General features: G+C 54.8%; 54 protein-coding genes (2 of these 54 running past the window's edge). 21 read left to right on the top strand and 33 right to left on the bottom strand.

The features are described from left to right. The 5 genes in view from P9H32_RS05925 to P9H32_RS05905 are tightly spaced (at most 33 nt apart) and all read right to left on the bottom strand, a layout consistent with a single transcriptional unit that may run on beyond the window. Positions 1 to 372, bottom strand: partial view of a hemin-degrading factor gene (locus P9H32_RS05925; protein WP_322607963.1) — the beginning only. It extends 705 nt beyond the left edge of the window; the window shows 372 of its 1,077 coding nt (coding positions 1–372); it begins with the start codon at positions 370 to 372; its stop codon lies off the left edge, out of view. Between the two features lie 31 nt (positions 373 to 403). After that, positions 404 to 835, bottom strand: a complete 432-nt coding sequence (locus P9H32_RS05920; protein WP_322607962.1) for an RrF2 family transcriptional regulator — start codon at positions 833 to 835, stop codon at positions 404 to 406. A gap of 11 nt (positions 836 to 846) precedes the next feature. Further along, complete coding sequence (locus P9H32_RS05915; RefSeq protein ID WP_322607961.1) at positions 847 to 3,033, bottom strand: TonB-dependent receptor domain-containing protein; 2,187 nt, start codon at positions 3,031 to 3,033, stop codon at positions 847 to 849. Between the two features lie 4 nt (positions 3,034 to 3,037). Beyond that, complete coding sequence (locus tag P9H32_RS05910) at positions 3,038 to 3,847, bottom strand: hypothetical protein (RefSeq protein WP_322607960.1); 810 nt, start codon at positions 3,845 to 3,847, stop codon at positions 3,038 to 3,040. A gap of 33 nt (positions 3,848 to 3,880) precedes the next feature. Beyond that, entirely contained in the window at positions 3,881 to 4,573 is a 693-nt protein-coding gene (locus tag P9H32_RS05905) for a PEP-CTERM sorting domain-containing protein (RefSeq protein ID WP_322607959.1), read from the bottom strand. 471 nt (positions 4,574 to 5,044) lie between these two features. Between P9H32_RS05905 and fdxA (P9H32_RS05900) the strand changes: the two genes are divergently transcribed. Next, complete coding sequence (gene fdxA, locus P9H32_RS05900; protein ID WP_322607958.1) at positions 5,045 to 5,215, top strand: 4Fe-4S ferredoxin; 171 nt, start codon at positions 5,045 to 5,047, stop codon at positions 5,213 to 5,215. Between the two features lie 80 nt (positions 5,216 to 5,295). Here fdxA (P9H32_RS05900) and hutW read toward each other — a convergent pair whose 3' ends face one another. The 4 genes from hutW to P9H32_RS05880 are packed head-to-tail and all read right to left on the bottom strand — an operon-like array spanning position 5,296 to position 8,639. Then, positions 5,296 to 6,780: a heme anaerobic degradation radical SAM methyltransferase ChuW/HutW gene (gene hutW / locus P9H32_RS05895; RefSeq protein ID WP_322607957.1), complete on the bottom strand. Its 1,485-nt coding sequence runs from the start codon at positions 6,778 to 6,780 to the stop codon at positions 5,296 to 5,298. Further along, entirely contained in the window at positions 6,780 to 7,142 is a 363-nt protein-coding gene (locus P9H32_RS05890; protein WP_322607956.1) for a DUF2023 family protein, read from the bottom strand. The genes hutW and P9H32_RS05890 overlap by 1 nt, the downstream gene beginning before the upstream one ends. 4 nt (positions 7,143 to 7,146) lie before the next feature. Further along, positions 7,147 to 7,641, bottom strand: a complete 495-nt coding sequence (locus tag P9H32_RS05885) for a flavodoxin (RefSeq protein ID WP_322607955.1) — start codon at positions 7,639 to 7,641, stop codon at positions 7,147 to 7,149. A gap of 38 nt (positions 7,642 to 7,679) precedes the next feature. Then, complete coding sequence (locus P9H32_RS05880; RefSeq protein WP_322607954.1) at positions 7,680 to 8,639, bottom strand: AraC family transcriptional regulator; 960 nt, start codon at positions 8,637 to 8,639, stop codon at positions 7,680 to 7,682. Positions 8,640 to 9,069: 430 nt separating this feature from the next. Here P9H32_RS05880 and P9H32_RS05875 point away from each other — a divergent pair, with 430 nt between their 5' ends. From P9H32_RS05875 to fdxA (P9H32_RS05845), 7 genes are all read left to right on the top strand, one after another. Continuing rightward, complete coding sequence (locus P9H32_RS05875; protein ID WP_322607953.1) at positions 9,070 to 9,879, top strand: DUF3450 family protein; 810 nt, start codon at positions 9,070 to 9,072, stop codon at positions 9,877 to 9,879. Continuing rightward, positions 9,879 to 11,198 carry a MotA/TolQ/ExbB proton channel family protein gene (locus P9H32_RS05870; protein ID WP_322607952.1) on the top strand — a complete coding sequence of 440 codons (1,320 nt, stop codon included), beginning with the start codon at positions 9,879 to 9,881 and terminating at the stop codon, positions 11,196 to 11,198. The genes P9H32_RS05875 and P9H32_RS05870 overlap by 1 nt, the downstream gene beginning before the upstream one ends. After that, entirely contained in the window at positions 11,195 to 11,767 is a 573-nt protein-coding gene (locus P9H32_RS05865) for a MotA/TolQ/ExbB proton channel family protein (protein ID WP_322607951.1), read from the top strand. The genes P9H32_RS05870 and P9H32_RS05865 overlap by 4 nt, the downstream gene beginning before the upstream one ends. A 2-nt stretch (positions 11,768 to 11,769) precedes the next feature. Further along, the gene (locus tag P9H32_RS05860) at positions 11,770 to 12,183 is read left to right on the top strand and encodes an ExbD/TolR family protein (RefSeq protein WP_322607950.1); all 414 of its coding nucleotides are present in this window, start codon (positions 11,770 to 11,772) and stop codon (positions 12,181 to 12,183) included. A gap of 2 nt (positions 12,184 to 12,185) precedes the next feature. Beyond that, positions 12,186 to 12,887 carry an energy transducer TonB gene (locus P9H32_RS05855; RefSeq protein ID WP_322607949.1) on the top strand — a complete coding sequence of 234 codons (702 nt, stop codon included), beginning with the start codon at positions 12,186 to 12,188 and terminating at the stop codon, positions 12,885 to 12,887. A gap of 2 nt (positions 12,888 to 12,889) precedes the next feature. Continuing rightward, positions 12,890 to 14,206 carry a tetratricopeptide repeat protein gene (locus P9H32_RS05850; RefSeq protein ID WP_322607948.1) on the top strand — a complete coding sequence of 439 codons (1,317 nt, stop codon included), beginning with the start codon at positions 12,890 to 12,892 and terminating at the stop codon, positions 14,204 to 14,206. A gap of 194 nt (positions 14,207 to 14,400) precedes the next feature. Then, complete coding sequence (gene fdxA, locus P9H32_RS05845; RefSeq protein WP_322607947.1) at positions 14,401 to 14,571, top strand: 4Fe-4S ferredoxin; 171 nt, start codon at positions 14,401 to 14,403, stop codon at positions 14,569 to 14,571. A 144-nt stretch (positions 14,572 to 14,715) separates the two neighbouring features. Here fdxA (P9H32_RS05845) and P9H32_RS05840 read toward each other — a convergent pair whose 3' ends face one another. From P9H32_RS05840 to P9H32_RS05815, 6 genes are read right to left on the bottom strand one after another with little or no spacing between them, the layout of a single operon-like run. Then, entirely contained in the window at positions 14,716 to 15,933 is a 1,218-nt protein-coding gene (locus P9H32_RS05840) for a tetratricopeptide repeat protein (protein ID WP_322607946.1), read from the bottom strand. Continuing rightward, positions 15,930 to 16,622, bottom strand: coding sequence for an energy transducer TonB (locus tag P9H32_RS05835; protein ID WP_322607945.1), 693 nt, complete (start codon positions 16,620 to 16,622; stop codon positions 15,930 to 15,932). Before P9H32_RS05835 ends, P9H32_RS05840 begins: the two co-directional genes overlap by 4 nt. Next, on the bottom strand, positions 16,594 to 16,995 hold the full coding sequence (locus P9H32_RS05830) for an ExbD/TolR family protein (RefSeq protein WP_322607944.1): 402 nt from the start codon (positions 16,993 to 16,995) through the stop codon (positions 16,594 to 16,596). The genes P9H32_RS05835 and P9H32_RS05830 overlap by 29 nt, the downstream gene beginning before the upstream one ends. Continuing rightward, positions 16,992 to 17,495 carry a MotA/TolQ/ExbB proton channel family protein gene (locus tag P9H32_RS05825; protein ID WP_322607943.1) on the bottom strand — a complete coding sequence of 168 codons (504 nt, stop codon included), beginning with the start codon at positions 17,493 to 17,495 and terminating at the stop codon, positions 16,992 to 16,994. The genes P9H32_RS05830 and P9H32_RS05825 overlap by 4 nt, the downstream gene beginning before the upstream one ends. Further along, entirely contained in the window at positions 17,495 to 18,820 is a 1,326-nt protein-coding gene (locus P9H32_RS05820; RefSeq protein WP_322607942.1) for a MotA/TolQ/ExbB proton channel family protein, read from the bottom strand. The genes P9H32_RS05825 and P9H32_RS05820 overlap by 1 nt, the downstream gene beginning before the upstream one ends. Continuing rightward, positions 18,817 to 19,560, bottom strand: a complete 744-nt coding sequence (locus tag P9H32_RS05815) for a DUF3450 family protein (RefSeq protein ID WP_322607941.1) — start codon at positions 19,558 to 19,560, stop codon at positions 18,817 to 18,819. Before P9H32_RS05815 ends, P9H32_RS05820 begins: the two co-directional genes overlap by 4 nt. Positions 19,561 to 19,686: 126 nt before the next feature. Between P9H32_RS05815 and P9H32_RS05810 the strand changes: the two genes are divergently transcribed. Together P9H32_RS05810 and P9H32_RS05805 are read left to right on the top strand one after the other, a co-directional pair. After that, positions 19,687 to 21,786 carry a TonB-dependent receptor domain-containing protein gene (locus P9H32_RS05810; protein WP_322607940.1) on the top strand — a complete coding sequence of 700 codons (2,100 nt, stop codon included), beginning with the start codon at positions 19,687 to 19,689 and terminating at the stop codon, positions 21,784 to 21,786. A gap of 9 nt (positions 21,787 to 21,795) precedes the next feature. Beyond that, complete coding sequence (locus tag P9H32_RS05805) at positions 21,796 to 22,815, top strand: aldo/keto reductase (RefSeq protein ID WP_322607939.1); 1,020 nt, start codon at positions 21,796 to 21,798, stop codon at positions 22,813 to 22,815. 29 nt (positions 22,816 to 22,844) lie between these two features. Here the strand turns inward: P9H32_RS05805 and P9H32_RS05800 are convergent, their stop codons facing one another. The 7 genes from P9H32_RS05800 to ilvA form a co-directional block, all read right to left on the bottom strand. Next, positions 22,845 to 24,980, bottom strand: a complete 2,136-nt coding sequence (locus tag P9H32_RS05800; RefSeq protein WP_322607938.1) for a hypothetical protein — start codon at positions 24,978 to 24,980, stop codon at positions 22,845 to 22,847. Positions 24,981 to 25,061: 81 nt separating this feature from the next. Then, positions 25,062 to 25,508 (bottom strand): hypothetical protein, encoded by a 447-nt coding sequence (locus P9H32_RS05795; protein ID WP_322607937.1) that lies wholly within the window; start codon positions 25,506 to 25,508, stop codon positions 25,062 to 25,064. A gap of 177 nt (positions 25,509 to 25,685) precedes the next feature. Next, positions 25,686 to 27,104, bottom strand: coding sequence for a sensor histidine kinase (locus P9H32_RS05790; RefSeq protein WP_322607936.1), 1,419 nt, complete (start codon positions 27,102 to 27,104; stop codon positions 25,686 to 25,688). 21 nt (positions 27,105 to 27,125) lie between these two features. Beyond that, positions 27,126 to 28,217, bottom strand: a complete 1,092-nt coding sequence (locus P9H32_RS05785) for a hypothetical protein (RefSeq protein ID WP_322607935.1) — start codon at positions 28,215 to 28,217, stop codon at positions 27,126 to 27,128. After that, positions 28,217 to 29,626 (bottom strand): sigma-54-dependent transcriptional regulator, encoded by a 1,410-nt coding sequence (locus tag P9H32_RS05780; RefSeq protein ID WP_322607934.1) that lies wholly within the window; start codon positions 29,624 to 29,626, stop codon positions 28,217 to 28,219. Before P9H32_RS05780 ends, P9H32_RS05785 begins: the two co-directional genes overlap by 1 nt. A 132-nt stretch (positions 29,627 to 29,758) precedes the next feature. Then, positions 29,759 to 30,373, bottom strand: a complete 615-nt coding sequence (locus P9H32_RS05775; protein ID WP_322607933.1) for a DUF2202 domain-containing protein — start codon at positions 30,371 to 30,373, stop codon at positions 29,759 to 29,761. Between the two features lie 155 nt (positions 30,374 to 30,528). Next, on the bottom strand, positions 30,529 to 31,731 hold the full coding sequence (ilvA, locus tag P9H32_RS05770) for a threonine ammonia-lyase (protein WP_322607932.1): 1,203 nt from the start codon (positions 31,729 to 31,731) through the stop codon (positions 30,529 to 30,531). A 299-nt stretch (positions 31,732 to 32,030) separates the two neighbouring features. On the opposite strand from ilvA, the gene P9H32_RS05765 reads away from it, so the two are divergent. The 5 genes from P9H32_RS05765 (at position 32,031) to P9H32_RS05745 (ending at position 39,395) form a co-directional block, all read left to right on the top strand. Next, positions 32,031 to 32,636 carry a hypothetical protein gene (locus tag P9H32_RS05765; protein WP_322607931.1) on the top strand — a complete coding sequence of 202 codons (606 nt, stop codon included), beginning with the start codon at positions 32,031 to 32,033 and terminating at the stop codon, positions 32,634 to 32,636. 102 nt (positions 32,637 to 32,738) lie between these two features. Further along, the gene (locus P9H32_RS05760; protein WP_322607930.1) at positions 32,739 to 33,500 is read left to right on the top strand and encodes a hypothetical protein; all 762 of its coding nucleotides are present in this window, start codon (positions 32,739 to 32,741) and stop codon (positions 33,498 to 33,500) included. Between the two features lie 766 nt (positions 33,501 to 34,266). Beyond that, positions 34,267 to 37,215 (top strand): efflux RND transporter permease subunit, encoded by a 2,949-nt coding sequence (locus P9H32_RS05755; RefSeq protein WP_322607929.1) that lies wholly within the window; start codon positions 34,267 to 34,269, stop codon positions 37,213 to 37,215. A gap of 70 nt (positions 37,216 to 37,285) precedes the next feature. Beyond that, the gene (locus P9H32_RS05750) at positions 37,286 to 38,068 is read left to right on the top strand and encodes an outer membrane lipoprotein-sorting protein (protein WP_322607928.1); all 783 of its coding nucleotides are present in this window, start codon (positions 37,286 to 37,288) and stop codon (positions 38,066 to 38,068) included. An 88-nt stretch (positions 38,069 to 38,156) separates the two neighbouring features. Next, positions 38,157 to 39,395, top strand: coding sequence for a DUF1302 family protein (locus tag P9H32_RS05745; protein WP_322607927.1), 1,239 nt, complete (start codon positions 38,157 to 38,159; stop codon positions 39,393 to 39,395). 10 nt (positions 39,396 to 39,405) lie between these two features. On the opposite strand, the gene P9H32_RS05740 is transcribed toward P9H32_RS05745, so the two are convergent. Then, positions 39,406 to 40,902, bottom strand: a complete 1,497-nt coding sequence (locus tag P9H32_RS05740; RefSeq protein WP_322607926.1) for a dihydrodipicolinate synthase family protein — start codon at positions 40,900 to 40,902, stop codon at positions 39,406 to 39,408. Between the two features lie 94 nt (positions 40,903 to 40,996). On the opposite strand from P9H32_RS05740, the gene P9H32_RS05735 reads away from it, so the two are divergent. Further along, entirely contained in the window at positions 40,997 to 41,275 is a 279-nt protein-coding gene (locus tag P9H32_RS05735; RefSeq protein ID WP_322607925.1) for a hypothetical protein, read from the top strand. 83 nt (positions 41,276 to 41,358) lie between these two features. Here P9H32_RS05735 and P9H32_RS05730 read toward each other — a convergent pair whose 3' ends face one another. The 5 genes from P9H32_RS05730 to P9H32_RS05710 all read right to left on the bottom strand — a co-directional run bounded on the left by P9H32_RS05730 (position 41,359) and on the right by P9H32_RS05710 (position 49,671). Next, entirely contained in the window at positions 41,359 to 42,846 is a 1,488-nt protein-coding gene (locus P9H32_RS05730) for a glutamate synthase subunit beta (RefSeq protein ID WP_322607924.1), read from the bottom strand. A 23-nt stretch (positions 42,847 to 42,869) separates the two neighbouring features. Beyond that, on the bottom strand, positions 42,870 to 47,465 hold the full coding sequence (gltB, locus tag P9H32_RS05725) for a glutamate synthase large subunit (RefSeq protein WP_348534464.1): 4,596 nt from the start codon (positions 47,463 to 47,465) through the stop codon (positions 42,870 to 42,872). 209 nt (positions 47,466 to 47,674) lie between these two features. After that, positions 47,675 to 48,085 carry an acyl-CoA thioesterase gene (locus tag P9H32_RS05720; RefSeq protein WP_322607922.1) on the bottom strand — a complete coding sequence of 137 codons (411 nt, stop codon included), beginning with the start codon at positions 48,083 to 48,085 and terminating at the stop codon, positions 47,675 to 47,677. Positions 48,086 to 48,224: 139 nt separating this feature from the next. After that, a complete protein-coding gene (gene rsgA, locus P9H32_RS05715; protein WP_322607921.1) occupies positions 48,225 to 49,319 on the bottom strand; it encodes a ribosome small subunit-dependent GTPase A in 1,095 nt (364 codons plus the stop codon). Between the two features lie 124 nt (positions 49,320 to 49,443). After that, positions 49,444 to 49,671 (bottom strand): hypothetical protein, encoded by a 228-nt coding sequence (locus tag P9H32_RS05710; protein WP_322607920.1) that lies wholly within the window; start codon positions 49,669 to 49,671, stop codon positions 49,444 to 49,446. Positions 49,672 to 49,829: 158 nt separating this feature from the next. On the opposite strand from P9H32_RS05710, the gene P9H32_RS05705 reads away from it, so the two are divergent. Next, positions 49,830 to 50,465, top strand: coding sequence for a hypothetical protein (locus P9H32_RS05705; protein WP_322607919.1), 636 nt, complete (start codon positions 49,830 to 49,832; stop codon positions 50,463 to 50,465). A gap of 48 nt (positions 50,466 to 50,513) precedes the next feature. Further along, entirely contained in the window at positions 50,514 to 51,032 is a 519-nt protein-coding gene (locus P9H32_RS05700; protein ID WP_322607918.1) for an adenine phosphoribosyltransferase, read from the top strand. Positions 51,033 to 51,052: 20 nt separating this feature from the next. On the opposite strand, the gene P9H32_RS05695 is transcribed toward P9H32_RS05700, so the two are convergent. From P9H32_RS05695 to P9H32_RS05685, 3 genes are all read right to left on the bottom strand, one after another. Then, the gene (locus tag P9H32_RS05695) at positions 51,053 to 51,598 is read right to left on the bottom strand and encodes a peroxiredoxin (protein ID WP_322607917.1); all 546 of its coding nucleotides are present in this window, start codon (positions 51,596 to 51,598) and stop codon (positions 51,053 to 51,055) included. Between the two features lie 88 nt (positions 51,599 to 51,686). Further along, positions 51,687 to 52,262 (bottom strand): hypothetical protein, encoded by a 576-nt coding sequence (locus tag P9H32_RS05690; RefSeq protein WP_322607916.1) that lies wholly within the window; start codon positions 52,260 to 52,262, stop codon positions 51,687 to 51,689. A 122-nt stretch (positions 52,263 to 52,384) separates the two neighbouring features. Then, positions 52,385 to 52,963: a thioredoxin family protein gene (locus P9H32_RS05685; protein WP_322607915.1), complete on the bottom strand. Its 579-nt coding sequence runs from the start codon at positions 52,961 to 52,963 to the stop codon at positions 52,385 to 52,387. Positions 52,964 to 53,090: 127 nt separating this feature from the next. Here P9H32_RS05685 and P9H32_RS05680 point away from each other — a divergent pair, with 127 nt between their 5' ends. Then, positions 53,091 to 54,260 (top strand): phosphopentomutase, encoded by a 1,170-nt coding sequence (locus tag P9H32_RS05680; protein ID WP_322607914.1) that lies wholly within the window; start codon positions 53,091 to 53,093, stop codon positions 54,258 to 54,260. On the opposite strand, the gene P9H32_RS05675 is transcribed toward P9H32_RS05680, so the two are convergent. Beyond that, positions 54,207 to 55,661 (bottom strand): peptidoglycan DD-metalloendopeptidase family protein, encoded by a 1,455-nt coding sequence (locus P9H32_RS05675; protein WP_322607913.1) that lies wholly within the window; start codon positions 55,659 to 55,661, stop codon positions 54,207 to 54,209. The genes P9H32_RS05680 and P9H32_RS05675 overlap by 54 nt on opposite strands. A gap of 123 nt (positions 55,662 to 55,784) precedes the next feature. On the opposite strand from P9H32_RS05675, the gene P9H32_RS05670 reads away from it, so the two are divergent. Next, positions 55,785 to 56,366 (top strand): ankyrin repeat domain-containing protein, encoded by a 582-nt coding sequence (locus tag P9H32_RS05670; protein WP_322607912.1) that lies wholly within the window; start codon positions 55,785 to 55,787, stop codon positions 56,364 to 56,366. 16 nt (positions 56,367 to 56,382) lie between these two features. After that, complete coding sequence (locus P9H32_RS05665) at positions 56,383 to 56,856, top strand: nucleoside deaminase (protein ID WP_322607911.1); 474 nt, start codon at positions 56,383 to 56,385, stop codon at positions 56,854 to 56,856. Here the strand turns inward: P9H32_RS05665 and P9H32_RS05660 are convergent. Further along, positions 56,850 to 57,671, bottom strand: the 3' portion of a protein-coding gene (locus P9H32_RS05660) for a radical SAM protein (RefSeq protein WP_322607910.1). The gene runs 114 nt beyond the window's last position; 822 of the gene's 936 nt are visible here — the last part of the coding sequence; the start codon falls outside the window, past its right edge; its stop codon occupies positions 56,850 to 56,852. The genes P9H32_RS05665 and P9H32_RS05660 overlap by 7 nt on opposite strands.

The following is a 57,671-nucleotide window of genomic DNA, read 5'->3' as shown; positions in this document are numbered from 1 at the left end:
TACAGCGAAACAGAAATTCCAATGGTTCATAAACAGGCGTAGATCAATATCAGCTCCCACAAAGGTTCCGACCACCATCGGGCCGTGTTTCGAAAAGTTATAGTTTTTGTATACCCCTTTCCGTTCGTTCACACAGTCCTCGTTACGGGTCAGCGCCATGACTTTTCCAAGCGGCTCCATCTGTTCCAGAATCGCCTGCGCTTCGCTTTTCAGACGGATCACATTTTCTCCCACCCGGCTGGCGAGCAGCTGACCTTCGGACACGCCGAGAGCGGCTGCGGCATTGCGGATGCGCATCGGCTTTTCTTCGATCAGCTTACGGTAGTTCTCCCGCAGTTCCGCTGCGGCTTCATTTGTATGTACTTGGTTCATGGTTTTCTCCTTGGTTTAAAACTGCTGCTCTTCAAACGGCCAGCGGCGGCTGCACCCATTCCGCTTCATCCTGCTGTTCCATCAATTGCTTTAACGTGATGCCGCGGAAATAATCCCGCAGTGTTTTGCTCGCTCCGCACCACAGATTATTCATGCAGGGCTGTGCACACCGACTGCAGCGTTCAAGCTGTCCCACCACATCAAGCGTTCCCTCTGCCGCAATAATGATGTCATACAGCGTGATATCATCGGCACGGCATGCCAGCCGGTATCCCCCGTACATTCCGCGTTGACTGCGGACCAGACCGGCATTTTTCAACGGCATTAAAAGCTGCCCGATGTAGGCCACTGTGATGCCGGTCCGGCCGGCCAGAAAAGTTTTGGAAAGCGGGTAGATATGGCGGTTCTCTGCAATACAAAGCATGATGCTCGCGGCGCTTAATCCTCTGTTTGATACCGTCATCGTACGATCCTTTAAAATGCAACATTCAGGGTGAGCAATCCGTTGATTCCGGGCTGAACGGCCAGTTCCGGATTTTCCAGATCGGCATGATCCACCCGTCCGGCATTGGGCCAGAGCCAGTATTTTTCATCGGTCAGGTTGCGAATGGCGGCTTCGATAGAGATTCGCTTCGTGATGTTCCAGTATCCCGTCCAGTCGACCACAAACGAGGCCGGCGGAACGTACCAGGTCCAGTCATCGGAAACGTTGTCTTTTTCTGCGTGATATATTCCGGTGATGCGCGAACCCCATTTCCCGGAAGCATGGTCGTATGCGAAATAGAGCACCGCTTCGAACGGATCAACCGAATTCACCGCATCCTCATCCGTTCGGTTATAGCCGTCCGACCAGACCGCCCGGATACCTGTTGAAAACCCATCGAGCAGCGCCCAGCAGTTTCCCAGACGATAATCAATGCCGGCCTCCACCCCATAGATTTCCACGTTTCCGACATTCTGCACCTGGCGGCTGCTGGACGACAAAATGACCTCTTCGATAAAATCCTGATAGTAGGTGTAATAGACCGAAGTATCGAAAGAGACCGCCCCTCCCCCGCCTTTGAATCCCACTTCGAAACCGTCAGCGGTTTCCTCTTTCAGCCCCGGATTTGGAAGCTGTTCAAAATCGCCGTGATCAAAGTAACCCACATAATTTTCCAGCGATGGATTCCGCACATTATGGGCATAGCGTGCCCAGAGCATGGCATTGCGCGACAGCAGGTAATCGGCCGATACACTCGGAGAAACCGCGAAGTTATGATAATCGGCCTTGGCATCGGTTCCCGTTGCGGCCAGATAGTCCGGATCGTTCCCCGGGCTGATGGTATAGTCAATCAGCCGGACCCCGCCGATCACATTCCAGCGGCCCCGCGAAACCGCATCTTCCACGTAGGCTTCGAAGCGGTATAAATCCGAAGGATCAAACGCATTGGGCGAGCTCGACGGGCTCGGCGCTTCATTATAAACGATATCCCGTTGAAACGCATTCTCTGCATGCTCATAACCCAGTTCCAACCCATAGTTGAGTTCATGTTCAAATGCACCCGTATCAAAAAAATGCTGAACCCCTGCCGTGGTACCGATCAGCTCATGATCAAAACCGATATGGTCGGTACGGCGCAGATCGTTGGTCAGCGGATCGAAACCCGGCGGAGCGGGATCCACCCAGAATGAATTCCGGTGGTTTATGCTCTCCGATTCCGCCTTCTGAAAATAGGTCTTAACCGCCAGCCGGTCCCACCAGCCGGAATCCGGGGTGCTGACATAATCGAAACTGATCCGCGAACGTTCATTCGTATGCTGCGAAGCGGCATACACCACATCGCCCACCTCCGAACTGTGCAGTTGCGTATCGCCCTGATAGACAAAATTCTCGGCCGTCAGCCATACCCGATTCTGCTCATCCGGAATCCAGGATATCGTGCCCAGCACATGATTCTGCTGATAGTCCAACGGGTTGGCATCGACATCCCCTTTGGCGTTTTCAACCTCCTGCCCTTCGGTGTAGGACTCACTGACCGTGATGTACATGTCGTCCCCGCGCACCCCGGCACTCAGCAGTCCGTTAATACTCTGATCCACCGACTTCAACGTGGTACTGCCCCGCAGCAGCCAGGGCTCCGGCGAATATTCCAGTTCTTCCGTCAGTGATTTACTTCGGAACATCACTGCGCCACCAAGTGCCTCACTGCCATATTGTGCGGAACCCGGCCCTTTCAGAATATCCACGCCGCCATACACCCGCGGATCAAAAAACGTCCGGCCCATTCCGCCGCTCTGCTCAAATTCCGGCGGCTGACGAATGCCGTCGATGGTCATCAGGATCCGGTTTCCGCCGACGCCTCGGATCTGATAACTGGTAAATCCGTTATTTCCATACGGAACATTGGGATCCGCACCGACAAGATCGGCAGGAATGGATACGCCGGGCTGATAGCGGGCAACATCTCCGGCATCGGAAATCGGGTCCCCTGTATGCGAATCAAAATCCATGCGGACTACGGAAGCCGGCATCCGGTCCGTATCATTGTCATGCTGCGATCCGGTGACTTCGGTAATACCCAGCTCAGGCGGAAGCTCTTCCCCCGCCCGGCCCTGTTGCGCTATCCCGGCACAACATCCGGCCAGAATAATTAATGTGGCTCTGAATGATACGTACAAAATATTACTCCAACCAGGCCTCCACGGCATAGAACCCCTGGGCGTTCAGCGTGGAATTGGTTATTGAAACCGTTGATCCGTCGCCGGAAACCGGACCGGCAACAACCGCCCATTCCGTCAGCGCATTGGTGAGGGACTGCGAGCAGATCAGTTGATAGAGCACGCCCGGCTCACCCGTAAAATGCAGCACCGGGTCCGAACCGCTGAATGTGATTTCCAGCTCAGGTACCGGGGCGGCCGGCACACCCGCCTCGGTATCCAGACGCAGCTCATCCAGACTGGAGTGGATCACCGTATCAAACCGGATCGTATAATTGGTTGCGTTCAGTCCCGACAGATCCCATTCCAGTTTATAGCCCAGCGTGTGGTACGCCCCATACGAACCCTGGTCATCCACAAACTGATAAAAATTCGTCAGGCTGTCCGGAGATAATGACATGCCGCCATCCAGCTCCAGTCGCACCGTTTCATTCGACAGCGCATCGGCCTCGCCCCAGGTAAAAAACTGTAGACCAACCTTTCCCAGTACATTCGTCGAAGAACCGGTCAGCTCGAATGAAAGATTCGAGGAAAAGCTGTATATATTTCCACTGCTCGTGATCAACGCCGGATTAAACTGCCGCAGCTCCAGATTCGGCGACCCCGTTTCCCATTGCGGGATATTCACCCCGGCGTTGGTCTCGGCATAGGTAAAACTCGACCACTGCGCAAACTGGGTTTCCCCCGTATATCCGGGATCAAGAAAAGTCTGCGCCGATACACTCTGAACGAGGCCGGAAACAGCGGCAAAAAACGGCAGAAGTTTTGTATTCATCACATGTATTCCCTGTATCGACGCAGATTTCAGTTAGCAGATACGCATACGGCGCAGCATAAACAGGGCCCCGCCGGCACCACCGATCAGCACTATCGTGGCCGGTTCCGGAATCGCTTCGGTATACGTGTCGCTCTGTTCCAGCTGCAGGCCATACTGCTGTGCATGCTCACCGACATCATAACTGATAGAGAATGAAGAAACTGTTTCGCCCAGGCTGCTCAGATCCCACTGAAAGACATCCGTGGTCAGCGTAACGTCATAGCCCCCGATATTGTCGTCATAGGAACCCAGATTGAAGGAAGAGTCCGCAGCACCGACAACGGTTGACCCGTTGATCATCAGCGTAGGCCCGTTGGTAAAGCTTGCTGAAGTGCCCGCGCCATAACCCACCGCAAAAACGATCGTCTCCAGACCGGAAACCACACTGTCCTGCGAGACTTCAAAAACCCCGCCGGCCGAAGAATAAAGAGAGGAACCGCCCGCATAACCGGTTCCTGAGATTTTCGCCAGCTCTCCGCCGTTGGATCCCGCCTCATTCGCAACCATCGATCCCGGCCATGTTCCGGCCCCCGGATACGAACCGTAGCCCGGATAGTGACTTGCACTCAGCCCGTCCCATCCATCATATAGTTTATTCCCGCCCAGACCGAAGTCGGTCAACGAAGCCTGTGCTGCAGCCGCAGCCATCACCGCCACAACCCATACTTTAAGTTTTGAATTCATGCATTTCTCCTTGGGTTTAAAAGTAAAGCGCTGTTGATACGCATTTCCGCCAGCGGCCTCTACTCCGTCGCGGAGCAAAAACAGCCCGGGGCGGAGTGCGGAAACACCCACTGCCCCTGCATATAAAAAGGGCCGGGCGAGGAGCCACACCCGCCCGGCCCGTACATGAACGCCGAGGAAGCGTCACACATAACTAACCAAGGTTTAATCAAGCAGTCGGATGGTTCAGAGGGGATAGCTCTGTCCGTCAATTGATCATGCATACACCCTAACGGACCCCCGCTCCCGTCTCTACCCGACCGCGGAGCAAAAACAGCCCGGAACGGAGCCCCTGAAGTTAAGATTTCCTAAAACTTAAATCTTGTATCAATTTGGAATTCAACGTGTTTTAACGTGCATCATCCTTCCGGAGTGCTACCTTCGGCTTAAATCAATGCGGAACTCCGCACAACCTAACCAAGGAGGGTTATCATGGCCTATGTAATCTCAGACGACTGCACCAGCTGCGGGGCCTGCGAAAGCGAATGCCCGGTCGACGCCATCAGCGAAGGCGACGGCAAATACGTTATCAATGCAGATGCCTGCACCGACTGCGGGGCCTGCGAAGCAGTCTGCCCGGTTGACGCTATTTCCGCCGGCTGACTCTGCTCCGAAATCAGTAAACAAAAAACCCCGCCGTTTCCAGCGGGGTTTCTTTTTGCTCCGGTGAACAGACAGCCGCATCATCCGGCCAACTTCATCAGTTTCAGCCCCATCAGTTTCTGAAGGTTTACACTCCAGAATTCTCCGGCTGCCGTCAGCCGAAAAGGGTCCTCTCCTTCCAGCAGCCCTGCCCGCTTCCATTCTCCAAGCATCGGAAACAGCAATTTTCCCAGCGATCGGCCTGCACAGGCTTCCAGAACAGGAATATCAATTATACGCTGTTCAATCTGTCCGGTCGCCTCAGCGATCACGGATGCACAGGCCGGATTCCGCGATGCCGATATGACCGGTTTAAGTTTTTCGGCAACCGACCCGCTGAAACGGTGCACATCACTCTGCTGAAAAAACCGGCAGCCGCTCCAGCGCCCTCCGGCCCCCGCACCCAGCGGCACACAATCCACATCCCGTTTATTCCAGAGATTATACCGGTTCCGCTCCCGCGGATCGCGTCCCCAGTGCGCAATGGAAAGGCGATCAAATCCATGTTCCATCATCCGCGCCCGCCCGGCCAGGAACAGATCCGCCTGCTGCTTCAGATCCGCCATCGGCGGCAACGCATGCAGCTTTTTCATCAGCGGGGTCGCCGGAAGCAGATTGATCTGATACAGGTCCAGCCCGTGAATTCCGGTCTCATTCACACCGCAGTCTATACTGTCGACCCACTCCGCTTCGCGCTGGCCCGGAAGAGCGTAAATCAGGTCTATGACCACCGCCGCATTATACGGATCGCCCAGCTCAACCATACGGTTCAATCGTTCAATTAACTCTTCCCGCCCGAGAATCCGACCCATCATACGGCGGATTTTGGTATCGAAACTCTGCACGCCGAACGAAAAGCGGTTCGCTCCGGCATCCAGTGCCGCAGAAACTTTTTCATCGGTAAAATCATAAAGCCGGCCTTCCACCGTAATTTCACAATCATCGGTAAGTGGCAGCTCCCGGCGGATCGTCCGGATCAGTTTGTCCAGTTCATCCGCCTGCAGATCTGTCGGCGTGCCGCCGCCGAAATAAACAGCCGAAAGTTTGCGTCCTGTATGCCGAAGTACGGATCCGGTCAGTTCGATATCCCGCACTACCGCATCCGTATAACTGGCAATCGCGGTCGGCTCGGTGGTCTCGGCATAAAATCCGCAGAAAAGACAGCGGGTACAGCAGAACGGCACATGCAGATAAGCCATGGCCGGCGCATTCGTATCCGCCGTATTTTCCAGACATTGGAAAAAGAGATCAGCAGGATTTTCTGTAACCGCGGATCCCCCGGACATCCCGGCATGCACACCGTACTTCCGGTCAAACGCTCCATGAATGGGATCCTCCGTCACCCGCGGCGGCGGAAAATTATCGCCGGGATGCCTGCCGCCGGACTGCAGGGATTTAACAAAGGCCGCATCAATTTCCGTACGCTGCGCCCCGCGTGCCTGCGCTTCCGTCTTTTCGCGAATCTGCCCCCGCACGAAAGCGGGAGCCGCTCCCAGCAGTTCTTCAGCTTCTTCAGTCCATATCATCACTGTTTTTCCGCAAGCCGGGCCTGACGTTTTTCCCACTTGGCCCGCTGTTCCAGATAGCGCTCGCACTGCTGCCGACGATCATACCCGAGCATGGTGCCCAGCATAAAATCCTCTTCCGGGGTATACTCATTCAGATCCTCTTTACCGATCACGCGAATGACCTCCACGCTGTCGCGGGCCCCGAAAAAGATATTCACCCGGTCCGTATTTTTCACCGGATAGGTCTGATACTCAATGTCCGCAATATCGAGTCGGTGGATCGCGGCCTCAAGCTCATCAATGTGCACCGTGTGCAGCACCAGATTGCGCAACCCCTTGCGATATTCATACACGTGATGCCCAAAAACCTGCATGCTCATATTTTTATACCTCTGCTTTAATCTGTTCCGCCCAGCCACGCAGACGGCCGGCGGTTTTTTCTTCTTCGTTGTCCTGATCCAGCGCCAGACCGAGGAACTCATCACCGTCCTGTGCGCGGGATGCTGAAAATCCATAACCGGCCGTCGGCCAGCGGCCCACCAGTCTGATCCCTTTATCTTTCAGTGCTTCAGCCATATCGGCGATACCGTCCACAAACGAATCGCCATAGCCGAACTGATCGCCCAGACCAAACACCGCCCCCGCCGATACCGTCACATCCATCGCAGCAAAACCGGAAAGAAAGTCGGCCATATCATCCTGCAGCTCGCCCATGCCCCACGTGGACGCTCCCAGCACCAGCAGATCACAGCCAGCCAGCGTCGCGGCATCGGCATCGGCCGCCGCGACCGCTTTACCGCCGAGCAATGCAGCCAGATCCTCTGCACCGGCCTGCGTATTTCCCGTCATGCTTCCATAGACAATTACACGCTTCATCATTTCTTCCTTTCCCTTGATCTGTTTGATTTCCTACCGTTTTATTCCCCGGCCTGATGCATGTTCTGGAAGGCCTTCGGCTTCATACCGAAACGTTCCTGGAACCCCCGTGCAAAATGGCTGGGATTGCTGTAGCCAACCTCATTGGCAATTTCGATGACGGACAGCTCGCCTTTTTTAAGCAGCTGTTCCGCCCGCTGGAAGCGCAGTTCCCGCAGATAGCCGAACACCGTAATGCCGTACATCGCCTTGAAATTACGCTTCAGTTTAAATTCGTTGATATAGAACCGGCGGCAGAGATCCGCCAGCGAATGCTCCTCTTCCAGATGGGCTTCCAGATAGGCCGCCACATTACGCAGCGCCTCGGCATCATGCGTTGAACAGCCGAATTCTTTTTTATCTTTTTCAGCCAGCGACGGCTGGTTCACCAGTTCACTGATCCACTCCAGGCTGCGGGCCTCCAGCTCCATACGGCCTTTAAGATCGGAAGCCGAAGCAATTGAAATCTGTTCGGACAGCCACTGAAGTTTCTGTCCCGCTTTACCGTGCAGCACCGTCGGTTTATGCTGATTCATACAGGCAAAACAGTGCAGTTTTTCCGCGGTATCGGTCCGGCAGAGATCCACCAGCGAACCCATCACATGCGGACACATGGAAAAGGACATCAATTCAACATCCGCCTCTTTCTCGGCCAGCAGCTGCATCTCTTCAACCCGGGCGATAAACCATTCGCCGGCCTTCACGCTGATACGTCCAAGGTCCGGAAGCTGCACCGTTTTTGTGCCGCGCCGTACATAGCCGAGCCAAACCGAGTCGGCCCCGAACGCCACCGTGAAACTGCAGCGGGCATCCGGCAGCAGTTCCGCTTCATGGAGTTTAATGCCGGCACGAACCCGGACATGATGCCCCCGAAGCCGCGCGCCGGAAACCGGCATATCATACGCCACCGGGGCCTCAAACGGCCTCTTGGCCGACTCATTGAATGTTACATTTTTCTTCATATCGGTCATCCTCTGCTGGAAATGGTGTGCCGATGGGAAGAAGGAGGAATGCTGTCCTGCTCAGTGCTTGCCGTCGGCCGGTTTCCGGTTTGCTGTTCCACCGCGGAACCCGCTTGCCGGTCTATATCCAAACACCTTCAGGACCACCCTGACAGGACTCGTCCGGAAGCCTGTTTTCCATATTCAGAAAATGTTAGGCCACCTGAACTTTCGATGCGCAAAAATCTACAGGCCCCAAATTGTTTGTAAAGCCTAATTCTGAGACTAGATCTAAATAAGCTCAATTTTCAATTGATTTAGCCCCGTGACCTCGCAATATTCCTCCCGGTTTTCCACTCCATGAAAAAGGATGGAAAATCAGCGGTCGGGATGAGCCCGAAGCTTCATAACTCATTTGATAAACAGTTCTTACGGTTTCGCGGCGAAACGTATGAGCAAAATAAAAATGCGCGGTTTTCCGCTCCATATGACGCTTCATCAGTTCATGAACAGAAAAAGCCTACCCTTCATCTCAGCCGTCATTTTGCTCTCTCCCGTCCTCCAGACTGCCGGACAGAACACTCCGGAAACGGTGCAGGAAAAATGGCTCGAACGCATCGAAATTCAAAAAACCATCAGCGCGGAAGCCGCAGACTGGGAAGCCGAAAAACAACAGCTCACCAACCTGAATGCCATCCGGCTTAAAGAGATCGAACAGCTCGACCAACTACTCGCCCGCTCCAAAACCCTGCGCACCGAAAACCGTAAACTGCTCGAAAACAAACAGGCGGAAGCGGAAGAATTTTCGGAACGCCGCAGGCAGCTGGCTCAGCGTATCGATGCTTTCGAAAAAAAGCTGCTTCCCCTTGTCCGAAAACTGCCGGCTCCCCTCTCCGAAAAACTCAGCACCGAAATTGCGCTGCTCGGACAGCCCGACCGGCCGCTGCAGGACCGCTACCGCGACCTCACCGTTATCCTGACCGAAATCGGTGACTTCAACGCAACCCTCACCCTCGACACCGAAATCCGCGAAACGGAAGACGGCAGAAGCGAAGTGGACATCCTCTATCTCGGGCTCGCCCGGGCCTGGTATGTCAACCGCACCGGGACCCGCGCCGGCTACGGCATCCCCACTTCCAACGCTTGGAAATGGACCGAAGATCCCTCCTTAGCCGGGCAGGTCCGGTCCGCCATAGCCATCGCGTCAAAACAGGATCCGCCTGCATTCACCGCACTGACGCTTCACCCGGAGGGCAGATAATGAACCTATTCATTCCCCTCTTTTCCACAGCTCTCACCGTGTTCGCGGCTGCGCCCGCCGATCCGGAACTGCAAGCTGAACTCAACAGATTGTCCGAACTGCGGAAAACCATCGCCGCGCAAAAACCGACCCTCGCCGAAGAGACCGCCCGGATCGCCTCCGACCTGTCTGTTAAACGGCGCGAGGTGGAATTCATCGAACTCGACCGCAGCGAATTTCAGCAGAAACTCAACACCCTCACGCAGCGGATTTCCGAGCTGGATAATGAATTCAGTTATATCGACAACCTCCTGTTCGATTACCGCAAACAGTTCGAAACCCAACTTCCTTCGGCCGTCGCCGAAACCCGGCGAACTGCCCTGCTCGAAGCCGACCGGAACCTGACCGCCCGCCTGGATCTGATCGAACAGGCGATCCGTCACTTTGACGAAACCTGCAGCATTTTCACCTTCGACGGTGAAGCACTCGACGCCGAAGGCCGGGCACACGAAGGCCGCTTTCTGCAGGCCGGACCGATTACCTGGTTTATTTCCAGCGACCGGAAAAACGGCGGACTCACCGTTGAAAACCGCAACCTGCTTCCGGAACTGGTCCCGGGAACCGACCATCTCGAGGAACTGAAAAAACTGTTAAACGGCCAAACCGCCCGGCCCCGGTTCGATCCCACCGAAGGCTCCGCCATTGCGCTGGATAAAACCTCCGACAGCTGGATCGGCCATATTCAGAAAGGCGGATTCTGGGTCTACCCCATTCTGGCGCTGGCCCTGATTTCCACGATAGCCGCTCTTGGAAAATGGGGACAGCTCGCCTGCATACGCGAACTCAGTCCCGATGTGATCCGTAATGTGCTGGAAGCCCTGAAAGCAGAGGATCGGCTCAAAGCCGAGACGGCACTCGAAAAAGTTAAACATCCTTCAAAGGCCCTGCTGCAGCGCGGCATTGAACTGAGCAACCGCAGACCGAGCGATATTGAAGAAGGGATGTATGAAAAATTTCTGGAAGCCGAACCCGGTCTCCAGCGCGGATTATCCTTTATTGCCATCACGTCCGCCACCGCGCCGCTGCTCGGACTGCTCGGCACCGTTACCGGCATGATCTATACGTTCCGGCTCATTAATGTCTTCGGTACCGGCGATGCCAAATCGCTGGCCTCCGGAATTTCGGAAGCCCTGATCACTACGGAAATGGGCCTCGTGGTCGCCATTCCCGCACTGATCATGCATGCGCTGCTTTCGCGCCGCGTACAGGGCATCCGCACCTCGATGGAACTGACCAGTCTGGCCTTTGTCAACGGCCTGCAGAAAAAGGAGCGTCCATGATCCGCGAACTGCTTCAGGAACTCACGGCTCTTTCGAGCCAGGGCGGCTTTGCATTTTATGCCCTGGTCGCACTGGCCTTCGCCATTGCCTATGCCCTGATCTCCATCTCCCACGCCCTGCTGCTGCCGGGCGCCCCCGTTCTTCCGCAGCACCAATGGCAATACATGCTTTCACGCCGCGACATCCCGCCTCGAATGATTCATCAGCTGGCCAATGCGCTTGATCCGGATAAACCCGATGAACATTTTCACGAACTCGATCATCAGCTGTTCGCCAATCTGGAGCGCCGGTTTCCGTTCGCCTTTGTTCTCATCGGCACCGCTCCGCTCATCGGACTGCTCGGCACGGTTTCCGGTATGCTCACCACCTTCAGCGGCATGGGCTCTGCACATGCGGTGTCGGTCGACGCCGTGTCCGCCGGCGTTTCCGAAGCCCTCATCACCACGCAGGCCGGGCTTGTCATCGGCGTGGCCTCTCTCTTCATCTGCTCGATCATGCGCTTTCGCTATGAACAGCTCAAATCCGGCTTTCTGCGGTTGGAAGCCGCCGTCAAACAACAGCGGGGATGACGATGGGCCGGGGATTTCCACGTTATAAAAAACGGATGTTTCACCATGACGGCGAAATTAATATTTCTCCGCTCATCGATATTGTCTTTATCCTGCTGATCTTCTTCATCGTCACCACGGTATTCGTTGATGAAACCGGCCTGGAAATTGAAAAACCGCGCGCCGCCACCCAGCAGGATATTGAACGGAACAGCATCCTGATCGGGATCGATCCGCAGGGTGCGGTTCATTACAACGGTCGTGAAATCGGCATCGGCGGGGTCCGCGCGGTCGTGGGCCGCCTGCTGCGGCAGGAACTCATGCCCGTCATCATTCAGGCCGACCGCCGCACCCCCACCGACCGGACCATTGCCGTGCTCGACGAAGCGCGCAGTGCCGGCGCAGAACAGGTTTTTGTCTCCACCCTCTCCGAATAACCATGCCGCAGTATACCTTTTCCAGACATCGGAAATCCGGACCGTTCGACCATTTGGCCGGGATCGGCATGCACAGCCTCGGCGCACTGGCGCTGACCGCGTTGATGCTGCTGTTTCTCAGCTGGATGCGCTGGAAGGAAAATCACCGGATTCCGAAACAGACCATCCGGACATTGGAAACGCTGGAGCCCATCGCCCCTCCTCCCCCGGCGCCCCCTCCTCCCGCACAGACTCCGCCCGAACCGGAATGGCCTGATCTGCCGCAGCTTGACGTTAACCCGGCGTACACCGCCCCGCCGCTGAAGGCCCGGCTTAAACCCGTCATCAGGCCGCCGCTCTTCGAAACCGAATTTGAACTGCAGTCCACACCGCAGCCGGTCGCAGCTCCCGCCATTGATCTTGGACATGAACCGCGGATGTATGCATTAAACGAACTCGACCGCCACCCGGTTCCGCTCAATAAACCCCGCGTGCCCTATCCCGCTTCACTCGCGCGGCAGGGCGTTCTCAACAGCACCGTTAAACTGATTATTGAGCTGGGTCCGGACGGACGGCCGAAGGTCGAGCAGTTTGTCGTCTGCGATTACCCGGAACTTGAAAAAATGGCGCGGCAATACGCGCAACGCGCCCGCTTTACCCCGCCCGTAAAAGACGGCCGCCCCGTCACCACCCGTTTCACCTGGACCGTTAACCTTTCGAGATAATCATGAAACCTTTGCTCTTCCTCCTTGTACTCTCATCCGCATTAAATGCTTTACCGCAGGTGCCGATTCCGGTTTCCAGCCTTTGGAAATCCGAAACATTCCGCAAACAATTCACCGCAAGTTACGGCATCGATGCCGCTGTTGAACCGCGTATTTCTCCGGAGGAAAAACAGATCCTTGATGCCGTAGCCGGAAAGATGCAGGAGGAAGACCGCAACGGGGCCATTCTTAAATTAAAAGAAAACATCCGACTTTCAGATAGTCCCGCATTGCAGTTTACCCTGGCCAATCTGCTGACGGAAGAAAACCGCACGGCCGAAGCCGTCCCGCACTTTGAAAAAGCCGTTTCGCTTTATCCCTCTTTTCGCGATGCCTATCGTAATCTGGCCCTGGCGCTCGTGCAGGAAGGCCGTACCCGTGAAGCAATGGAACCGCTGGTCCGCGCCATTGAACTGCGCGCCGCTGACGGTCTGACCTATGGACTGCTGGCCTATGTACACAGCGATGCCGGGCAGTATGCCTCCGCGCTGCAGGCCTATCGGCAGGCACAGCTGCTGATGCCCGATGAATGGCAGTGGAAACTCGGCGAAGCCAATACGCTGCTGGCCTTGGAAGCATATTCCGCCGCCGCAAAACACTTCGGCGAACTGATCGCCCGGCAGCCGGAAAATGAACAGCTATGGCTTGCACAGGCGGATGCTTTTCTGGCCGACGGAAAAATCGAGCAGGCTATTGCCAACCGCGAAATTGTTCGCGGCATGGATAAACTGAATCCCGATGAACGGCTGGTACTCGGGCACCTTTATCTTAGCATCGACCTGCCGAACCCGGCGCTGGATTGTTACCTCGAATCCATTGCCGATGTTGAACCGGCGGCGGCCATGGAGGCCCTTAACCGCCTCATCGCGGCCAGACAGTGGAAACAGGCCGAAACGCTGATCCCCGCAATGCCTGTCACAGGTCCGGAAGTAAAACGGGCCAAAGCCTTCATCCAGATTCAATCCGGAGAAATACCCGCCGGCATCCGGACATTGGAACACGTGGTTTCAAAAAATCCCCTGGATTTCGAAGCCCTGCTGATGCTGGGCAAGGCTTACCGACAGACCGGCCAATGGGAAAAATCGACCCTGATTCTGGAACAGGCGGCGCGGGGAAAAACCACCGAAATTGAAGCCCTGCTGATGCTCGGACAGGTCTTCGCCGAACAGGGTCGGTTCGACGACGCCATTCAGACGTTGGAAAAAGCCTACCGCCTTCAACCCAACCCGTCCGTTTCGGAATACATCGCCGCCATCCGCAGCCTGCAGCGGCACTCCTGAATGGAGTGCCGGGTTGATCTTGAGCCGGGACGTGCATGCACTGAAACCCGGTACGATGGCCTATTTCTCATTGATTTTTTCAGCATGCCTAATTTTGATACGCTGTTCAAATTTCGCGAAACCGCTGTTTTAACGTGCATCCCGTCAAGCCCATGCTACCTTCTGCGGCGTTAACTTTAACCAAGGAGCTTATCATGGCCTATGTTATTTCGGACGAGTGCACCAGCTGTGGTGCCTGCGAAGCAGGTTGCCCGGTGGAAGCCATCAGCGAAGGGGAAGGCAAATATGTAATCGATGCGGATACCTGCACCGATTGCGGCGCCTGCGAATCCACCTGCCCGATGGAAGCCATCTCTGCAGGCTAGTCTTTATCCAAAGACTGAATATGCGAAACCCCGCCTTCGAGCGGGGTTTTTCAGTATCTGGAGGGCGAGGCTCTGTCCGAGCCAACCGCCGCACAGCAGGCCTGCCGAACGTACATGTGGTTCGGACAGCGCCTCACCCTCCCATCAGTCCTGCGTTAATTTCAACAGCGCCAACGCGGTCGGATCAGCGGAATGCCGGCCCAGATAGACCTGAAGGGTATGGGCGGCCTCGTCCATACGCGCCTCACGGATCAGCCAGCGGGCATAATCGAGAGCCATGGCGGTTTTATATTCCGGATCCAGTGTCAGCCCCTGCATCAGCCACTTCTCAGCCAGCGGAGATTCAGCATCCACAGCCGCCCTTGCGGCCCAGCGCCAAAGCGAAGGATTCGGCTCCGGAAAATGCAACATGGCCGACAGGGCCTCATCCGCTTTTTCAAAATCATGGTTTTCAAGCGCCACCACCGCCACGACCCGCCAATAATCGGCATCGTCCGATGCGTCGGTTTTTTTCAACCATTGGAACGCCGTCTCAAAGTCCTCGGCCATCACTGCGGCCTGCACACAGTAGAGTGCAACGCTCTGATCCGGCGCATGCTGCATCAGCACACCGGCCTGAGCCAACGCTTCGCCATAATGTCCGGCGGCCAGCTGGGCCGACAGATGCATCCGCCGCATTTCCATATTTTCCGGATCGGCCAGCACCGCCGCTTCCAGCCGTGCCAGCTGTAAATCGCTCCGGTCTTTTGATCCCGCCGCACGGCTCTGCCACCACCGTATTTCCAACGGTTCTTTAATCAGCATAGCCTCTGTGGCACGCAACAGCGCCACATCATCTTCAGCTTCGACAGCCAGCCGGATATCCATTTCACGGATATAGCGGGAATCGGGAAAACGGATCAGGCCCCAACGCGTAATCTCCTGCACCAGACGCGTATCCCCGCTCTGCGATGCGAGACTCAGGTACGATTCCAGCGCCCCTTGATCGCAGTTGGAAAAATCAATATGTTTTCCGAACAGCTGTAAGGCCTCGCCATTTTTATTCCGCTCCATCAGACAGACCGCCAGCGCCAGACCGAACGATTGATCTGCATTACGTTTGTATGCCTCGCGCAGCGCCACTTCCGCTTCCGGCCATTTATCCTGCGCCATATACACCTGACCCAGCGCGTTATACCAAACCGCATTCTTTTCGCCCGCGAACGTGTTCAGCGCCGCAACCGCTTCGTCCCACTGTTCTTCATCCAGTGCAACCTGCACCTTTTCCAGCATTTCCCCAAGCTCCGGAGAAATCGTCGGGATATTTCCAAAGGTTGGAACAGCTAACATCAGGATTAAATACAATAGGTTTGGTTTCATCATCGTGCTCCCGGCGGAACCCATTCCAGCCGTATACGTTTCGTTACCGCCACCGGTTTCCCATCGGCCACGGCCGGCTGAAACCGGGCATAGCCTGCCCCTTTGAGGGCGGCTTTATCAAAAATTCCGCGCGGCTCCGAAGAAATAAGCCGCGCTCCCGTCACCTTTCCGCTTTCAGAAATATCGAATTCAATGACCGATACCCCCCTGATGCGCCGGACGCGCGCGGCACTGGGGTAAAACCGGTCAAAGACCGACCGGTTCAGCATGCTGGCCTCCCGGTCAAGGTTTACGCGCCCCCCCGTCTCAGCCGCAATCACATAGTTTCCAAGGTCTGGAGAAAAATGTCCGGGCACTGGAAGTGCGGAAAGATCGACCTCCAGCGGCGCATGCATATCAAAAGGAATATCAGAAACCGGCGGCCGGGCGGGCACATCCGCCGCGGAAGGCAGAACCGGTTTCCAGGCACTGGAAGAGGCTCCGGCCGAAACCTGTGTTTGAGGCTGCGGTTCCGGCGGAGGCGGCTCTTCAAAAACGGATGCCGTATAAACCGGTTCACTGACCGCCTCCGGTTTCGTCTGCTGAATAATCGAACCGAGCAGCAGCAGGTTCATCGCCAGACTGAATACCACCGCAATCGGCCAGCGTATCCAGGAGGTTTCCCTATTCAGTTGCAGCTGCAAGGTCGACATGCGTGGCCCCCGCCTCCCGGCTGACATCCATTGCGTGCATCAGATCGGCCGTACTCGTCCGGCCGTCTGCATGAAGAACCACATGGTCGGTCCCCTTCTTCGCCAATTGCTGCGCAATGGCCGCCTGGGCAAAATGACCAACCAGCTCGCTCCCGACATAAATATCACCGCGGCGATCCACCGCGACATGTACCGCATGATCCTGAACACGCTTCGCCTGCGTGCTTGCCGGCGGATCCAGCTCCACCACCGATTCTTCGGTCATGCGCGCCGTCACCAAAGTGAAAATCAGCAGCAGAAACACCATATCGATCATGGGGCCCATATCGATGGAGGCGACGTCCTTGTTTCGGGAACGGACCCGGCGTCTCATGATTCCGTCTCCAGCAGAAATTCATTCACCAACTGACGGCCGCGATCATAGAGCAGGTCGGAACGACGGCTCCACAGGCGATGGAAAAACATACCGGGAATGGCGAGCACCAACGCATACTGCGTAGTCAGCAGCGCCTTATCAATCCCCCCTTCCATTCCACCGGTCTGCGCCTGATAGGCGCTCATCAGACCACTGACGGTGCCGAGCAGGCCGAGCATAATCAGCACCTGCACGAGACCGGCAATAAACGTCGTTCCGGCCGTCAGCCTTTTCTTTTCGCGGGTCAGCAGATCCTCCAGAGCATCCCCGCGCTTCCAATCCCGGTAAACGGTGTTCAGCTGATCGTTCCAGGCCTGTTTCCGTCGACTGCTTTTCCAATAGGGAGACAGTGCCTCGCACCCTCGTTCAAACAGCAGAACAAACAGAAGCAGACCCAGGGCACCGATGATATAGAGCCAGGGACCGCCGGCTTTAAACCAGGAAAGCACCGTTCCCATCACTGGTTCTCCCCCCCGCTCTGCTCAGCAATTACGGCCATCATGGCATGACCCGCCTGTTCCAGCCGGATCACCCGGCGGTCAATCAACCGATTGAATGAAGCATGCAGCAGCAGCAAAGGAACCGCAACCACCAGCCCGACCTGCGTCGTAATCAGTGCTTCCGAAATACCCTGCGAAAGCGCATCGCCGCCGGCATCGAGCCCCAGCGATTTAAACGTCTGAATCATGCCGGTCACCGTACCCAGCAGCCCCAGCAGCGGCGCAATGGCGGCACACGCGGCAATCATGGTCATCGAGCGCTCCAGCCGCGGCACTTCTTCAAGAATCGCATTTTCAATACAGGCTTCCATTTTATCGCTCGCCATGCCGCGGGCCTGAATCCCTTCATGTAAAACCCGCTGCAGCGGCGTGGCCTGTCTTTCAACCAGTTCGTGCACCTTTTTCCAATCGCTGCTTCTGGCTGCACCGATTACGGCATCCAGCAGCTCCGGCGGACTGCGGTGCCGGAAAGTATTCACCAGCCGCTCGCCCACCAGCACAAAACCGAACAGGCCCACCGCAATGATCGGATAAAGGAAAATGCCGCCGGCCGACAGATAGTGCTGCAGAAAACTTTTCTGCGGCGGAGCTGAAGCCAGCCGCCCGCTGACATCGATCGGGATCATGCCGCTGCCCACGTTTTCCGGGGCAATACCGACCAGATAAGCACGGCCGTCCGGAGTACGTTCAACCAGCCCCCGCTGCAGCGGGCCCGCGCCCAGCGCCACCGTCTGAACCGCTCCGATCTCCAGCACCGGAACGGTCGCGGCTTTACCCGCATGATCCAGCAGTTCCACCTCGTGCCGATGCAGTGCCGCCCGTTCCCGCATTGCATCCAGTTCATCCTGAATCCCCTGCTTCAACGCACGATGTATTTCACTCCACGACTGATCCGGCATCACCGGCACTCGGGCCGCAATCAACAGTTCCCGCAGCAGCTGCTGATCCTTCACCGACGCCAGCGAATTGCGCAGTTTCAGTTCCTTGAATTCCTCTTCCGCCCGCACACGCTCCAGTTCGGCTTCCGACGCCGCCGTCTTTGCCGCTTCCAGCGCCGCATAAGCCTTCCGGATCTTTTCCTGCAATGCCGCATGCTCCTCCTGAATATCCCGCCGCAACGCAGCCAGTTCTTCAGAAGCCGCCGATTCCTTTTCCTTCGCCTTATCCAATAAACCGGAGGCATCCTGTGCCACCGCATGCAGGGCTAACCACGAAGCCGCGAAGAATACAAGGCCCTTCCCGCTTCCCGCTTCAGGTTTCCAATTGCCAATTTCCCGTTTCACTTTTCCACCCCCTGAAACGGAAGATAAATCCAGTGCGGGGCGCGCCGGCCTTCGATAATCTGAAAGGCTTTACGCAGTTCCGCCTGTGCAGTTCCGGACATTGGAAATTCAATAAGCTCAACCGCTTCACCCTCATGAGTCGGCGGAACAAGAAATCCGGCACGGCCGGTATTCTGATCCAGCCACCAGCCCAGCGAAGTCCCCACCAAAAGAGCTTTCACTTTCACCGCCTCGTTATTGAGCAGCCCAACGGTAACCCGGACTTCAATCCGCTGCATGGCATCTTCGACGGCTTTCCAGCGCGACATGGTCTGCTGCCACTGTTCCTTCAATTCACCATAGGCTTTCTCTCTGGCAGGCACGGTACCGGGAATAGACGCTGCGGCAATTTCATCCAGCGTTTTATGAATGTCGCTCATCAGATCCATGCACGCCTGCTGCACCATGGCCCCCGTTTCCTGATTACGCCGAAGTTCAGCCGAAGCCGCTTTATACTGAGCCGCCTGTTGGCGATCGGCTTCAGCCGCGGCTTCGGTTTGTCTGGCCACCGATTCAAGGCCGGCCAGCAGCGTTTCCATTTTCGCCCTGTTCTCCTGCCAGGCCTGATACTCGGCATCCTTTACACTGCGCAGGCGGTTGGCCTCAGCCAGATGAGTCTCCACCTGTTTGTGCAACGGCACCTCTTCGGCATTCACTCCGGTAATCAGAGCCCATAAAATTATGACTGAATATCTACTCATTTTCTCAGACCGCCCCTTCAAGACGAATAAATGAACAACGTATCAAATACCGTTTAAAAACCAATGTGTTTCACGGTTTCAAATATATAAATTGATTATACCCGTAATCATTTGTAATATATTTAAATGAAAACAGCATATGCCCTGCCTCTGGCCGTTTACCTGTGCCTCCCTGTATGGGGAGACCTCACCAATTCCCTGCCATACCATCCGCTGGAAACCATCGTGGTTCACGGGCAGTCGATCCGTCCGACGGCTTATGATCTGACTCAGGCGGAACTGCTGGATGATGCCCGGAATCTTGATGCCGGTCATACCGCAAAAACGATTCCCGGAATTTCAGTGTCATGCGCATCGGTTGATGCGCCGGAACCTTCCATCCGCGGACTCGGCTGGGAGCGGGTGACCACGCAGCTTGATTTTCTTCCGATCTATGGAAGCTGCCCCGCGCGCATGGATCCGCCCACCGTTTATCTCACACCGGAAGCCATTGAAAATCTCATCATCGTCAAAGGAATGCCCTCCGTAACCTACGGTCCCGGCGGAACCGGCGGACGCATCATGGCGCGTACCGTAACCGACCCGGCACAGCCGGCCCTCAACGGGGCATCGGCTCATGCTTCGGCCACCTATAACGGCGGACGCGACGGCTTCTCCGCCCGCGCCGGCGGAAAGGTCGGTGACGGAACCGTTGAAGCCGGAATCTCGGCCAACACCATTGATTTCGGCGACTATGAATCCGGATCCGGCCAAACCGTTCCCGGCGAAAACCGCTCCTACGGTGCCGGTGCAACCCTGCGCTGGACACCCGATGCAGACAACGGATACTGGTTCAACTGGAGCGGACACCATATCAGCCACCTCGACTACCCGGCACTTCCAATGGATGCCACCGATGTGGATTCAAATACAATAACCTTCGGTTCCCGCCATCAGGCCAACCGCGATAGCTTCCAGGCTCTGGAATGGCAGGCCGGATTTTCCGACATTGATCACACCATGGACAACAGCCGGAAACCGAATCGCGGTATAATGGAAGCGAAAGCGGTTACTGAATCGCAGACTTTCGGCGGACGAATCGCCACCGAATGGAACTTCAGCCCGGATACGGACTGGATCATCGGCACAGACGGACACTATTTAACCCGCGATGCCCTGCGCGAACGTTATATGGTCGCCCCCGGAACAACCTTCTACGATCCCATCTGGCCGGATGCTGCACAGGGACAGCTCGGTCTCTTTGCCGAACGTACTGCCGTATTTTCAAATGACCAGCGGCTGCGGCTGGGCCTTCGTTTTGACGGCGTTGACAGTGCCATCGGCAAAGGCAGCGAACCGCTCGATCCCCCGCTCGCAGCCTTCGGAACCGTCAATGATGCCTACGCCTATTTTTACGGGGAAGATGCCCGGGATACAGACCGGACCGAATTTCTGGTTTCCGGAAACGCCCTGTGGGAAATACCGCAGACGGACCATCTTCAGTGGTTCCTCGGAGCCGGTGCGGTGCAGCGTGCCGCCAGCGTTACCGAGCGCTACTATTCGTTTGCGCCGGCGCCCGGCGGCTACCTCATCGGCAATCCCGACCTCGATCCCGAAACCAAATTTGAATTCAATATCGGCGGGTATTTTTTCAACGAACACGTTGAACTCAGCGCACAGCTTTTCACCTCCTGTGTCCGGGACTATATTCTCGAAACCGGTATCGCTTCGGAAGACGTCAACGGCGATCTGACCCCGGATCTCATCCGCGGTTTTGTAAATACCGATGCCGTCCTTGCCGGGGGCGAAATCGACGGAACCATTCTGCTTTCCGATCATTGGAGCATTCCGTTTTCCGCCGCCTATGTCCGCGGTCGCGATGTTTCGGAACACAAAAACCTTCCGCTGATCCCGCCGCTCAACGGCCATTTGGGCGTGCGCTGGGAATGGGATAAATCGGTCCATCCCTGGGCGGAAGCCATGCTGCGCATGGCCGCAAAACAGGACCGGATCGATTCGCGTTATCCCGAAACCGAAACCCCCGGATATCAGGTGGTTGATCTGCGCGGCGGTATACAATTGCCCGGCGGCTGCAACCTCGAAGCCGGTATTGAAAACCTGTTCGATCAGGACTATACCGAACACCTCAGCCGCGAAACCGTCCTTCCCGCCGGCGACCTGGCCGCCGGTGAAAAAGTTCCAATGCCTGGAAGATTCTTCTATGCCTCGGTTTACTGGACGCTGTAAAAGATAAACATGAAAAGACGTGAATTGCTTCAGCAGATGGCCGTTGCCGGAACGGTGCTGGCTCCCCCGGCAGCCATGACCGGAACCTCGCACCCCGACCCCGCTGGCACCGTGCTGCCAACCCGCAGGCTGGGGAAAACCGGAGGACCGGTCACCTGTCTCGGACTCGGCGGATACCACATCGGCTGGCCGGACGATGAATCGGTCGCCCAGGCGACCATTGAAAAAGCGCTTGAGGTCGGCATCCGTTTTTTTGACACCGCTGAAAGTTACGGCAAAGGGCGCAGCGAAGAACGGTATGGCAAATATTTAATCCCACGTTATCGCGACCACATATTCCTGATGACCAAAACCGGTGCACGAGATGCCCAAACGGCCCGCGAACATCTCGAAGGTTCGCTGCGCCGCCTCAAAACCGACCATATTGATCTCTGGCAACTTCATTCTCTGGATGACCCGGCAGACGCCGATGCACGACTTCAGGCCGGTGTTCTTGAAGTCGCAATCAAAGCGAAAGAAGAAGGTAAAATCCGCCATATCGGATTTACCGGACACGCATCACCCTATGCCCATATCCGGATGACCCAGCACAGGGAGGTTCTGGAAAACTGCGCCACCTGTCAGTTTCCGATCAACCCGGTGGATGCCGCGTCACATCACAGCTTTATTGAACACACCCTGCCGGCTCTTCAGAAAAATAATTTTGGTATACTCGCGATGAAGACACTGGCCGACGGCCGCTTTTTCGGCCGCAAAATGATGAACGGAAAAACAACGTGGACCCTCAATGAACCGGTTGTTCCCGATGTGCTATCCATCGAAGAGTGCATTCACTTTGCCCTCTCGCTTCCTGTCAGTGTGCTGATTACCGGAGCGGAAAACCCGCAGCTGGTCGAAGAGAAGGCTTCCATGGTCCGGAACTTTTCCCGCCTTTCCGAAGAACAGCGTCTGGCTCTTGCAAACAAAGTCGCGGCATTTGCCGAAGCCGGTAAAGTCGAATACTATAAGAACGATGATCTCCGCACCTGATCAGTAAATTCGGCCCGGCTGAAAGTGTCTCAGGGGATGAGTTCGGTGGTGTAGAATTCAACCGGCGGAGCGTTGGAGGCATCGCGGGAGCGAATGGCATAGAGCGTACCGGAAGCGTCATACAGTTCGAGGGTACCGTTCAGATTGGTCCAGCCGGCATCGGCCAGGTTGGTGCAGGAGTTAAATGTGAAAAGCTGATCGGGTTGGCCGCCGAACAGCACCACTTCGTAAACACTTTGCACCCCGTTCGTATCTGCCGTCGCGGAGTAGCTGTAATCCAGAATTTCAACCGGCGTTGTTTCAGCCTCAACCTGGTTGCGCAGAATAACCCCCTCAACCCCGGCAAGAATCAGCTGTCCGCCATAGGCCTGCGCCGCAAAAAGAGACTTGCCGGTCGGCACATATACCGGACTCCATGCGGCCGGATCGGTACTCGTGAGCAAGGTGCCCTGATACCCGCTGACATACCACCGGCCGTTCAGATACGTGACATCCGTCAGCCATTTAGAAGTTCCCGAAGATCGGGACGTCCAGTCCTGCCCGTCGGGGCTGGTCATGATCAGGCCGTTTTCCCCGAGCGCAACAAACCGGTCTTCCAGCCATCGGACGCGGTAGATCCAATCCGACGTTCCGCTGGATACCGCCGTCCAGACCGTGCCGTCGGCGGATCCCTTGAGCAGAGTACCGCCGGCACCCACCGCCACGCACGAGGCCGGACCGATGGCGATCCCGGAAAGAAAGGAGCTGACCGGTGTTGCACGCAAGGTCCAGTTCGTACCGTCTGCGCTCGAATAGAGTTCCCCACTGCCGCCGCAAACCAGAAACAGCCCCTCAGCGGCATCGACACCCTGGAGGGATTCCGCGGTGAACGCCGGCAGATTGCTCCAGACCACGCCGAACCCTTCAACCGCCATGTTCGTTACCGTTCCCGCATCATTGGTGACGGCAACCTCAATCGGGCCCGCTTCGCTGACGAGCAGGTTTCCCTCATTCCCGACCGCCACCAGCAGATTGGATGTTCCTCCCACCCCCAGCAGGACCGTATTCGTTGCCGGAAGCGGCACAGCTTCGCTGGTCCATAGAATCCCGTCGAGGCTGGTTTGTATGTTTGCCAGGTCGCCGACTGCGACGCGCAGGCCGCGGCACACCGTCATATCCCAGATCCAGGCATGGGAGGAACTTGAAGGAGAAAGGGTCCAGGCCGTGGAGGTCTCGCCCTGCGAAACGCCGCCCTCCACCAGCAGGCCCGTGCGACCGCCCGCCCGCCAGGCATTGCCTTTGCCGTACGCTGAAAGATAGGTCCAGTCCGGGGCCCCGTTCGTGGAGAGTGCGGTCTGGTCAACCCAGCTGGATCCGCCGTTCGAACTCAGCAGTACTTCCTGATCGCCCACCACCAGCAGTCCGGAGTTATTCAGGGCAATGTCGTACAGGTCGTTGGTGGTTCCGCTGTCCAGTGCCGTCCAGACAGCTCCGTCGGGGCTCTGCAGCAGCACCCCGCTGTTCCCGACCGCGTAAAAAGTGCCGCCGGATGAATCCTCGAGATAGCGCACCCGGTTCAGATGCTCCGCAGTTCCGCCGGTCTGACTGTTCCAGGTTCCGGCCGCCGTATTCGATTTAAGAACCGTGCCGTTTTCACCCACCGCCACAAAAGCATTGCCGCCGAAAGCCACCCCGCGCAGCCATTCATCGGTTCCGGAATCCGATGCCGTCCACTGCATGCCGTCAAGACTGGTATAAACGGCACCGTAATCGCCGACCGCGACAGCCCGTGTGCCGGAAGCACAAACGCCCTCGAACCAGTCCGCCGAATCGTCCGGGGAGAGTTCCGAGGTCTGAAAATCCGAACCGTCATCCGACCAGAGAATCAGACCGCTTTCGCCGGTCACAAGGATGCGTCCGTCCAGCACGGCGGTACTGCGCAGGTACTCATCCCGCCCGGTATTCACCGGCGCCCATCGGCCATCGGGCTGCAGCACATGAATGGCACCGCCGTCCCCGACCTGCACCTCCGCCGTCATATCCAGAATATTGTTTCCGTGCGGTGCCGGATTTGACCAGCGCCAGCGTTCGGCACGGGGTACCGCCGAAAATGCAGGGAACATCAGACCGACCAGACCCAAAAGGAAAACCCTCCGGAACTTCAAACTGTCAACTCCACCCTTCATGCCGATCCCCGTCCGTTCTTTAAATCCGACAGCCTCCGGCAGGGCACCCACCCTTCCGGAGGCTGAAATTTATTCAAACCCCTATTCGCCGCGGCGTTTTTTGGCCTGCTCCTGGGCTTCTTCCATCAGTTCCTGATGATCCGGCAGGCATTCACGCATTTCGCGCAGGCGCTCACGAAGCTGTTCACGATCGCACGCCCGGTCTTTCAGCTGTTCCTTGAGCTGCTCGCGAAGCTGTTCACGTTCTTCATCCGTGCAGTTGGCCATTTCCTCTTTGCATGTCTGCAGCTGGTTCTGATACTGCTGACGGGCCTGAGTCATGTCCTGAACGCAGTCCTTCACTTCATCCGGAACCCCATCCAGCTTACACTCTTTTTCCAGACTCGGGTCGGAGGTATTCAACTGATCCTTCACCTGCTGTTTATCCTGAGACGAAGTCCCGCTGCCGGTACCATCGCCCGGTCCATTGCCTGCAACCACGCTTCCTGCAAGTGCCAGAACGGCCAATGTTGTAATCCATGCTTTCATTTTCCTGCTCCTTATTCTCTCGACGGCCCTATGCCTGCCTCACCCTATTGCAGACACTGTGCCAGCGGCCGGAAAGGCGAAAACCCCTTGTTTTTCAACCATTCGCGGCCGGCGAATAAGGAATTCCGGGTGGGCACACCCAACCCCCGGGGACGAAATCCGGGCGCATACGCCCGGTTAAAGATCGGTTTCCATACAGACCGTCATCGGGAGTTCCAGCAGAAACACCGACCCCGCCTCGGTCGAATCCTCCAGCACCAGCCGGGCATCGAGGTAGTCCGCAATCTGTTTGGAGATGGCCAGCCCGATCCCGCTCCCGCCCTCGCGCGAAGATTTTCCCGGCAGGAAAAGGCGCTCCTGCACAACCCCGGGAATCCCGCTACCGGTATCCTCGACGCGAAACCGCAACCAATCATCCAGTCGCGAAACCTTCAGTGCCACGGTGCCGTTCCGCCCGGAGGCTTCGATGGAATTTTCGAGCAGATTCACCAGAATCAGCCCCAGCAGATTGGCCACCCGCCCCGAGAGCGCGCAGCGGCCGTCCGCCGAAAACACCAGCTCAACATCCCGCTTCTCCGCGGCCCCTTTCACCCGGCTGAGCACGTCCTCGCCAAGCTCCGGCACGGTCAGTTCATAGGCCGGGTCACCCTTGGCATCACTCAACACCTGCACCGTGTGTTCCACCAGCGTCTGCATACGCCTCGATGCGCTCAGCGCATCCTCTAGATCATCGCGGTCAATATCGTGATCGTCCGCATGCTGCCCGGCAATAAACTCCGACAGGCTCGCCAGCGGATTCCGCAACCCGTGCATCAGGTGCGAGGATATGGCACCAACCGCGGAAACGCGCGCCGCGAGCGCCAGCTCATCATTGGCCCGCTGCAGCCGCTCACTGCGCTGAGCCAGTTCCCGGGTCAGCTTCTGCGAACGGCTGAACGCCGGCCACAGCATGGCAACCAACAGAGATCCGGAGATCGCGAAAGTAATCAAACCGATCTGGCAAAGCCGGCGGTCCAATCGCATAAACTCATCCGCCATACTGTGCCCTTCAATAATAAACTGGGCCGCTCCGTTCAGCTCCCGGGTTTCCCGCGCATGCAGTGGAACGGTTACCAGCACAACCGGAATGCGGCTGATCCGGCCCTTGGAAAACTGCGGGAGATAAATAAAGATGTCATCCATCGACATCGAAGCAACAAACCGACTGTGCGGTTCAAGCTGCCGGATGGCCGACAAGGCATCCGCGCCGAGGGGATGCGGCATTACCGTGGCCGGAAACGTGTCGCTGAATCCGCCCTCGGGATTAAAAAACCGGATCCCCATCACCCCGCGGAGCCGGGATGAACGTACCGCAGCATCAAAGCTCATCTGTTCCGCCGGGCGCGGATCTTCATCCATTTCGGAAAAATCGAGCTGCTCCATCAGGGTCGTTGCATACAGCGCATCGCCATCCCGCTGTACAATCTGTTCACGCACCAGTCGGCGCATAATCAGCAGCCCCGATAAAATGGTGGCCAGCAGAATGATCAGGGCAATCCCCACCCCCAGCACAAAATTCCGCCGGGTCTTCGGACTATACTTTTCCCAGCCTGTCATCTGATCCCTCATGCCCACCGCTCACATTGAAACCATGAAACCGGTATGCGCGGTCCATGTGTTGTATTCATCCAACGGGTCATTACTGAAATTCCACGCATGCTCCGCTTCCGCAAACAGGGAAATATGCTCCCCGAACCGCCGTTCGATACGCAGATCCGCCGAAACATATGAACGTTCACGCCGCGCACCGGAAACCTGCTGAACCTTATAGAAATACCATCCGAACCGAACGTTGCTTTTCACCCGCCACAGCTCGTTATCCCAGCGCAGCTGTTCCCGCAGCAGCAGGCGGTCATAATCAAAGTAGCCCGAACCGTTGTCGCGATTCATCATCCCGCTCCATTTGGCCAGACTGCGCCAGTGCCGGTCCGCATCAAAATAGTGCCGCCACTCTCCCTGCAACTCGTGCTGAAAATACAGAAGATCCGTTCCGGGAAGCGCCAGTCCGTCACCATCAAACTGTTCGCGGGTATCATAATCGCGCTGCATATACCGGAACCCGGCCGACAGTTCCGAACGGTGGCCGTATTTGCGCGTCAGCAGAAAGCGCCCCCCCGTTTCGCGGTAATCATCCAGTGCCACTTCATAGATCTGCCGGGAAACCGAAAATTCAAACCGATGGCTCCATGTATCGCTGAATTCATGATCCCAATAAGGCCGCACAGAAAGCGAATGCCCGAGCACCAGCAGCCGCCGCCGGTCCACCTGAGTTTCCGAAGCATCATAAATCTGATGCAGATACAGATACATCACCTCCGCACCCAGCCGGTCATCCGTTCCGGCCGGAACCGCACCATTGAACAGTGCCGAAATCATCTGCTCATAATTCACGGACGGCGCATCGGAATAGCGCGTATCTTCGCCGAAAAGATAAAACAGCAGATACGACCCCGTCTCTGAAAACCGCATCATGCTGGCATCCACCGCCGTGCGGATAAATGCGCTGCTTTCATCCGTCACGCTCGACTGCAGCATATTGTTTTTATATCCCGCCGAAACAGCCGCTTCGCCCTCGAGGTCCCATTCGACGGCCGCAGGTTCCGCGAGGATCGATACAGCAGAAAGCAGGCCGATCATCCCGGCCGCCCCGTATACGAGACGGCCTTCCATTACACCTTTTCCTTTCGGTCTCCGTGCAGGCGGTAGCGGATAAAGTCCCGCGTCACCCCCAGCATGCGAGCCGCAGCCGAGGTGTTCCCATTGGTTTTCTTCAGCGCCAGCTGCACCAGGCGGTTGATGGCGTCCTCCAGCACAAACTCCTCTTTGCCGAAATCATAATTCGGGTTCAGCCAATCCATCGGGTCCAGTGCCGAGGCCCCGTTTCCAACCAGTGGAAGCCGGGAAAAGTCCAGCGCGGCCGCATCTTCAAAAACCAGTTCACGTTCCAGCTCATGGGCCAGTTCACGAACATTACCCGGCCAGCCGTATGCCCGCAGCCGCCGCTTGCCCTCCTCCGCAATCTGACGTTGCGGAATGCGGTGCCGAATACAGAGACGCTCCAGAATCTGCTCCGCCAGATTCAGGATATCCTCCCCCCGCTCCCGCAGTGCAGGCAGGTTGAGCCGGAACAGATCCAGACGGTGCAGCAGGTCCTCGCGAAACTCGCCCGATTCCACCGACTCGCGCAGATCGCAGTTCGTTGCGGCAATCACACGCACATCCACATCAATCCCCTTTGTGCCGCCAATGCGCCGGATCGTCCGGTCCTCAATCGCCGTCAGCACCTTGGCCTGTACCGCCGGCGATAAACTTGGAATTTCATCCAGAAACAGCGTACCGCCGTGGGCCGCTTCAAACAGGCCCTGCCGCGTGGCCCGGGCATCGGTATACGCCCCCTTTTCGCAGCCGAACAACTCCGACTCCGCCAGCGTATCCGGCAGGGCGGAACAGTTGACCTCAATCATCGGCTGGTCGGAACGTGAACCATGATGGTGCAGCCACCGTGCAATGCTCGATTTCCCCGATCCGGTTTCCCCTGTAATGAGGATCGGCGGCAGATGGTTGACCAGCCGCAGGTCTGCCGCGATAATTTTCTGCATCTGCTGATACAGCGGATTCAGCGACTCGCCGAAAAAGAACCCTGCACCCTCATCCGCCTCGCGCTCATGCTCGGTCACCCGTTCCCGCTGGCGGGTACCCCGTGCACGCTCCATCACCAGCGGAAGCAGTTCGGGATCAAACGGCTTCACCAGATAGTCCAGCGCCCCGAGCTGCATCGCTTCAACTGCACCTTCCACCCCGCCCTGCGCGGTCATCACCAGCACGCCGGTTGAATCCGGAATTTCCCGCTTGCGCATCAGGTCCAGCCCCACCCCGTCGGGTAGATGAATATCGAGCATGATAAAGTCGAACTCCATTTCCGTCAGCAGTTCGCGGGCAACCGTAAGCGATTCCGCTTCCGTGGTATCAGCACCCAGTTTACGCAGATACGAGGAAATCCTGCGCCGCAGGATGCCCTCGTCATCCACCACCAACACCCCCAGACCGCTCAGTGAAAGCTCATCTCTACTCATGTGCATAACGTATAGCCCAATCTCCGCCGAAAGAAGCGATATTCCGTATAGATATATGCGGATTTAAAAAAAGAAAAATCCGGCCGCTGAAAGGAGAAAATCAAACCGCGGCCGGAACCTCCTCCCGGGTCCGGGTGCTCAACGCCCCAGAATGTCGTCGACCTCAGTCTGGGAAATCCACTGCGCTTCGTACGCTGCGCCGGTGATGGCCTCGATATTCCGCACAAAGGCCCGGAGATGGTTTTCAGAACCGGCCAGCAGGTTGCCATACACATTCAGAATGTCGGTTTTGTCCGTACGCCCCATTGCATCAACAATATCCTCCATATCGACTTCCTCGATCAAGGCACCGACATAAAGAGCTTCGAGCTCGGATCCCAACCCGGCCACCACCAGCGACTCAGAAAGTTCCTGCAGCTCCGGATCGGCAAAATGGCCGAAATCCAGAGCAGGATCAGCGAGTCCGTATTTATTGATCAGCCCAAGCACGGCATCCATGTGCTTCTGCTCAGAAGCGGAGATACGGTCAAACACACCGGTCCCCCACTCAGCAAAAAGCGAGATGTAGACATCGCGCGCCAGTTTTTCCTCTTCGCGCATGAAGAGCAAATCCGCGATTTCCGCTTCCGCGATCACGGCAACAGTCTGTCCGCCTCTTCCTTTTCCTCTTCCTTTTCCGGCCAGAGCCGGTTGCAGCATCCAACCGGCGGTTATACTGCCCAGTACGAGCACCAGGAATAATTTAGGTGTCATGGTCTGCCTCCTTGGTTTTTACCTGAAGACATACCCGCATGCACCGTGCCATCGCCGGAACCCTGAAAAACCGTGGGTTTCTCCTCATCCCCCACGTTACAGCGGGCGCTGGCGCCCAGTGCAGACCGCCCCGCTGGGCACGTTCACCAAAAAGGCTAATAGATCCGGTCGACCTGATAACCGTGCTGTTCGAGCGCACCGAGAATGGAGCCGACGTGGGCATGGCCGTTCGTTTCCACCGTCACTTCCAGCTGCACCTCTTTCAGGCGGTCGAGCGACTTAAACTGGTTATGATCAAGCTTAATGATATTGGCATTTTCATCCGAAAGAATGTTTGAAACCGCCAGCAGCTGGCCCGGCTCATCGGGCAGATTAACCGAAAAACAACAGATGCGGCCGCGTCGCACCAGACCGTTATCAATCATGGCCGACATCGTTACCACATCGATATTTCCGCCGCTCACCACCGGCACCACATTCCAGCCTTTGGAACCCAGCTCATGCAGCGCCGCCAGTGCCAGCACCCCCGAATTTTCCGCCACCAGTTTATGGCGTTCCAGCAGCAGGAGAAACGATTCCATCAGTCCGGTGTCCGGAACCGTAATAATGTCGTCCACCAGATCCCGGATAATTTCAAAGGTCTTCACCCCCGGATTTTTCACCGCCACGCCATCGGCAATCGTATCCACTTTTTTCATGGGAACAATGCGCCCGGCTTCGAGCGATTTCTTCATCGCACACGCCCCCTCCGGTTCCACGCCGATCACCTTGACCTCCGGCCGCAATGCCTTCACCGCCGTCGCAATTCCGGCAATCAGTCCCCCACCGCCGATCGGCACCAGAATCGCATCCACATGTTCCAGATCCTGGAGAATTTCCAGTCCGATTGTCCCCTGACCGGCCATCACCTCTTCATCATCGAACGGATGAATGAAAACATGGCCTTTTTCTTTTTCCAGGCGCCGCGCTTCGGCATACGCCTCGTCATAAAAATCGCCCGCCAGAACAACCGAAGCTCCATATCGCCGCGTCGCCTCGATTTTAATCAGCGGCGTATTTTTCGGCATCACAATCGTCGCCTTCACCCCCAGCTTCTGCGCCGCCAGAGCCACGCCCTGCGCATGGTTTCCGGCCGATGAAGAAATCACACCGCACGCCTTTTCCGCATCGTTCAGATTCGCCATTTTAAAATAGGCCCCGCGTAACTTGAATGCTCCGGTCAGCTGCAGGTTTTCCGGTTTCAGATAAACCTGATTTCCCGACTCCTCGCTGAACACCGGACTGTGAATCAGCTCGGTATGCAGCACCACATTCTCCAGGGTGTTTGCCGCATCTTTAATTCTATCAATGGTTAACATGCAATCTCTCCATAATCCGTGACGCATCGTTTGTCATTCAGATCATCCTGCCGGGATTCAGCATAAATTACAAACCCCGCGCTCCCCTTCCCCGCGCCCCATCCCGCCAGCAGGGCCACAGCCGACCGATTTTTCCATTCAATCGGTTTTTTAAAAAAATATAAATTCTATATAGAAACAATTAATTTTATTCTTTATAAAAAATGGCTCGCAACCCGATCATATCGGAGATTACGGACCCCCATATAACACCCTGAATTACGGTTGTCCGTCTAACACACTGTTAGCAGGATAAATATATGAAACGATTCACAGCAATACTCATACTCATCTGCATATCCTCCAATTCTTTCGCTCTATTTGGGATGGAGAAAAAATATCAACACGATGCAGATATTTATCGACTTAATCATATGAAATATTATGGAGAGTTGATTGAGGAATATCACAAAAAGACTGGTAAATATCCGTTGCAAGGAGAAAGCAAAACCCAGCATTACGTACTGATTGCGGCTCCACACCAACAAAAATATGCGAAGGGAACTCCTGAACAATTCGATGTTACAGATGTTGAGAAATTCCGAAGCGTTTTGGAGAAAGGGTTAGAGCGGAAAGTAGATTTTAAATTCGATCCCCAGAAGGTTCCTAATGGAGCACCAAATTTTTATATTTACATGATCGAAGGAGACTCATTCTTTTTTGCTGTTCATTTAAACCGTGAACGCTCTTTTACCAACCCTTTAGGCAAGAATTATCACAAACTTGAAATCACAAATGAGACACCAAACAGACGTGGATTGTGGAAACACAAGGATTTACTAAAAAACGAAGATTTTCAAAAAGCAGCCTCAGAAGAACCATACAAAAGAGGTTGGATGGATCAACTGGAAGAAAAATACAAATAACTGCTAACCAGCGAGTAGCCCCTTACTTGGACAACGCCCGTTTTGAAGGCAATGTATAATTCCCAAGCGGGTTATGAGTAACGCTCGAATTAAGGAAGCCAAATGAAAATTACAATTGCACTTATAAGTCTACCCTTACTTTTTCAATTAGGAACAGCAGCAGCACAGCTCACTCAGCTATGGGAATCTGACTTGAGTGATATACCCACTAATGGATTGCCGTTTGATGGAGAAATCGTTGATATCGCAGAATTCCCTTCAGGGGAAACTGCACTAATCAGCTTACCAACGTATACAAATATTCACATTATTGTCTTAGATGATAATGGAGATTATTTAGCGCAATCCGACATTGAAACCACGCAACGAATTTATGATGACATTGCAATCCGTTCGAATCACTCAATCGATAAATTCCTAGTCATATACTCCTTTTCAGAAGGGGGTAGCGATGTCCTGCTCTGCTCAGTAAGTAACTCGACAATTATAAGCGAATCAATTGGTGAAACATCAGACTACTCCAAATATGATGCACCTTACAGAGGTGGAATTTTTAATGCTCACAGTGTGTTTGATAACATAGCGACGTTCTACGACTACTCGCATACAAACACCACACTTATAAAATACTCTCTAAATGCAGATTCACCCCAATTAGCCGGAGGAGTTATATCGGGTCAGCAGCAATCGAATTTTGTAATTTCATGGGATTCTATAAGTGGCGAGCAGTATCAAATCCAATCTTCTTCTGATCTCAATACATGGATCGATGTTGGCCTCCCAATTAGCGGAAATGACTCAAGACTTCGCTGGACGAATTCAATAGAGACTAACACTTATTTCTACCGTGTTATAATAAAGTGATTCGAACCAGCCATAGCATCTACTTGGCCAACGCCAGTTGATTAGGTAACGTTTATTTCCCAAGCGGGTCATGAGAGAAAAGGTGTCAGTCCTGAATGGCACTAAGTTAAGAACATATGAATGTGCTTCAACTTAGAGCATGCAGACGAGCCGTCTGCGGTACTGGTTTGTATCGCAGGCCGCCGGCCTGCCCCGTAAAGAGGATGATTTACATTTAACTTCATGCCATTCGTGTCAGGCCTGAATGGCACGAAGTTTAGATCATTTGAATAGGCTTTCCCTCTAAAAGTGCAGGCGAGCCGCCTTGCGGTACGATTGCCGTGTCGCCCGCTTCCAGCAGGCCCCGAAGCCACCTAAACGGCGGGGTACAGGTTTGTATCGCAGGCCGCCGGCCTGCCCTGTAAAGAGGATGATTTACATTTAACTTCGTGCCATTCGTGTCAGGCCTATTTTTCGCTTCTCTCTTTTTTACGCTTTCCAGGGCCTTTCCTCTCAGCAGAAATCCGCAGGAGGCGTACCGGGTTGAAAATTCTTCCTCATCGCTGCGGCCGGGTGAGATCACAACCTCCGGCCGAGAACCGTCCCTTTCCCAAGCCCCATTCAATCCATATATAATGAAATTTTAATATTATTATACATTGACTCATTAAAATATCTGAATATGTTTATTCCCGTGCTCCCCGACCGCCGGGGAGCCGAAATAAATAGACTTTAATTGCGGGTTAATTTATACGGGTTTATAAAAGACTGCATCGAGAGGTTAGAAATGAAACGCTTGAAAATGACATCGCTCAGCATCCGCTTTCCCTGGATCATCCTGCTGGTCGTCACGGCCGTCACCCTCTTTTTCGGGGCGCAGTTCCCGAAGGTGAGCTTTGACAACGATCCGGAAAACATGCTGGCGGAGGATGAACACATCCGCGTGTTCCACAACGAGGTCAAAGCACGCTACAACCTCTACGATTTCGTCATCGTCGGCATCGTGAACGAGGAGCATGAGGACGGCATTTTTAATGTGGAGACGCTGGGCAGAATTGATGCCCTCACCCGCGAACTGATCAGCCTGCACCGGAATGCCGACGGCCAGCCGGAAGTGATCCGCAACGGCGAGCCCTATGCCCCGGCGCTTGAATCGGACAGTGCCTGGGAGCGCGGGCTGGCGGGCGTATTCGGGAACGATGTCAACCGCCTCTTCACCGAGGACGGCTCCTCGGCCATCATTGCGCCGGAAATCATCAGTCCGAGTGTGGTGGATAACATCAAGCAGGCCGACCGCGGTCAGCTGGCCATCGAATACCTGATGGAAGTGCCGCCGACCACCCGCGCGGAAGCGCTCTCCATCAAACGCGACGCGATGAACAACCCGCTCTATAAAGACACGCTGGTTTCCGCCGACGGCAAAGCGATTGCCCTCTATATTCCGATTCAGGAAAAGACCTATTCCTACAACGTCGCCAACCTGATTGAAAAACTGACGGCCGGCTGGGACAACGCCGACCAGGTCTACATTACCGGCCAGCCCGTGGCGCAGGATACCTTCGGCGTGGAAATGCTGGTGCAGATGGCCACCTCCGCCCCGATGGCCGGCCTGGCGATTTTCCTGCTGCTGCTTTTCTTCTTCCGCCGCATTTCCCTGATTATTGCGCCGATGATCGTCGCCGTCGTGAGCGTTGTGGCCACCATGGGCCTGCTGATCGGGCTGGGCTACGACGTGCACATCATGAGCTCCATGATTGCCATCTTTCTGATGCCGATCGCCGTGGCCGATTCCGTGCACATTCTCAGCGAATTTTTCGACACCTATCATAAGTTCCACAACAAGGCGGACACGATCCGCCACGTCATCGGGCATCTCTTCATGCCGATGCTGTACACCTCGCTGACCACCATCGCCGGGTTTGCCTCGCTGGGCACCACCCCGATCCCGCCGGTACAGGTGTTCGGCCTGCACGTCGCGTTCGGTGTGGCCCTCGCCTGGCTGCTGACCATGACTTTTGTTCCCGCCTACATTATGCTGTTTGTACGATCGAAATCCCTGGAAGCGGTGTGCCACGTACAGGACCAGGACAGCTGCGATGTTTCGCCCTCGCGGCTTAACCGCACCCTCCACGGACTGGGCCGGTTTTCCTTCCTGCGCTGGAAGCTGATTCTGTCCGCAACCTTGCTTCTGCTCGTGGTTTCCGTCATCGGCATATCCAGAATCACTGTGAACGACAACCCGGTCAAATGGTTCACCCGGAACCACCGGATCCGCGTGGCCGACCGCGTGATGAACGACCACTTCGGCGGCACATACACCGCCTACCTCACGCTCAAACCGGCGCAGGTGCTGGCCGCAACGTGCGATGAACGGATTGAAACAATGAAAGCCGATGCCGAAGCCCGTTTTGCCGAGGCGCTGCCGAAAGCCTATGCCGAATTTGAATCCATCCTGTCCACCGCGGAATTTAAACAGGATGAGGAACGCTGCTTTGTTGACCTCGTTCAAAAAGCCGAAGCGCTGGACCGGAAAACATCCGGAGTCTGGAACGACCTCGCCGACGAAATTATTTATCTCGATCCCGAAGGCCTCACAAAAGAAAAACTGGTTGAAGCCATCCGTAAGGCCGGCGACAAAGCATCTGTAAATCACCTCATCCAGTATCTGTCGGATCAGGGTGAGCTGGCTGGAGCTGAACTGCAGAATGCCGCACTGAATTTCTGCGACCGTTTTCTGGAACTCTCCTTCACCGACTTCCTTTACGAAGCGCGCGCCACAGCCAATGCCCCGGCTTTTAAGCGCCCGGAAATCCTGGCCTATGTCGAGCACCTGCAGGATTATATGAAAACGGTTCCAGGCATTGGAAAATCAAGTTCGGCGGTAGACTCGCTCAAGAAGGCGAACTATGAACTGAACTACATGGCCGAGGCCTCCGCTGAGCAGAACCAACAGTTTAATTCCATCCCGCCGAATCCCTCCGCCGCCGCGCAGGTCTTCATCCAGCTCGAGGGCATGAAGAAAAAGGACAGTCTGTTTCATCTGGTCACCAAGGATTACAACGAGGTGAATATCTGGATTCAGCTCAAGAGCGGCGACAATACCGACATGGTCGCCGTCGTGGACGACATCGAAAACTGGATGTCCGAAAATCCCGCACCGGTTCAACTCGAAACCGGCTGGGCGGGACTCACCTATCTCAACGTCGTATGGCAGGACAAGATGGTGGCCGGCATGATGAATGCGCTGCTCAGCTCCTTCGTGGTGGTCCTCATCATGATGATGGTGCTGTTCCGCTCGCCGCTCTTCGGGCTGCTGGCCATGCTGCCGCTGACCGTAACCATCACCTTCATCTACGGGCTGATCGGCTGGGTCGGCAAGGATTACGACATGCCGGTGGCGGTGCTCTCTTCGCTGACCCTCGGCCTCAGCGTCGACTTTGCCATCCACTTTCTGCAGCGCTCGCGCGAGCTGACCGGAAAAGCCGGCAACTGGAAAGACGCGGTCGGCCAGATGTTCGAGGAACCGGCCATGGCCATCAGCCGCAACGCCATCATAATTTCGATCGGCTTTACGCCGCTGCTGTTTGCACCGCTGGTGCCCTACAAAACGGTCGGGTTCTTTCTCGCCACCATCATGGCCGTTTCCTGGCTCGCCACCCTCTTTATTCTGGCCGCTTTAATCTCCGGCCTGCAGAAATGGTTATTTAAGAATAAGGAAACCACTGATTCGTACTGATCTTCACGAATAGTGAATCTGATAAGTGTCGATGAGTAGAAATCAGTGGTTCGTAAATCGGAGAATAAAAATGAAAAAGTTAATTACAGCAATTACCGCAGTTACACTGGCCCTCGGTGCCTATGCTGAAATGAGCGTGAACGATATCGTCAACAAAGCCAACGAAGCGTCCTACTATGCCGGGAACGACGGCAAGGCCGATGTTGAGATGAAGATCATCGACAAGTCCGGCTCCACCCGCACCCGCGAATTCACCCTGCTGCGCATGAATGTGAAGGACGGCAACCAGAAGTTTTATGTCTACTTCAAACAACCGGCCGATCTCTATAAGCAGGTCTTCCTCGTCTGGAAGGAAACCGGCGAAGGTAAAAATGATTCGCGTTGGATGTGGCTCCCCGCCCTCAATCTGAAACGCGAAATTGCGCCGGGCGATAAACGCACGTCGTTTGTCGGCTCCGACTTTGTCTATGAAGATGTTTCCGGCCGCAACCTGAGCGAAGATACCCATGAACTGATCGAAACCACTGATACGCAGTATATCATCAAGAACGTGCCGAAGGATCCGGACAGCGTGGAGTTTTCCTACTACACCATGAAGATCGACAAGGATACTTTCCTGCCGCGGCACGCGGAATATTACGATAAAACCGGCAAGCTCTACCGCACCGTCGAGGCCACGAAAGTGGAAACGATCCAGGGCTATCCGACCGTCATCGAATCCGTCGTCTCCGATCTGAATACGGGCGGCAAAACGGTCAACACCTTCTCCGACATCAACTATGACATCGGCCTGAAGGAAAACATCTTCACCGAACGCTTCCTGAGAAGACCGCCGAGGGAAGTAACGCGCTAACGTCGTAGACGAAGCTTCCAGCTTCGTCATGCACGCAAAGCCAGGCACACCCAACGAAGCGGGAAGCTTCGTCTACATTGGAAGCAGCATGAAAATTAAAAAGATCCTTCTCTTTCTCATTTCAACTTTCACCGTCCAGGTTTCAAGCTTCGCGCTCGATACCGAACTGCACGGTTTTGCCGAGACGCGTGCCGGGGCCCGGACGCAGGATGATCCGGCGCAGAACCAGATGAGCCTCGGCGAAACGCGGCTGCAGCTCGATGCGCTGACCTATTTCGATGCGGCGGAACTCCAGATCCGCACCGATTTCCTCTACGACGGACTGCAGGATGACCTCCACAAAATCGACCTGGACCGGGGCACCGGCTTTATGGACCTGCGGGAACTCAATCTCCTGTTTACGCCGATCCCTTCCGCCGACGTCAAAATCGGCCGGCAGATTCTGACCTGGGGCACCGGCGACCTGCTCTTCATCAACGACCTGTTTCCCAAGGACTGGAATTCCTTCCTGCTCGGGCGCGATGAGGACTATCTGAAAGCCCCGTCGGATGCCCTCTTTGTCAGCTGGTTTCCAGCCATTGGAAGTTTCGACTTTGCCTATATGCCGAAATTTGATCCCGACCGCTATGTCGACGGCTCCCGCCTCTCCTACTGGAACGGCATGGATATCACCGGCGATGAATTTACCGCAGAGAAACGTAATGAATGGTTTAAGGACCACGAATTTTCAGCACGTTTTTACCGCCCGGTACTGAGCTGGGAGGGTTCGCTTTATGCCTATCACGGATTCTGGAAAAGCCCCGTCGGCTATGACCTCAGCGCAAACGACTATTATTTTCCGCGACTGAACGTCTACGGCGCCAGCGCCAGAGGTGCTGTCGGCAACACACTCATGAACGTGGAGATCGGCTATTACGACTCCCGCGAAAATTCCAGTGCCTTTAAAAATGTTCCCAACGATGAAGTCCGCTTCCTCTCCGGCTACGAGCGGGAAATCGGCAACGAACTGACCGCCGGCTTTCAGTACTATGTTGAGTGGATGCAGGATTATGGCGGCTATTCCGGCACGCGCGATGAATTCCGCCATGTGCTGACCCTTCGCCTGACCAAAATGGCCATGAACCAGAACCTAATGCTCAGCCTCTTTACCTTCTATTCGCCATCCGATCAAGACACTTACATCCGTCCGAATGCGACCTATACAATTTCCGACCACTGGCAGGCCTCGGCCTACGCAAACGTATTTCTCGGCGAGCACGACTATACCTTTTTCGGCCAGTTGCAGGACAACAGCAATCTCGGCCTGAGTCTTCGGTACAGCTTCTAGAGCGGTGGCACTAAATCAGCGGCGCGCGTACGCGCGTCGGATAGCCGTCCAGTTTACGCGCCAGGCTCTCCTTAAGCATTGGAATACCACCGGCACTGAAGCGCGCCGAGTAGGCCTTGACCTCCTGCTGCATCACCGCAGCTTCCTCTACTTTTGCATCGACCAGCAGCATTTCAAAGGCGGCATAGAGTTCGGGCCGCACGTTGGCCGTGGCCGAAACAAAACCTGCAGCACCCTGCTGCACCGGCTCGAAAACAGTCGTACTCGATCCCACAAAATAGTTCGGCGTGTGTTCCATCAGTTCAAAATTCCGCGCAGAATCCTTCAGCCCGTAGTGCGGCACTTCACGGAGTATTTTCGGGGTAATTCCGTTCCCCGTATGTTTCGGGAAATTATAAAGCAGAAACGGAACATCCGCCTCAGCTTCCAATGCCTGGAAATACTGAATGATACCGGCTTCCGGCAATCCCGACGGATAGATCGGCGGCAGAACCGCTACCGCATCCGCCCCGAAATCGTTCGCCCAGCGGACTTCGGTTTTATTCTGCTCCAGCCCGGTTCCTCCCGCATGCTGGATAATCATTCCCGGAAAATACCGCCGCGCCAGTTTCAGCAGCTGTTTCCGCTCCTCCGGCAGCAGCGAGAAAAATTCCGCCGTCGTACCATTCACCATAATCCGGTGCACCCCATGCTGCGCTAAAAATTCAAGGTGCCGGATAAATGCACGTTCATCGATTTTCCAATTCTCGGAAAACGGCGTCAGCACCGGCACCACCAGCCCCTTCAGTCCCACTTCTGCATAATCAGAATCAAAAAGATCATGATGCTGTAAGAAAACCGTATCGGACACGGACTCAATTTCCAGATGATAGTCCTCGTCACAATAAAGATGCAGGTCTGCCCATTTTTTACTTTCCGCACCATATTCGGAAAATTCGCGCAGATTACTCTGCAGAAATGTGGCAATTGCTTTCTCCCGATCATACCCCCGCGTTTCAATATCGCGGTCAATCCGCGTGGCCAGCTGCGTCTTCCAATCGGAATCAATAAAAATTGAAAAGTCAACCTGCTCGCGAAATGCAGGATAGGTCGAAACCTCACCATCCAGTAGATTAAACTGCCGCGGAACGAAGGCCTCAGTCTGCCGGGCTTCTCCTGTAGGCGAATCATATACCGGTTTCTGAAACGTCCGGCCGGCTTTAATCTCAGCAAAATGCTCCTGCATTAAATCCAGCTTATTCGCTTCCGGGTGCGGGCCGAAAACCTGCTTTTCCGCCCGCAGCACCCGCGATGTTTTATAGTCATCCAGCCGCAGTATAACCGCATCTGGAAGCCCGTCTGCCAATACCCGTGCAAAGGTTGACTTCCCCGTACCTCCCGGACCCCCAATGGCCACCAGCACAGAATCATCCTGTGCAAACTCCCGCATTAACAGCTCCGCCACAATTTTTTCCGCCGCATGGTGCGTTCCGTTTTTTACCGCAATATGGGTTTTATTTTTATGCATGCCGGCAAATATACCGCTTTTCCAAAGGCAGTAAAACCCGCTTTCCAATCTTTGAAAAGACCATTATGCTCAGCCCATTCAATGGAGGTTTATTATGCGAGGTCACATTATTGCTGAAGATAAATTCATTCATCTGGGAAATGATCATCACCTGTTCGTCACGCAAGCCGACGGCGCGGAAAATGAATACCGGTTCGAAGTCCGCCGAATCGCCCCCGGTGCCGATCACCCTAAGACTATTTACGAAAAAACCGAAGATTTCACTCGCCGGATTTCAAAAGAAAACGCCATCGGCGAGCTGCTCTGTGAAGAAATGGGCATCATAAAAAACAAAATCTTCGCCGAAGAAGAACTCCATACCCACGATCCCTGATATCTAATGCTCCTCTTGGCCTTTTTTACGAAAAAACCCGCTCCTGAAACAGAAACGGGTTTGTCGAATTAGCGGAGAACTGATTACGGAAGGACGGTGTCACCCATGAGGTATTTATCGACCTCACGTGCACAGCCGCGGCCTTCGTTGATGGCCCAGACGACGAGTGACTGACCGCGACGGGAGTCGCCGGCGGCGAATACGCCGTCTACGTTGGTGGTATAGACTTCGTGTTCGGCTTTATAGTTGGAACGGGCATCGCGCTCAACGCCGAGCTGTTCAGCCACCGGATCTTCCGGACCGAGAAAACCCATGGCAAGCAGCACAAGGTCTGCTTCGGTGCGCTTTTCCGTTCCCTCGACAGCCTTCGGCATTTTCCCACCGTTTCCGTTATCGACCCATTCGACTTCCACGGTGTGGATGGCGGCCAGTTCACCGGCTTCATTGCCTTCGAATTTAGTGGTCATCACGGAGAACGTCCGCGGGTCGGTCCCCTGCAGAGCAATGGCTTCCTGCTGACCATAGTCGGTCTTGAGATTGGCGGGCCACTGCGGCCAAGGGTTGGAAACGCGGTTACGGTCAGTTTCCGGCTTCGGCATAATTTCAAGCTGTGCAACACTTTCGCACCGATGACGGAGCGAGGTGCCCACACAATCGGTACCGGTGTCGCCGCCGCCGATGACGATGACTTTCTTGTCCTTGGCGGAAATAAATTTGCCGTCTTCAAGATTACTGTCGAGCAGCGACTTGGTGTTGGCGTGGAGGAATTCCATCGCAAAATAGACGCCCTTCAGCCCACGGCCTTCCACCGGAAGATCACGCGGTTTCGTGGCGCCGGTGGTCAGAATCACGGCATCAAACTCGTTCTTGAGTTCCGCAGCCGAAATGTCCTTGCCGACTTCAGTGCTGGTTTTATAGACAACGCCTTCTTTTTCAATGATGTCGATACGACGCTGCATAACGCCTTTATCGAGCTTCATGTTCGGAATGCCGTACATCATCAACCCGCCGATACGGTCAGACCGTTCGAACAGCGTGACGTTGTGGCCGGCGCGGTTGAGCTGCTGAGCGCAGGACAGACCGGCCGGACCGGAACCGACTACTGCGACCTTTTTATCGGTACGGACTTCCGGCGGCTCGGGAACAACCCAGCCGTTTTCAAAGCCTTTATCGATGATAGTGCGTTCGTTGTCGTGAATCGTTACCGACGGCTCGTTGATGCCTAGCACACAACCTGCTTCACACGGCGCCGGGCATACACGCCCAGTGACTTCCGGAAAATTATTGGTGTGGTGCAGGCGGTCGAGCGCTTCGCGCCAGCGGTTGCGGTAGATCAGGTCATTCCACTCGGGAATCAGGTTGTTGATCGGGCAGCCGCTTGCGCCGCCCTGCATCAGTTCGCCGCGATGGCAGAACGGAACACCGCAGTCCATACAGCGGGCGCCCTGCTCCTGGCAGGTCTGCTCGTCGCGCAGGACATACACCTCGTCCCAATCCTTCACGCGCTCTTCTTCAGGGCGCATGGGATTGGTGCTTCTAACATATTCTAAAAATCCAGTTGGCTTTCCCATAACTAAATCTCCTTACAAATCAATTAGGCGTTGAGCGACGCGATATGCATATCGAACGCTGCATCGATGATTTGTTCTTCAGTTTCATATTCGCCGGTGTCGCGCGCCTGTTCGATATACTCGAGCATACGCTTATAGTCCGTAGGGATGACCTTCACGAATTTTGCCAGTGCGTCATCCCAGTCGGCCAGCATAGCGGCCGCAACGGTCGAACCGGTCTTCTGCTGATGCACAGTGATCATGGCCTTAAGGTCTTCGATCTCTCTGACCACATGAACCTTTTCGAGCTCGATCATCTCCATGTTACACTTTTCGGCAAAGTCGCCGTCGACATCGTAAACATACGCAACACCGCCGGACATACCTGCGCCGAAGTTACGGCCGGTACGGCCAAGGATGATCGCCTTACCGCCGGTCATATATTCGCAGCCGTGGTCTCCAATCCCTTCAACCACCACTTCAGCACCGGAGTTACGAACGCAGAAACGTTCACCGGCTACGCCGCGGATATAGGCTTTGCCGGCCGTTGCTCCGTAGAAACAGACATTTCCGACGAGGATATTCTCTTCGGCAGCAAAGGGTGCGCCTTTGCTCGGGTAGATCGCCAGCTGACCGCCGGAGAGCCCTTTTCCCACATAGTCGTTGGCATCGCCCTCGAGTTCCAGCTCAATCCCTTTACACATGAATGCCCCCATGGACTGGCCGATGGAACCGTTCAGCTTGAACTTAATGGTTCCATCCGGAAGGCCCTTGCCTTCGGTCGCTTTGGTCAGTTCGTTCGACAGAATCGTGCCGACTGAACGATCGGTGTTGATAACGTCGAATTCGCCGCTGGCGCTTTCGCCGTTTTCAATGGCCCCCTTGGCGGCATCGATCAGTTTCCAGTCGATCACGCTTTCAAGCATGTGGTTCTGGCTTTTGCAGTGGTAGGTTCCGCCTTCTTCAGCCCCGATGGTTTCCTTATGCAGGATCGGGGACAGATCGAGATTCTTATATTTCCAGTGGTCGACGTTGTCACGGAATTTGAGCACCTGTGACTGGCCGACCATCTCGTCGATGGTTCGGAAGCCGAGCTCAGCCATAATTTCGCGCAAACCGTCCACAAGGAATTCGAAAAAGTTCACCACGTGATCCGGGTTACCGGTAAATTTGGCGCGGAGTTCACCGCGCTGGGTGGCGATACCGACCGGGCAGGTGTTGCTGTGGCATTTACGCATCATAATGCAGCCTTGCACCACCAGCGCCGCTGTAGCTACGCCCCACTCTTCCGCACCAAGCAGCGTAGCAATGGCGAGGTCACGCGAAGTTTTCATCTGGCCGTCAGCCTGAACCACAATACGGTTACGCAGGCGGTTACGGACCAGTGTCTGATGGGTTTCGGACAGGCCCAGTTCCCACGGTAGGCCGGCATGCTTGATAGAGCTGAGCGGCGATGCACCCGTGCCGCCGTCGTAGCCGGCAATCAGAACCGCATCGGCTTTCGCCTTGCACACCCCGGCGGCAATCGTGCCGACGCCGGCTTCAGAGACCAGCTTCACGTTAACACGGGCATCGCGATTGGAGTTCTTCAGGTCATAGATCAGCTGCGCGAGGTCTTCGATCGAATAGATATCGTGGTGCGGCGGCGGAGAAATGAGTCCGACCCCCGGCGTGGAACCGCGGGTACGCCCGATCCAGCCGTTCACTTTATGACCCGGCAGGTGGCCGCCTTCGCCCGGTTTCGCACCCTGCGCCATTTTAATCTGCAGCTCAGAGGCTTTCGACAGGTAATAGCTGTTCACCCCGAAACGGCCGGAAGCAATCTGCTTGGTGGCAGAGCACATATCGTCGCCGTTCGGCAGTTTGGTGTAGCGCTTCGGGTCTTCCCCGCCTTCACCGGAGTTGGAGCGCGAACCAATGCGGTTCATCGCAATCGCCAGCGTGGTGTGTGCTTCCCAGGAGATGGAACCGAAAGACATGGCGCCGGTGGCAAAACGCTTCAGGATATTTTCCGCCGGTTCGACTTCATCAATCGAGATCGGTTTGCGGTCAGGACTGAATTCCATCAGGCCTCGCAGCGTGAAGGCCGCTTTATTCTGGTCGTTAACGGCCTTGGAATATTCCTTGTATTTCTCATAGTCGTTATCGCGCGTGCACTCCTGCAGCAGACGGATCGTCGTCGGGTTGAACAGGTGGCGTTCACCGTCCTTGCGCCAGTGGTATTCACCGCCCGGATCCAGCACCTTAGCGGCACCGCCGCGGGCCGGGAAACCTTTACGGTGTTTCTGAAGGGTTTCCTTGGCAATGTCATCGAGACTGAGCCCTTCGATACGGCTCACGGTTCCGGTAAAGTATTTTTCAACCACATCGGAGTTAATACCCACAATCTCAAAAATCTGCGCACCCTGGTAGGACGCTAGCGTCGAGATTCCCATCTTCGAAAAGATTTTCAGCAGACCGCCGTCGATCGCTTTGATGTAGTTGCTAATGGCGGTGTTGGCATCAAGACCATTGAGCAGGTCCTCTTTCTCCATGTCGCGGATGGTATCGAGCGCCATGTAGGGGTTAATGGCCGAAGCCCCGTAGCCGAGCACCGTGGCGAAGTGGTGAACTTCGCGGACGTCGCCGACTTCGAGAATAATATCGGCCTTACCGCGCTTTCCGGCGCGGATGAGGTAGTGGTGCACGGCTGCTGCGGCCAGTACCGACGGAATCGGCGCGTGGTCAGTATCTTTCGCAAAGTCGGAGAGCAGGATGATGGAATAACCTTCATCAATGGCATCTTCAGCATAGCGGCAGATGCGGTCGAGTGTTTTTTCCAGCACCCCCGGCTTACCGGTCGCGGGGAATACAATATCCAGCCGTTTGGTCTGGAAATGATTGGTGTCGACATGAATCAGCTTGGACAGATCCTCGTTGGTGAGCACCGGCTGTGGAATGGCAATCCGGCGGCAGTGTTCCGGAGACTCGGTCAGAACGTTTTTAAACCCGCCGACATACGTGCGCAGGTCCATCACTACGCGCTCCCGAATCGAATCGATCGGCGGGTTGGTCACCTGTGCGAAAAGCTGTTTGAAATAGTGTGACAGCTGCACAGGGCGGTCCGAAAGAACGGCCAGCGGATTGTCTGCCCCCATCGAACCGAGCGGCTCTTTACCACCAGTGGCCATCGGCTTGAGAATTTCCGTGATGTCTTCATAGGTGAAGCCGAACGTCTGTTGCCGGCGGAAGAGCACATCGTGTTTCGGAGTTTTCAGCTCAAAATCTTCCGGTGCCGGAAGGTCATCGAGATGAACCATCGTCTGGTTAATCCATTCCTGATAGGGTTGACGTGAACAGAGGTCGGCCTTGAGCTCATCATCGGAAATGATGCGTCCCTTTTCGAGGTCCGCCACAAACATCTTACCCGGCTGCAGACGGCCGCGGATTTTAACCTTATTATGGTCAACGTCGATCACGCCGGTTTCCGACGCCATAATCAGCATGTCGTCATCGGTGACACAGTAACGCGACGGGCGCAGGCCGTTGCGGTCAAGTGTGGCGCCAACCAGTACGCCGTCGGTAAAGCAGACCGATGCTGGTCCGTCCCAGGGCTCCATCATCGCCGAGTAGAATTCATAAAACGCGCGCTTAGCCGGATCCATATCCGGATCATTCTGCCACGCCTCAGGAATGAGCATCATGAGTACATGCGGCAGCGAACGGCCGGAGAGCACCAGCATCTCGATCGCCATATCGAGATTGGCAGAGTCAGATGCCGCGGGATCACAGATCGGGAAGATCATTTCGAGCTCTTCTTTAGAGAAAGCGGTGCATTCCAGCAGGATTTCGCGGGCACGCATCCAGTTGATATTTCCCTTGTTCGTATTGATCTCACCATTATGGGCAATATAGCGGAACGGCTGGGCCAGTTTCCACGAAGGGAAGGTGTTGGTCGAAAAACGGGAATGGACCAGCGCGATGGCAGAAACAGCGGTTTCATTCTGCAGGTCGAGGAAATATTTCGGAACCTGTTCGGTGACCAGCTGCCCTTTATAGTTAATGGTTTTATACGAGCAGGAAATAATGTTCAGTCCGTCAGGACCGATGCCGGCAACTGTTTCGTTGCAGACCCGCTCGGAATATTTACGGAAAACGAAAAGTTTACGGTCAAAAGTCGACGCATCCATGCCCTCAGGCTTGGCGATAAAGATCTGCTGCACGCTCGGTTCGGTTTCAGCAGAATCGCGGCCCAGATCGGAATTATCAACCGGAACGATGCGGTAACCCAGTAGTGGCAGATTCATCTTCTTTAGGTTGCGCTCAATGATTTCTTTGCATTCAGACTGCTTAATTTTGTCCTTTGGGAAGAAGGTCATACCGACGCCGTATTCCCCGAATTTAGGCAGTTTGATTCCCTGTTTGGGGCACTCTTCCATAAAGAGTTCATGCGGAATCTGGAACAGAATGCCGGCACCATCGCCGGACTTGACGTCAAAACCGGTACCACCACGGTGCTCCATGCGCTCGAGCATATCGAGTGCATCCGTGATCACGGCGTGCTTTTTTCGGCCTTTCAGATTGGCAACAAAACCAATCCCGCAACTGGTGTGCTCAAAATCTGCACGATACAGCCCCTGACCTTCGGGCATCCCGAACATGTTGAGTTCATCTTTCTTCGAAATCGCTTGCTTATTACTCATGTTTAAACCTCGTGTGGCTCAGTCAAAATAGCGGGCTAATTTGCTCAAAACCCCCGGCCCCGTCAATCCATTTGCGCGCTTAATTGGGTTTAACATAACGGATTTGGCCAAAACAGTACCGCCTAATACAAAATTGAAACTATTTGCAATCTTCTAACGCGAATAAGCTAAAACGTCCAGCCCCGGGAAATAAAGATTTCGTCAAAAATATCAGGCTGAATCGGCCGTCCCCTGCGCGTCAGGACGCCAGTAACTTCTCCTTCAAGAATCAACTTTTCATCTTTTTTCCGATAAATGGCCTGTTCAAAAACAAACCGGACACGCCCCTGCTTGTGCATACCTACTTTCACAACAAATACATCACGCGGCATCAGCGGCAATTTATAATTCAGCTCAACTTTGATAACGACCGCATCAATCCCATCACGACAAAGCTGCGCAAAATCAACTCCAACCTCATGCAGAAATTCATGGCGGGCATGCTCTAAATAATGCTGATAGACGGCATTATTCACAATACCCTGCAAATCGCACTCATAGTCGCGAACCATCATCTCAGTCTCAAAAACAAAATTCATCGGACCCCATACTCCTTAAAATGACGAATCAAAGCTTTCAGAATAGAGAAAAGTCACCTCGCACATGACCGGGCTGACCGGGCTGACCGGGCTGACCGGGCTGACCGGGCATTCCCGCATTTTCAATCTGTATTCCCAATCACTTTTCGCCCTTCATTTTTCTGCTCCGGCTTTGGGTGGAGCGGTAAAACCGGCTCAGCTTTCGGTCCTGATCCCGCTTGTCCAAGGCCGACTGTTCATGAAATGCGGCCTCTTTCATCAGGCGAACATAATTCTGGTAGCGTGCTTCCGGAAGCGCCCCCGAATCAACAGCAGCAATGACTGCACAGCCCTTCGTATTTACATGTGAACAGTCGTTGAATTTACACTGTGCGGAAAGTTCGGTAATATCGTCGAACGTTTCGCCAATCCCCTCATTCACATCCATATTACCCAGTTCACGCATGCCGGGCGTATCAATCACATGTGCGCCATTTTCAAGTGTAATCAACTCCCGCCACGTGGTCGAATGCAGGCCTTTTCCATCCGATTCACGAACCGGCAGTGTAAAGAGGCAGTCCTCTTCACCCAACAGGTTGTTCAGCAAAGTCGTTTTTCCTACGCCCGATGTTCCGATAATACAATACGTTTTTTTCGGCTCGAAAAGTTCGGCCACCTCCGCCAGGCCATCCTTCTTATGGTTACTGAAGGCAAAAATCCGGATGCCCGGCATACGCTCCTCAATCTCCTGTATCCGAAGTGCCAATTCTTCCGACTTGAGCAAATCGGTTTTACTCATCAAAACCACCGGCTCAATACCGCTTTCGTTGACCATTACCAGATAACGCTCCAGCCGCTTAAGATTAAATCCCGGACCGAGCGTCTGCATAATAAAGGCCGTGTCGATATTCGCCGCAATCAACTGATAGCGCGTCGTTCGCCCAGCGGACTTCCGCTTCAGTTCCGATTGACGGTTCAGCACACGCGTGATACGGCTGATGCGTTCCTCGTCCTCAAAATCTTTCACAAGCACCCAGTCACCAACCGTTGGATAGTCCCGTTTAGATTTTGCACGATGCCGCAGTCGCCCGGTCATTTTCGCCGGATAAGTTTCTTCACCGTCCGATACCTCGCACTCGCCCTTGTGAATGGCCGTAACCCGAACAACAGTCAGCCCTTCCTCCATTTCGGAGTCGACCTGACCTGCAAACCAATCGCTGTAACCGAACTCTTCAAGCGTCATGAGTTTTTTCATCCCTTTTCCACAGATTGGAAACCGGAACGAATAGTGCTCCGTTTCGAGCACCGTGAAAAGAGTAAAAAAACCCGCAGGCAACCAATCGGCTGCCCTCATTCCTGAACATGCTTTCGGGTCCTATTTAATGGTGTACTGTAATTTCAACAATCACATCATCGCCGTAATAGGCCTTGGCTTTCGCATCCAGACGGGTGAGCACTTCATCGACCGTATCGCCAGCCTCAGGCTCAATACCGGGCAGACATCCGCGGAAATGAGCCTGTCCGTCCTCCCGAATATATCCTTCCGAAAGCTGCATGCCGTTCACGGGGTGAACGATCACTTCTTCTTCTATGATACATCTTCTCATAACCCGCTTCCCTTCAGAAGTATGCATATAATACACTGCGGGAAAAATCAAGCGTAAATACCGCCAAGGTGGCAGGACAGCCGCCTTAAAAGGCTTGTTTTTCAATCGAGAATTCCCCTACCCTTAAACCCTTATAAATGTTGTAACAAACCTCGGAAATGAAGCTCTACCTGCCCATCTTGGAAATTCTCATCCTGCACACTTTGACTGCGGGCAATGCTGCTCACGCACAGATACCGGATGCTCCGCAACCGCAACACAATAAATTCGCCATAGAACTCTTCCGAATTGAAAGCCCCAATCCATTTGAAGAAGCCCGATTTCTGAAACAGAACATCTCCATTCCCGAACTTTTTGAAAATGCACAAAACCGGATTAATACCTACCCGGTGCTCTATTCAGCACTCGGTATACCCGCCATTTGCGACCAAACCAAATGTGTTCACATGGCCGAAAACTATAACATCAAAGACGGAAAAGCCGTCCCGGTGAAAAGCAAAGTTGAGCTCGGAATGCGAACAAAAGTCACCATCCGCAAACTCGAAAACAACATGGCGACCTACGAACTCGAATTCAGCAACAAAGAACTGAAAGGGTATGAAGAAGTCATCCTGAAAAACGATATCCATGTAAAACTTCCCCGCTTTGAGACGCGCCAAATCAACACTGAACTCAATCAGTCGCTCGGCTCCTGGCTGGTGCTTGGCGGCCTTTCCGGATCGGGGGACAACGGGATTCACAGCACCTATTACATCATTCGCATAACCCGACCGATGGGCATGAGCCGCTACTGATTTCCAGTGCAGGCCCGGCCCCATCCTCAACCCAAGAAAGATTTATTCATGAAAAAGATCAGCGACGGCATCCGCACCATTACCGACTTTCCCAAACCCGGGATTGAATTCAAAGACATCACCACCCTGCTCAGCGATGGCGAACTCTTCCGAATGACCATCGATACCTTCGCGGAACGCTACCGGAATGAGCATATCGATATGGTGGTCGGCGTCGAAGCACGCGGTTTTATCTTTGCCTCGGCCCTTGCATACGTACTTGGGGCAGGAACCTGTCTGGTCCGAAAACCCGGCAAACTGCCCCACACCGTCCATCGTGAATCGTATGAACTTGAATACGGCACCGATTCCGTGGAAATCCATCAGGATGCCTTTGAGCCCGGCCAACGCATTGTGGTGATTGATGACATCCTCGCTACCGGCGGAACCGTTGGCGCTACCGCCAAGCTGATCAGCAACAACTTTGAAGTCGAAATCGTGGAACTCGCCTTCTTGCTGGAACTCGGCTTTTTGAACGGCCGCAAGAAACTCGGAAATCACAAGGTGTTCTCGCTCGTTAAATCATAGATTTCCAACCCTTGGAAAATCTACTTCTTAAGTGCAGCCAGTACATGCCGAAGGTCTTCGGTCGGTTTTACCTTGTCGGATTTGTAGATAATTTTTCCATCCGGACCGATCACAAAAGTCCAGCGCATTGTGGTTGCCGACCGCGTGAGTTCAACCTCGTTGCCGGCGACCATGCGCTTAATCGTCTTTACCCCTTTTTTGACTTCGACCCCGAATTCTTCGGCAACCGCTCCACCGGGATCAGACAACAGCGGAAAATTGAGCTTTTCCGAAGTCTGGAAAATCTTCAGTCCCTCCGGACTGTCCGCACTGATACCGACCACATTAAACGCTGAATCGCCCGCCGCCACATAATCGCGATATGCACAGGCCTGTTTCGTACATCCTCCGGTCATGGCAGCTGGATAAAAATAGACCAAAACGGGTTTCCCGCCGAGCTGTTCCTCCAGCTTCCAGACCTGGCCATCCTGATCTTTTGCCGTAAAGAACGGCGCAGTCTGCCCCACTTCCAATGCCCGGACCGCAATACCTGCACACAGAGCAAACAGTGTCGTATAGCATTTCATTTTCAATCTCCTCCGCATGAACCCCACATCGTTAAGGTATAAAAAAAGCCCGGAATAAACCGGGCTTTCAATAACGGGAATCTGTTGTTTAGAGCGTTCCCATCTGATCCAGCAGGCTGGAAGCCTTTTCAGCGTCCGTTTTCGGAGCTGCCGGAGCAGCTTCAACAACCGGAGCAGCCTCAACAGCAGCCGGTGCACTTGCAGGCGCCGTAGAGAGGCTGGACATGTTCTTCTGGAACATTTCGAAGCGGCGCTTCAGTTCCTGATATTCAACATCCAGTGTACTCAGTGCAGTTTCAGCTTCCGTTGCACGGTCCTGCGCTGCTGCAGCCTTGGATTTTGTCGTCTTCAGTTCCGATTCCAACTTGGCCACTTTAGATTTTTCCGCGGCAAGTGCTTTCGAGGTTTCTGCAGATTTCTGTTGCAGGTCCTGAATGCGTTCGGTGGCATCATCAAGCTCAATACGACCCTGACGCACTTTTTTCTTTTCGTTGGAAACCAGTTCTTTCTGCGATTCGATATCACCTTTCAGCTTATCGATCTGCGCTTCATAATCGGTTTTCTGACTTTCCAGCGCAGCCAGATGTTCTTCTTCCGGCACACCACAACCGGTCAACATTCCGATTGCTCCAGCCGTTACCAACAACATTGCGATTTTCTTCATGAGTATCCTTCCTCTGTTAAGGTTCAATATCGCTTTCCCCAGAAATGTAGTCAGTATATGGCGGGTTTTGATAAATTCAACCCCTCTGACTGACTTTATTGCGGTTTAATTAATTTTCCGTTTTAGACCAGATCGCACGCTTCCGGCGGCATCCACTTGCGGTCCTTTCCATCCCATTTCACATTGCAGCCGATCGGATTGGTTACCGGTACGCTCACCGGTTTTCCTGCCAGCAACTCCTCCAGCGCATCTACCAATTCATGAGTGGTAGACTGCGTATGATCCCGCGGCGTGTCAATGGCACGGCCGACGTAGACCAGTTTCCGTTCCGCATCAAAGACATAGAAATGTGGTGTACGCAGTGCACCATAGGCTTCCGCCACATCCTGCGAAGCATCGTGCAGATAGAGCCACGGAAACTGATGCTCCTCCATCCGCTCAATCATATGCTCCCAACTATCCTCTTCATAGGTATTCGGACTGTTCGAATTAATCGCCACAAAACGTACATCCGGACCCTGTAATTTTTCCGCAATCTGCCGGGTATTTTCATCCGACCCGATCACATACGGGCAATGGTTGCAGGTAAAAAAGATCACCAGAAACTTCTCGCTGAAATCGTCCAGTGCATAGGTCTTTCCATCCGTCGCCGGCAAACTGAACGACGGAGCCCGTTCGCCGATTTCCAAAGTAAACGCCATAAACTAACCTCCGTTAAATTATGCTCTATTCTCCCTGCACCCCCTCGGAAATCAATGTAAATCCCCAAAAACAGCATCGCCCATTCCGCTTTCAAGCGGATGTAAAAAGCGATAACCTGCTCTTATTATGAAGGTGATTCTGATTGTACTCGATTCCGTAGGCATCGGTGCCGCGCCCGATGCCGCCGACTATGGCGACGCCGGCAGTGCAACCCTCCAGCACATCGCGGAAACCGTCGGCGGGCTCAAACTACCCACCCTTGAAAAGCTCGGCCTCGGAAATATCCGCCCCGATTTCCCAATCTCTGGCATTCCGGCTGCGGAAAAACCGCGGGCCTCCTGCGGCGCACTCGAAGAACAATCCATAGGCAAAGATACCATCACCGGCCACTGGGAAATATGCGGCCTCGAAATCAATCCCGGCTTCCACAACTTCCCAATGGACTTTCCCTCTTTTCCCGCAGAGCTCCTCGAAACCTTCGAAAAAGAAACCGGTCGTCCAATCCTTGGAAACAAAGCCGCAAGCGGCACTGCCATCATTGAAGAGCTCGGCCCCGAGCATATGAAAACGGGCGCCTGGATTGCCTACACCAGCGCGGATTCCGTCATGCAGCTCGCCGCCCATAACGACGTCATTCCACTCGACGAACTGTACCGCGGCTGCAAAATTGCCCGGCGTTTGTGCGATCCGCTCAAAGTCGGCCGCGTCATTGCCCGGCCGTTCATCGGAAAACCTGGAAATTTCCAGCGCACCGAAGACCGGCGCGACTATGCCTATACCCCGGAAGAGCCGCTCATCACCGAGCGCCTCACCGAAGCCGGTATTCCCGTTTACGCCGTCGGTAAAATTGAAGACATCGTCGCCCACCGCGGCATCACTGAAAGCATCCATTCCGGAAACACCGTGGAATCACAGCAGGTCGTTGAACAGTTTTTACAGAAAAAGGGCGACGGCTTCATCTTCGCGAATTTTATCGACTTCGATATGCTCTACGGTCACCGCCGCGACCCCGAAGGTTATGCCCGCGCACTGCAGCAAACCGATGCCTGGCTCGCGCGCTTTCTTCCACGGCTTGAAGACGATGATGTACTGATTATCACGGCCGATCACGGGAATGACCCGACCTACCCAGGCACTGATCACACTCGGGAATATGTCCCCCTGCTTTCCTATTGCCGCACACGCCCCGCCGAACCTTTAGGCATTCGCAGGGGTTTCTACGACATTGCACAGACCATTGCCTCACTCTTCGGAATTTCCCCTCTTCCACGCGGAGTCACCTTTTACAGAGACTGAGCGTTGCTGAACATACTCGCCGCGCAGCGGCGCGTGCTCAGCAACCACCTCAATACCGCCGCTTTTCCAGAGATAGAGGTTCCGAAACAACGGTCGATATCCGGAACCCGCAAGCAGCCGTGCAGAATCCTGCAGATGAAAATAGACGCTCGGTTGCGAGGAATCTCCGGAATTTCCGCACCGCGCAATCGGATGGCCGCCGGTCACACGCTCACCGACCGCCACGGTAATGCTGTCTTTCATCAGATGACCCACCACCGAATATTCATTCAACGAGTGCTCAATCATCACCGCATTACCCAGTCGGTCGAACGAATTCGGGGCATGCGGCCGATTATCCTCCACGCCGTTAATCACCCCCACAACAGTCCCGGAAGCCGGTGCACGAACAATTCGTCCGAAGGCAAAATAATCCCGATTATCGCGACCTTCATTCCGGAACGTTTTACGAAACCGGTTCGCCACCACAAATTCACAGGCATTGTGGCTCACCCGGCTGCCGAAATATTTGCTGGTGTCGCGGGTATCACCACCCCACAACACCCGCCACTGCCCATCGAACGGAAGCCGGATGGGTGTGGTATTTTTTCCAATATCCGGAAAAGCCGTTTTGAAGGGCTGCACCCACAACCCGATAATTTTGGCGTCATCGGTAACCTGCAATTTCAGCCCTGCGGCAGCTTCGTTAAAGATGATCGGTAACACAGCGGTATCGGCCGACTGCACCCACGGATCGCCCACACGTTCGATACGCCCGAGTTTTTTACGCACCCCTTCGAGGGTCTTCACCGTAGCCTCTTCAGGGATACGCGCCAGCGCAGCCGCACTGAAATATTCGCGAACCGTTTTGTAGCGGCCGCTGTTGATCGCATCCGCCAAACGGTTTGCCAACCGAACAAACCGATATGCAGGGTCATCCGGCCGGATCCGCCGCGGCGATGAAATAAAACGAAAGGTGCAGTTTTCAAACACCACCTCATCGGGCGGACCGGCAGCACTGAAACGAATGGTGTAGGCATTCCCCGAATCAAAAAGACCTTCCACAAAATCGCCGTTTTCGGAACTGTAGTCTCCCCCCGCATAAATCAAAGCGTCGGCATCATAAGCAACCGGAGGGTCCACGGTTTCGTAATAACCGAGATAATCCCCGCTGTTGGCATAAACCAGTGTGCGCCATATTCGAGCCTTTGGAAGCTCCGCCGTGAAAATATGATAATATTCCCCCTCCGCCTCCAGCACAGCAAACCGGCTGATCCGGTGGCGCTCCGGAAAGCCCTGATACGCCGCCACAATGCCGAGCTCCCGACGTGCATCTCCCACCGAGACATTGTTTTTACGCGCCGCGGCTTCAACCCCGAGTGCAAACAGGCCCGCCGCAAAGATAGGTGCTAGTCGATGCATTTCAACACTCCTCTTAACGTGAAAGAATAAAACATTCTTATCCATTCAACAACAGGGAATTGCCCTTGCGTTAAACCGCACTCTGTGGTCCGATGCTCCCTTTACATTAACCAGGGATAATCCATGAAATCTATTGCACTCGTTCTCGCCGCGCTGCTTCCGGCCGCCGCTTTTGCCCAGACTTCGTCGAACGCCGTGAACACGGTCACTCAACAGGAAGTCGTCGAAGCCGCTCTTTATGGAAAAACAGACATTATCAAAACCGCGCTGGAACAGGGCTTCGATGTCAACACAGCCGACCCGGACAAGCGTACACCACTCATGTTTGCCGCGTATAATGGACAGACCGAAATTGTGAAAATGCTGATTGCCTCCGGAGCAGTTATCGATGCTCAGGATACCACGGGAACCACACCGCTCATGTTTGCAGCCAGTGCCCCCAGCGGCAAAGATGCCGTGATGCTGCTGCTCGACGCGGGCGCGGAAATCAACCGCGTGGACAACAACGAACACTTCACCGCCCTCATGTGGGCCGCCGCCGAAGGCCAGCTGGAAAACGTTGAACTGCTGCTCGAAAAAGGGGCCGACCTCGCGCTCGCCGATGTGGATGGCGATACCGCCGAATCATTCGCCGCAAAAGCCGGACACTATGCCGTTGCCCGCTGCCTCAAACAGGCCGCGAAAGACGTACAGACGGAAAAATAAATCCAGCCTCCCCATCATGGCCTTCTCCGAATCCTTCCTGCACGAAGCCATCCGGCTTTCCAGAGAAAAAATGGAAGCCCGCGAAGGCGGGCCGTTCGCCGCGGTTATTGTTAAAAACGGCGAGCTTATTTCCAGAGGCTGGAACTGTGTCACCTCCGAAAACGATCCCACCGCTCACGGCGAAGTGATGGCGATCCGGAAAGCCTGCCGGAAACTTGGAACATTTAATCTGGAAGGCTGTGAAATCTATTCCAGCTGCGAACCCTGCCCCATGTGCATGGCCGCCATCTACTGGGCACGGCTCGACGCCGTCTATTTTGCCGGCGATATGGCCGATGCCGCCAAAGCCGGTTTTGATGACCGGGAACTCTATGCCGAAATGGCCCGCCCCTGGCCGGCGCGGAAAATAGACATGCAGCAGGCCCTGCAAAACGAAGCCCGCGCAGTTTTTCAGGCATGGGAAGCACTGCCCGATAAAGTACCTTATTGATCGCGGCAGAAAAAATACACGTCGCCGTCACGCCGATTTTCATACAACAATCCGCTTACCACCAGCTGCCTGAGCGTCTTGAATATTTTGTCTTCGGCCAGATTAAACTCTTCGGCCAGCTGACTGCAGGTTGCCGGATGTCGTTTCAGCAGGCCCACCAGAGCCGCTTCGCTGATGTCCAGCGACTGGAATCCCTGCTTTTTAAACGTAGCCGCAACCGAAGCCGTCGGACCGAAAATTTCAGCGACCGCCTTCAGATGCTCTTCCGCGGACGGTTTTACTGACGGATCAGCCGGCGGACGGACCGCCGTATTGATATCAATTCGGTCCGGACTCAATGACTGCACCAGTTCTGCAATTTTCTTCACCTGGTCAAACTGAGAATTTACGCCATCGATGATAAATACCTCCACCGAAAGCTCACCGAGATATTCGTGCCGGAAGGCTCGCTCTCCCTCTACCAGCAACTCAAAATTGATCCCTTTTGCCGGGCGGTGAATCTGCTGAAAACTTTCCTCATCCCAGGCGCTCAGTGTCACCTTCACTCGGTCCGCCAGCACCGCCTGTTTCCGCACATCCGGATCGTGCAACTGCGTACCGTTCGTCAAAAGAACCGACGGGATCTCGGTCTCCTCTTTCGTCCAGCGGAATACATCCCCGAAATGAGAATGCAGCGTCGGCTCACCGGAACCAGCCAGCGTAATATGATCCGCCTGCCCGTCTTTCTGCTTCCACAAATCCAGCTCGGCAAGCACATCCTGCATCGGCACATAGTTCCCCCGTTCACTCACCGCACACGGCGTTTCGCCCAACTG

The organism is Pontiella agarivorans, from assembly GCF_034531395.1.
Taxonomy (GTDB): domain Bacteria; phylum Verrucomicrobiota; class Kiritimatiellia; order Kiritimatiellales; family Pontiellaceae; genus Pontiella; species Pontiella agarivorans.
This window is presented reverse-complemented; position numbering and strand designations above follow the sequence as displayed.

Bases quoted from the DNA above. Each gene is read 5' to 3' on its own strand.
- P9H32_RS05840 (WP_322607946.1), bottom strand. From the start codon at position 15,933: ATGATGAAACCAAACCTATTGTATTTAATCCTGATGTTAGCTGTTCCA.
- P9H32_RS05860 (WP_322607950.1), top strand. From the start codon at position 11,770: ATGGGCCGGGGATTTCCACGTTATAAAAAACGGATGTTTCACCATGAC.
- P9H32_RS05710 (WP_322607920.1), bottom strand. From the start codon at position 49,671: ATGAGAAGATGTATCATAGAAGAAGAAGTGATCGTTCACCCCGTGAAC.
- P9H32_RS05850 (WP_322607948.1), top strand. From the start codon at position 12,890: ATGAAACCTTTGCTCTTCCTCCTTGTACTCTCATCCGCATTAAATGCT.
- P9H32_RS05785 (WP_322607935.1), bottom strand. From the start codon at position 28,217: ATGGAAGGCCGTCTCGTATACGGGGCGGCCGGGATGATCGGCCTGCTT.
- P9H32_RS05760 (WP_322607930.1), top strand. From the start codon at position 32,739: ATGAAAATTACAATTGCACTTATAAGTCTACCCTTACTTTTTCAATTA.
- P9H32_RS05795 (WP_322607937.1), bottom strand. From the start codon at position 25,508: ATGAAAGCATGGATTACAACATTGGCCGTTCTGGCACTTGCAGGAAGC.
- P9H32_RS05765 (WP_322607931.1), top strand. From the start codon at position 32,031: ATGAAACGATTCACAGCAATACTCATACTCATCTGCATATCCTCCAAT.
- P9H32_RS05780 (WP_322607934.1), bottom strand. From the start codon at position 29,626: ATGCACATGAGTAGAGATGAGCTTTCACTGAGCGGTCTGGGGGTGTTG.
- P9H32_RS05700 (WP_322607918.1), top strand. From the start codon at position 50,514: ATGAAAAAGATCAGCGACGGCATCCGCACCATTACCGACTTTCCCAAA.
- P9H32_RS05775 (WP_322607933.1), bottom strand. From the start codon at position 30,373: ATGACACCTAAATTATTCCTGGTGCTCGTACTGGGCAGTATAACCGCC.
- hutW (WP_322607957.1), bottom strand. From the start codon at position 6,780: ATGATATGGACTGAAGAAGCTGAAGAACTGCTGGGAGCGGCTCCCGCT.
- P9H32_RS05885 (WP_322607955.1), bottom strand. From the start codon at position 7,641: ATGATGAAGCGTGTAATTGTCTATGGAAGCATGACGGGAAATACGCAG.
- P9H32_RS05675 (WP_322607913.1), bottom strand. From the start codon at position 55,661: ATGCATCGACTAGCACCTATCTTTGCGGCGGGCCTGTTTGCACTCGGG.
- P9H32_RS05750 (WP_322607928.1), top strand. From the start codon at position 37,286: ATGAAAAAGTTAATTACAGCAATTACCGCAGTTACACTGGCCCTCGGT.
- gltB (WP_348534464.1), bottom strand. From the start codon at position 47,465: ATGTTCGGGATGCCCGAAGGTCAGGGGCTGTATCGTGCAGATTTTGAG.
- P9H32_RS05865 (WP_322607951.1), top strand. From the start codon at position 11,195: ATGATCCGCGAACTGCTTCAGGAACTCACGGCTCTTTCGAGCCAGGGC.
- P9H32_RS05815 (WP_322607941.1), bottom strand. From the start codon at position 19,560: ATGAGTAGATATTCAGTCATAATTTTATGGGCTCTGATTACCGGAGTG.
- P9H32_RS05720 (WP_322607922.1), bottom strand. From the start codon at position 48,085: ATGAATTTTGTTTTTGAGACTGAGATGATGGTTCGCGACTATGAGTGC.
- rsgA (WP_322607921.1), bottom strand. From the start codon at position 49,319: ATGAAAAAACTCATGACGCTTGAAGAGTTCGGTTACAGCGATTGGTTT.
- P9H32_RS05800 (WP_322607938.1), bottom strand. From the start codon at position 24,980: ATGAAGGGTGGAGTTGACAGTTTGAAGTTCCGGAGGGTTTTCCTTTTG.
- P9H32_RS05890 (WP_322607956.1), bottom strand. From the start codon at position 7,142: ATGAGCATGCAGGTTTTTGGGCATCACGTGTATGAATATCGCAAGGGG.
- P9H32_RS05855 (WP_322607949.1), top strand. From the start codon at position 12,186: ATGCCGCAGTATACCTTTTCCAGACATCGGAAATCCGGACCGTTCGAC.
- P9H32_RS05805 (WP_322607939.1), top strand. From the start codon at position 21,796: ATGAAAAGACGTGAATTGCTTCAGCAGATGGCCGTTGCCGGAACGGTG.
- P9H32_RS05790 (WP_322607936.1), bottom strand. From the start codon at position 27,104: ATGACAGGCTGGGAAAAGTATAGTCCGAAGACCCGGCGGAATTTTGTG.
- P9H32_RS05835 (WP_322607945.1), bottom strand. From the start codon at position 16,622: ATGTCGACCTTGCAGCTGCAACTGAATAGGGAAACCTCCTGGATACGC.
- P9H32_RS05740 (WP_322607926.1), bottom strand. From the start codon at position 40,902: ATGCATAAAAATAAAACCCATATTGCGGTAAAAAACGGAACGCACCAT.
- P9H32_RS05735 (WP_322607925.1), top strand. From the start codon at position 40,997: ATGCGAGGTCACATTATTGCTGAAGATAAATTCATTCATCTGGGAAAT.
- P9H32_RS05745 (WP_322607927.1), top strand. From the start codon at position 38,157: ATGAAAATTAAAAAGATCCTTCTCTTTCTCATTTCAACTTTCACCGTC.
- P9H32_RS05830 (WP_322607944.1), bottom strand. From the start codon at position 16,995: ATGAGACGCCGGGTCCGTTCCCGAAACAAGGACGTCGCCTCCATCGAT.
- P9H32_RS05810 (WP_322607940.1), top strand. From the start codon at position 19,687: ATGAAAACAGCATATGCCCTGCCTCTGGCCGTTTACCTGTGCCTCCCT.
- P9H32_RS05910 (WP_322607960.1), bottom strand. From the start codon at position 3,847: ATGAATACAAAACTTCTGCCGTTTTTTGCCGCTGTTTCCGGCCTCGTT.
- P9H32_RS05685 (WP_322607915.1), bottom strand. From the start codon at position 52,963: ATGGCGTTTACTTTGGAAATCGGCGAACGGGCTCCGTCGTTCAGTTTG.
- P9H32_RS05880 (WP_322607954.1), bottom strand. From the start codon at position 8,639: ATGAAGAAAAATGTAACATTCAATGAGTCGGCCAAGAGGCCGTTTGAG.
- P9H32_RS05670 (WP_322607912.1), top strand. From the start codon at position 55,785: ATGAAATCTATTGCACTCGTTCTCGCCGCGCTGCTTCCGGCCGCCGCT.
- P9H32_RS05730 (WP_322607924.1), bottom strand. From the start codon at position 42,846: ATGGGAAAGCCAACTGGATTTTTAGAATATGTTAGAAGCACCAATCCC.
- P9H32_RS05665 (WP_322607911.1), top strand. From the start codon at position 56,383: ATGGCCTTCTCCGAATCCTTCCTGCACGAAGCCATCCGGCTTTCCAGA.
- P9H32_RS05690 (WP_322607916.1), bottom strand. From the start codon at position 52,262: ATGAAGAAAATCGCAATGTTGTTGGTAACGGCTGGAGCAATCGGAATG.
- fdxA (WP_322607947.1), top strand. From the start codon at position 14,401: ATGGCCTATGTTATTTCGGACGAGTGCACCAGCTGTGGTGCCTGCGAA.
- P9H32_RS05705 (WP_322607919.1), top strand. From the start codon at position 49,830: ATGAAGCTCTACCTGCCCATCTTGGAAATTCTCATCCTGCACACTTTG.
- P9H32_RS05755 (WP_322607929.1), top strand. From the start codon at position 34,267: ATGAAACGCTTGAAAATGACATCGCTCAGCATCCGCTTTCCCTGGATC.
- P9H32_RS05875 (WP_322607953.1), top strand. From the start codon at position 9,070: ATGAGCAAAATAAAAATGCGCGGTTTTCCGCTCCATATGACGCTTCAT.
- P9H32_RS05695 (WP_322607917.1), bottom strand. From the start codon at position 51,598: ATGAAATGCTATACGACACTGTTTGCTCTGTGTGCAGGTATTGCGGTC.
- fdxA (WP_322607958.1), top strand. From the start codon at position 5,045: ATGGCCTATGTAATCTCAGACGACTGCACCAGCTGCGGGGCCTGCGAA.
- P9H32_RS05920 (WP_322607962.1), bottom strand. From the start codon at position 835: ATGACGGTATCAAACAGAGGATTAAGCGCCGCGAGCATCATGCTTTGT.
- P9H32_RS05825 (WP_322607943.1), bottom strand. From the start codon at position 17,495: ATGGGAACGGTGCTTTCCTGGTTTAAAGCCGGCGGTCCCTGGCTCTAT.
- P9H32_RS05870 (WP_322607952.1), top strand. From the start codon at position 9,879: ATGAACCTATTCATTCCCCTCTTTTCCACAGCTCTCACCGTGTTCGCG.
- ilvA (WP_322607932.1), bottom strand. From the start codon at position 31,731: ATGTTAACCATTGATAGAATTAAAGATGCGGCAAACACCCTGGAGAAT.
- P9H32_RS05680 (WP_322607914.1), top strand. From the start codon at position 53,091: ATGAAGGTGATTCTGATTGTACTCGATTCCGTAGGCATCGGTGCCGCG.
- P9H32_RS05905 (WP_322607959.1), bottom strand. From the start codon at position 4,573: ATGAATTCAAAACTTAAAGTATGGGTTGTGGCGGTGATGGCTGCGGCT.